Origin of the sequence: Streptomyces sp. NPDC056373 (assembly GCF_042262425.1) — a bacterium.
GTDB lineage: Bacteria > Actinomycetota > Actinomycetes > Streptomycetales > Streptomycetaceae > Streptomyces.
Genome location: NZ_JBHJPX010000029.1, coordinates 1 through 50416, shown reverse-complemented (window position 1 = coordinate 50416; position 50416 = coordinate 1). Strand labels below are relative to the sequence as shown.

The window sequence follows — 50416 nt, the reverse complement described above, 5'->3', positions numbered from 1 at the left end:
CGTCGCCCTCGGCCTGGTGGGGGGGGGGGCCGCGGCGGGGGGGGGGGGGGGGGGCGGGGGGGGGGGGGCCGGGGGGGGGGGGGGGGGGGGCCCCGGGGGGGGGGCCGGGGCCCCCCGCCGGGCGGGACGTCACGACCGGTGGGTCAGCCCTTGATCGAGCACTTGTTGCCGCTCGCGGAGCTGAACAGCCCGATCACGTTGTTGCCGCAGACATTGGCGTCGATGTCGATCGGGATCTGGACGACGTTGCCGGACAGAACGCCGGGGCTGCCGACGGCTATCCCGACGGGGCCGTCGTTGGCGCTCGCCGTACCGGCGAAGGCGAACAGGGCGGCACAGGCCAGACCGGCTGCGGCAGTCACACGCGTACGCATGGAAAAGCTCCTGTCAGTCGCAGGGACACGTGGCTCCACCGTCACCCGGAGGTGGACCCCGCGACATCCATGGTCGTCCGAACGGGGTGCCCCGGCCCGGGCCGGGGCTCTCCGGATGCACGCCGCGCTCCCGCGGGGAATGGTGATATCGGACCGGTTTTTCAGCACCGGGGCCGCCCCAGCGATCCGGACCCTAGGAGCAGAGAACATGTCGATGTCAGAGCCCGCCGCATCCCGGCCGCCCGAGGACCGCGCCACCCCGGACCGCCTGCTCCACGCCCGCACCGGCACCGACGTGTCGCCGGAGGACCTGGTCCTCGCCTCGGGCCAGGACGTCAACCCGCGCACCCTCGAATGGGCCGAGCGCAAGCTGGCGGCGGAGGGACCCGCCGCCCTGGAGAAGCTGCTTCCCTAGCCGTCTCAGCCATCGGCATCCCGGCACGACCGCACGCCGGTGGACGGGTCACACGCCGCCGTCGTCGTCCTCCGGCAGCGCGCTGTCGTCCTCCACCACGTGCACGGCTGCCTCCTCCGCTCCGGCCGCCCCGCCGTCGATGCCGACGTCGGAGGCGACGGTCTCCTTCGTGGTGTCGGCGTGGGCGCCCTCGTCGGGGGCGACCAGACGGCCGGCGCGGGCGGTGCCCGCCTCGGGGTCCACCGGTTCGCCGTCGCTGTCGGGGCTGTCCCCCACGCCGTCCCCGGCGGGCTCGGCGGACACGTCGGGGAGCTCCTGGGCCAGCCGATCGTCGAGGCTCTCGCCCTCGTGCTGCTCGGCAGCGGTGGTGCCGCGCTTGGTGACGCCCAAGGGCTTCTCCGGCGGGGAGTAGCCCTCGTCGAGCGTGTCGTCGTACGTCCGTTCGTCGACGGCGTCCTGCAGGTCCAGCGGCGCGGCGTCCTCCTGCTCCTCGTTGGTACCGGTGGGCTGGTACGCGTCGTCCGCCATCGGTTCGGGGCGCATCGGTTCCGTGCCCATCACTCCTGCCTTCCTGTGTGCTGCTCGGCTCGTTCATCTCGCCTGTCCGTTCCGCGTTTCCCGTTACGCGGGCTCTAACCTCGGCGGACGTCCCCCGAAGCCGGAAGGGTGCCCGAACGTCGCACGGGCCAACAGGAGTTAAAACCGTGGGTGGGCGCGGACATTACCCACCGGTCAATCTTGAAAGCTCAATCAGTACGACTATCATCACTCGCACACACGGTGTGACCGGCTGCCGACGCGGCGGCAGCACGGTATCCGCCATCCCTTCTCATCGCCACCGGGGCCGAGGCCACCCTTTCCTCCGTCCGGCGGCGAGCTCCACCCCACCCCCCAACGCCGCCGGGACGGCCTGCCCGCATCCGGTCGCGCACAAGTGAAAGCAGCGCATCCATGAGCTACAGCAGGGGCAGAGGGCTGCAGGCGAATGTCCTCAGCACATTCGACACCGTGGTGATGGCGGTCGCGGGCAGCGCCCCGGCGTACTCGCTGGCAGCGACCACCGCCGTGCTGGTCGGCGCGGTGGGGCCGGCGAGTCCGGCCGCCCTGCTGTACTGCGCGATACCCATGCTGGGCATCGCGCTGGCGTTCAGCTACCTCGGCCGGATCGACGTCAACGCGGGCGCCAGTTACTCGTGGGTGGGGCGCACGCTCCACCCCTTCCTCGGCTTCATCAGCGGCTGGGCGCTGGTGATCTCGGCGACGATCTTCATGGTGGCCGGATCGCTGCCCGCCGGTTCGATGACGCTGGCGCTCTTCGACGAGGGTCTCGCGGACAACACCGCGCTGTCCACGGTGGTCGGCGCGGCCTGGTTCCTCGTCATGCTGGGCGTGGTGCTCGGCGGCGCCCGGCTCACGGTCCGCGCCCAGCTGATCATGTCAGGTGTCGAGCTGGCCGTCCTGGCGCTGTTCGCGGTCCTCGCCTTCTTCCACACCGGCAACGCCCGCGCCTTCGACTGGTCCTGGCTCGGCTTCTCGCACTTCGACGGCATGGCCGGCTTCGCCTCGGGCGCGCTCATCGCCGCGTTCTACTACTGGGGCTGGGACGTCACCAGCAACCTCAGCGAGGAGACCCGCAACAGCCGCCGTACGACGGGCCTCGCGGGCCTGATCGGGGTGGGCATCGTCTTCCTGCTGTTCGAGGTGTTCACCATCGCGGTGAACGTGATCCTCACCTCGAAGCAGATCGAGGAGAACGACGCGAACGTGCTGGCGGTGCTCGGCGAGGAGATCTGGCCCGGCTGGGGCGGCAAACTGCTCATCGTGGCCGTGATGCTGTCCACCATCGCCACCCTGGAGACGACGCTGATCCAGGTGACGCGCTCGCTGTTCGCGATGGGCCGGGACCGTACGATGCCGTCGGCGCTGGGCCGGGTGCACCGCCGGTGGAACACACCCTGGGTGGCCATCGTGGTGGTCGGGTCCGTGGCGCTGGTGATGTTCATCGCCTCCAACGCCCTGGGCTCGGTGGGCGACATCCTCTCCGACGCCATCTCGGCGATCGGCCTGCAGATCGCCGTCTACTACGGTCTCGCGGGACTCGCGGTGGTCGTCGCCTACCGCAAGATGCTGCTGAAGTCCCCGGCCAACTTCCTCTTCGGCGGCCTGTGGCCGCTGTGCGGCGCCCTGTTCATGTTCTGGGTGTTCGTGGAGTCGCTGGGCGAACTGAGCCGCGCCGCGATCTCGATCGGCATCGGCGGGCTCGCGATCGGGCTCATCCCGATGCTCTGGTACTGGAGGCAGGGCAGCGACTACTACCGTCCCGCGAAGCTGGACGCCTCACGCGCGGTCGAGACGGACTACGTCCCCGACGAACAGGACACGCACGCCCGTGTCCACGAGGGTCTGTCCACCGACTTCTGAGAGGGACCCGATGGCACGCGGTCTCAGACGCGGTTTCACTCCCGACTTCGACCCCGACTGCGGGGACACCGACCTCACCTCCGCCCGCCAGGACGTCGTGATCGGCCGCTGGCAGGGGCCGCGGGACCTGCTGGCCGCCACCGGCCGCGACTGGACGGCCCGGGGGCACCGCATACGGCAGCTCGCGCAGGTGTGCGCGGGCAGTTCGACGGTGGAGTCCTGGCTCTCGGCCGACGCCCACAGCGCCGACGCGCTGGTGCTGCGGGCGGCGACGGAGACCGCCCGCGCCTTCAACGTGGCCATCGCCGCGGGGCGGGGCGTGCCGATCGACCAGCACCGCGTGGACGCGGCGGTGCTGGCCTGCCTGACGGCGGCTGAGGCGCACCCGGAGGACCCGACGCCATGGGTGTCGCTGATCTCGGCGGCACGCCTGTACCCGAAGGGCGTGCGCCGGCAGGAACTGGGGCGCTGGTGGGACGAGTTGCACGGCCGGGATCCCTACAGCGTGGAGGGACATCTCCAGGTGCTCCACTACTACTCGGCGCGCTGGCACGGCACGCACGGCCTGATGTACGACTTCGCCCGGGACGCGGCCGGAGTGGCGCCGCCCGGCTGCCCGCTGCCCGTGCTGGTGCAGTACGCCCGGGTCGAGGAGTACCGCTTCGCCCTGGACGCGGCACAGGGCAGGAACTCCGCCGTGGGTCTCTCGCAGCACTGGAACCACGACGGTGCCTCGAGCGACCTGCGGCGAACCTGGCAGCGCTGGGTCATGGGCCGGACGCGGAGCGGTATCGCGCCCGGTGAACTGCGCGACTTCAACTACCTGGCCCACGCAGCCTGCTCCGCGGGCGCCACGGACATCGCGGGCGTTCTGCTGGGCATGCTGGGACCCCGCGCGACGCGCACGCCGTGGTCGTACACGGGGGATGCGGAGAAGCAGATCACCAAGTGGCGCAAGGAACTGCGGCTGGGGGCGTGAGGGCCGGCTGTATGTGCTCCCGGCCGGGAGGGTGTGATGGCTGAAAACGGCTGGTACGACGACGCCGACGTGATCAGGGAGGCCGCCCGCGCGCGTCGGGTCGCCCGGCTCGGTATGTCCGTGGTGACGGGGCTGTTCGGGGCGGTCGTGATCACGGCGGCCGCCCTCGTCCTCGGGGTGGTCCTCGTCGGCGCCCTGGCCCTCGCCTACGCCATGGCGGTCATGAACTGACGCCGCGCCCCCGCCCCGCCAGGTCCCCCGACCACTTCTCCTCGATGCGTCCGACCCTCCACACCACCAGTGCCACCACCCAGGTGGCGAGGAACAGGGCGACGACGACGTAGCCGAGGATGTTGAGGTCGAGGCCGGAGATGCGGTCCCAGAAGGGGCCGTGCAGGCCGAGGCGTTCGGCGAGGAGGCCGAGGAGTTCGACCGTGCCGATGAGGAGGGCCACGGCGACGGACAGGCCGGTGACGGTGAGGTTGTAGTAGACCTTGCGGACCGGCTCGGAGAAGGCCCAGCCGTAGGCGAAGTTCATGAACGAGCCGTCGATGGTGTCCAGGAGGCACATCCCCGCGGCGAACAGGACGGGCAGGCACAGGATCGCGTACCAGGGCAGTCCGGAGGCGGCGCCGGAGCCGGCCAGGACGAGCAGGGCGATCTCGGTGGCGGTGTCGAAGCCGAGGCCGAACAGCAGGCCCAGCGGGTACATGTGCCAGGGCTTGGAGACCGACTTCATGACGCGGCCCAGGAGCCGGTTCATGAAGCCGCGGTTGTTCAGCTGCTCCTCCAGGGCGGCCTCGTCGTAGCGGCCCGAGCGCATGGTGCGGCACACCTTCCAGATTCCGGCCAGGACGACCAGGTTGACGGCCGCGATGAGGTAGAGGAACGCGCCGGAGACGGTCGTGCCGATCAGGCCGGTGACGTCGTGCAGGGCGGAACCGTCGTCACGGACCGGCCCCGCCAGGGTCTTCACGCCGAGGGTGAGCAGGAAGGCCAGGGCGAAGACGACGCTGGAGTGGCCGAGGGAGAACCAGAAGCCCACGGACAGCGGCCGCTGCCCCTCCCCCATCAGCTTGCGGGTGGTGTTGTCGATGGCGGCGATGTGGTCGGCGTCGAAGGCGTGCCGCATGCCGAGCGTGTACGCGGTGACGCCGATGCCGACGCCGAAGGTCTGCGTGCCGATGGCGTGGTGTTCCGGGGCGACGACCGCCACGAGGGTGAACCAGCCGATCACGTGCAGGGCGAGGATGAAGGCCGCCATCCCCCCGGCCCTGGTCCACTCCCGCCGCGTCATGGAGGTGCGGACGCGGTGCCAGGCCGTGCGCTGGGCGGGGGCCGGGGCGGGGAGGCGCTGAGTGGACTCAGGGGCGGCCGTCATCGGGGGGAAGGTCTTTCTGTCGGACGGACGGCTGCGGTCAACAGCCTTGTGCCATCCTCGGGCACCTGCAAGTGATGTGCAGTAAAGCCCGCGACAGGTCTTGTCCATGGAACCCAAAACTCCGCCGGTCCGGCGCCGGACAGTCGGGGCGGCGCCGGGCAGCCGGGGCGGCCGGGTGTCACACCCCGGCGTTCGGTCCGTCCGGCCGGCTGTGGCGCTGCTCGACCGTCTCTCGGCTCAGCTCCTCCGTCTCCGTCTCGGCCAGCCGCTCGAAGCCGTCCTCGGTGATGACCGAGACGATCGGGTAGATGCGGCGGGTGAGGTCGGGGCCACCGGTCGCGGAGTCGTCGTCCGCCGCGTCGTACAGCGCCTGCAGGGCCGCCAGAGCCGCCTCGCGGCGGGACATGCCCGGGCGGTACAGCTTCTTCAGCGCGCCCCGGGCGTACGGCGATCCCGAGCCCTCGGCGTGGAAGCCGAACTTCTCGTAGCGGCCGCCGACGACGTCGAAGGAGAAGATCCGGCCCTGCTCCCCCTCGGGGGCCGCGGGATCGTAGCCGGCGAGCAGCGGAACGACGGCAAGGCCCTGCATGGCCTGGCCCAGGTTGTCGCGGATCATGGTGGCGAGCCGGGTCGCCTTCCCGGCGAGGGTCATGGGGATGCCCTCGATCTTCTCGAAGTGCGCCAGCTCGACCTGGTACAGCTTCACCATGTCCACCGCGAGCCCGACCGTGCCCGCGAAGGCGACCGCGCAGTGGTCGTCCGCGGGGTGCACCTTCTCCAGGTCTCGCTGGGCGATCAGGTTGCCCATCGTCGCCCGCCGGTCACCCGCGACGAGTACGCCGTCCCGGTAGGTCAGGGCCAGCACGGTCGTCCCGTGCGGGGCGCCCTCGGCGCGGACACCGTCCGGCAGGACCCGGCGGGTGCTCAGCAGCTCCGGGCGGTGGGCCGCCAGGAAGTCGGTGAAGGACGAGGAGCCCGGGGTGAAGAACTCCTCGCCCAGCCTGCCCTCGTGGTCGCCCGCCATGCCGTTCCCCCCTCGATCGTTGCCGTCGACCCGACTCCTACCTGAGCCGGGCGGGCGTGAAACGCGATCGGAGGTGTCAGTGGCCCGGTGCCACGCGGACGTCCAGGTCCGAGATCCGGTGGACGGGCCAGGACCGGGCGTAGCCGGGTGGCGTGGCGCCGGCCGGTGCCAGGTGGGCGACGGGGCGACGCTCCGCGGTGCGCAGGATGTCCGCCGCGGTGGTGTTCTCGTTGTTCCCGGACGTGGCGCCCGAGGAACAGCCGGTGTAGTAGCCGATCGGGATGGCCTCGCGGCCGGTGAGCAGACAGGGGGCGCGGACACCGAGCCGGTGCAGGGCGTCGGCGGTGCGGCCCCAGTCACGGCGGCTCTCGGTGTTGCGGGACACGGTGCCGTCCAGCACGGCGAACTGGACCGCGAGATGCCCGGCCAGGGCGAGCGCGACGACCGGGGCGGCCACCGGGCGCCAGGCTCCGCCCGGGACCCTCACCAGGTGCCACAGCGCCTCGGCGACCGGGATCGCGAGCAGCGCGTAGGCCGGCTGGAGGAAGCGGGGCGCGGCATAGCCGATCATGAAGAGATACGGCAGCGCCGCGGTGGCCGCACAGGCCAGCGGGACCAGGGTCCGCTCCAGGCGCCGGCCCCGTGCCGCGACGGCCAGTGCGATGCCGGCCAGGACGGGCAGGGCGAACCACCAGGCGGTGACCACGGGGCTGGGCATCGACCCGGTGCACGGCCGGCACAGGGTGCGTCCGCCCAGGCTGCGCAGCTGGTCGTCGACGGCGATCTGCCAGCCCAGTCCGCCCTGGATCCGGGAGGCCTCCGCCAGCCGCTCGCCCAGCCCGCCGTAGCTCGCGTACGCCTCGATCACCCACGGCACGGCGCCCGCCGCGAGACCCGCCACGAGCGCCAGGAGGAGGCGCCGCCGGCGGCGCACCAGGGCGAGGACGAGCAGCGGCAGGGCCACATGGACCGCGTCGGTGGGACGCATCCACGCCATGAGCGCGGCCCCGGCCGCCAGACCCCACAGGAGTCCCGGTGCGCAGCGCTCCGCCCGGGCCCGCAGGAAGCAGCCGACGACGGCCAGGGCGCCGATCGCGACCCAGTAGTTGGGCATGGCCTGCGGGCCGTAGAAGAGGGTCATCCACAGCGAGGCGAAGAAGGCACCGCCGACGGCCAGGACGCGGGCCGGAAACAGACCCCGCCAGGAACGCAGGGCCAGGTAGAGGGCGAGGCCGGACAGCAGGGCGAGGTAGACACGTAGCAGCGGGACGGACGACGACCAGGACGCGACGGGCGCCACCAGCAGCGAGACGCCGCGGGAGCGGGGGGCGCTGAAGAAGGCGGCGGGGTGGTGGGCGGTGACCTGGCTGACGTAGACGATCTCGTCCCAGCCGAGGCCCAGGACGGGCCGGACCAGGACGAGCTGCGCGAGGACGAAGACCGCGGCCAGGACGGCGAGGGGCCGGTTGCCGCGCGCCCCTGATGCGGCGCGCGGCCCGGCCGCCTGTTCGCGTCTTCGCCCGCGGACGAGGATGGCGTTCGCGCCATCAGGCATGTTCCGCCCCTTACCCCGATGATCGGAAAACACGATCAAGCTAACCCGCGGGGCGGGGAGGTGCAGGGCGGAACTCGGCCAAGTGCCTGACCCGTGGCGAGTGTCAGCGGACGTGCGGGGCGCGGTGCGGGGGCTGGTTCGGAGCCGGGCGGTGGGTCAGCTCGGGAATCGGCCGGGAGACAGGGGCGTCCTCGCTCACGGTGACCTCGGTGCCGTGGTGCCGGATGGTCAGGGGCATCCCGGCGTTCAGGGTGTAGGTGGCCTGGTCGGCGGTCAGTTCCACGCGCAGGCACCGGTCGAGGAAGCCCACCGTGAAGGCGAGCCGGCTGTACCGCTCGGGCAGGCGGGGCGCGAACCGCAGGGCGCCGTCGCTGCACCGCATGCCGCCGAAACCGGCGACCAGCGCCATCCAGGTGCCGGCCAGCGAGGCGATGTGCAGTCCGTCGCGGGTGTTGTGCTCCAGGTCGCCGAGGTCCATGAGCGCGGCCTCGGCCGTGTAGTCGCTCGCCAGGTCGAGGTGGCCGGAGCGGGCCGCCATGACGGCCTGGACGCAGGCCGACAGGGAGGAGTCGCGGACGGTCAGCGGCTCGTAGTAGGCGAAGTTGCGGGCGATCTGCTCCTCGTCGAAGTACTCCTCGAAGAAGGCGCCGCAGGTGTACATCGCCAGCACCAGGTCCGCCTGCTTGATGACCTGCTTGCGGTACAGGTCGAAGTAGGGGAAGTGCAGCATCAGGGGATACCGGTCGGGGCCGGTCCCCTCGAAGTCCCAGCGCTGGTAGCGGGTGAAGCCGGAGTGCTGCTCGTGCACGCGCAGTTCGTCGTTGTAGGGGACGTTCATGGCCTCGGCGGCGTCCCGCCAGGCGGCCGTCTCCTCGTCGTCCGCGCCGAGGCGCGCGGCCTCGTCGGGGTGGCGCTTGCACGCGTCGGCGGCGGCCAGCAGGTTCGCCCGGGCCATGAGGTTGGTGTAGGTGTTGTCGTCGGCGATGGCGCTGTACTCGTCCGGTCCGGTGACGCCGTCGATGTGGAAGACGCCCCGGTCGTCGTGGTGGCCGAGGGAGCGCCACAGGCGGGCGGTCTCCACCAGCAGCTCCACGCCGACCTCGCGTTCGAAGGTCTCGTCGCCGGTGACGGCCACGTAGCGCACGACGGCGTCGGCGATGTCGGCACCCACGTGGAAGGCCGCCGTGCCGGCCGGCCAGTAGGCGGAGCCCTCCGACCCCTCGATGGTCCGCCAGGGGAACGCGGCGCCGCGCAGGCCGAGTTGGGCGGCGCGCTCCCGGGCGGCGGGCAGCGTGTCGAGGCGCCAGCGCAGGGCCTCTGCGGCGGACTTGGGCGCGGTGTAGGTCAGCAGCGGCAGCACGAACGCCTCGGTGTCCCAGAAGGCGTGGCCGTCGTAGCCGGATCCGGTGAGTCCCTTGGCGGGGATGGCGCGCTGTTCGGCACGGGCGCCGGCCTGCAGGACGTGGAAGAGGGCGAAGCGGACGGCCTGCTGGATCTCCTCGTCGCCGTCGATCTCGACGTCGGCACGCGCCCAGAAGTCGTCCAGGTACGCCTTCTGGTCCTCCAGGAGTCCCTGCCAGCCGCTGTGCCCGGCCGCCGCCAGGGCCGCCTCCACCTGGTCGCTCATGGCGGGCCGGGAGCGGACGCCGGACCAGCCGTGCGCGACCAGCTTCTCCACGCGCAGCCGCTCCCCCGGCTCCAGGACGGAGGTGACGGTCAGCCGGGCCACGTCCACGTTGGACTCGCTGCTCGTGGTGGTCCGTTCGGGACCGGTGACGGTGTGGTCGGCGGCGACGGCGACCCTGAGGCCGCTGCGGCGGGTGCGGTGGACCAGGCGCAGCCTGCCGCCCTCGGCGAGGTCCTCCTCCGGCTCCAGCGGCGACTTCAGCGCCTTGGCGGCGCGCGGGTCTCCGTCCGGCTCGGGCAGGCTCTCGTTGGCGACGAGTTCCGACTGGACGACCACGCGGGTCCGGCTGTCGACGGGTTCCACCTCGTAGGCGACGCCGGCTATCGCGCGCTGGGTGAGGGACACCAGCCGGGTGGAGCGCACCCGGACGGTGGAACCGGCCGGTGAGGTCCATTCGCAGACCCGCTCCAGGACGCCCCGCCGCAGGTCGAGGGTCCGCTCATGGGTGACGAGCCGCCCGTAGCGCAGGTCGAACGGCTCGTCGTCGACCAGGAGCCGCAGCACCTTGCCGTTGGTGACGTTGATGGAGGTCTGGCCGGACTCGGGGTAGCCGTAGCCGGCCTCGGCGTACGGCAGCGGGTGCAGTTCGTGGACGCCGTTGAGGTAGGAGCCGGGCAGTCCGTGCGGTTCGCCCTCGTCGAGGTTGCCGCGCCATCCGACGTGCCCGTTGGACAGGGCGAACACGGACTCGCTCTGCGCCAGGACGTCGAGGTTGAGTTCCGTCTCGCGCACGGTCCAGGGCTCGACGTTGTACGCCCGCTGTGCGATCACTTCGTCTCTCCCAGTTCTGCGAGGTCCCGCACCACGATGTCGGCGCCGTGCCGGTACAGCGCGTCGGTCTGTCCCACCCGGTCGACTCCGACGACGTATCCGAAGCGCCCCGCGCGGCCCGCGTCCATGCCGGCCAGGGCGTCCTCGAAGACGGCCGCTTCAAAGGGCTGGACGCCGAGGTCCTCGGCGGCGGCCAGGAACGTGTCGGGGTGCGGCTTGCCGGGCAGTTCGCGCTCGGCGGCGACGACGCCGTCGATGCGGACGTCGAAGAAGTGCTCGGCGCCGATCGAGCGGAGCACGTCACGGCAGTTGGCGCTGGAGGAGACGATCGCGGTGCTGAGCCCGTGCGCGCGGACGGCCTCCAGATAGCGCAGGGTGCCGTCATAGGCCTCGACGCCGTCGGTGCGGATCTTCTCGAGGACCAGCTCGTTCTTGCGGTTGCCGAGTCCGTGCACGGTCTCGGCTCCGGGTGGGTCGTCGGGGTCGCCGTCGGGCAGGTCGATGCCGCGGGAGGCGAGGAAGGCGCGCACCCCGTCGGCGCGTGGCCGCCCGTCGACGTACTCGTCGTAGTCCGCCGCGTCGAACGGCCGGAAGTCCGCGCCGTCGCGTTCGCGCAGGAAGGCGTCGAACATCTCCTTCCACGCGGCCGCGTGCACGACGGCCGTCTTGGTGACGACGCCGTCGAGGTCGAACAGACAGGCATGGATGCTTTCGGGAAGACCGAGCTGCGTCATACAGGACCGGTTCCCCACCCGGAGATGTTCCAGTGAGTGGCGCACGCCACACGCGCGGGGGCGAGGGCGGACGCCCGGCGTTCGCATGCGGCCCCCGGGTGACAGACTCTCCCTGTGCCGCTCACCTTCGACGACCTCGCCCACCGCGCCCGGGCCCTCCCTCAGGGCGGCAGGCGCGCGATCCTCGGCATCGCGGGCAGCCCCGGCGCGGGCAAGTCGACCCTGGCGGAGCGCCTGGTGCGGGAATTGAACGGCACCGGTGACCCCTGGGTCGCGCACGTACCCATGGACGGCTTCCACCTCGCCGACGCCGAACTGGAGCGCCTCGGCCGCCGCTTCCGCAAGGGGGCACCCGACACGTTCGACGCGGCCGGGTACGCGGCCCTGCTGCGGCGGCTGCGCGACGAGCCCGGCGACGACGTCGTCTACGCACCCGGCTTCGAACGCGTCCTGGAGCAGCCGATCGCGGGGGCGATCCCGGTTCCCGCCACGGCCCGTCTGGTCGTCACCGAGGGCAACTACCTCCTCCTGCCCACCGGTGCCTGGCCCCGGATCCGCCCCCTCCTCGACGAGGTGTGGTTCTGCGAGCTGGCCGAGCGGGAACGCGTCCGCCGGCTGGTGGCCCGCCACGAGCGGTTCGGCAAGACGCACGAGGAGGCGACGGCCTGGGTGACACGCTCGGACGAGCCCAATGCCGATCTGGTCGCGGCGACCCGGGCGCGGGCGGACCTGGTGGTACCGGAATCGGCGATGCCGTGCGCGCGGGCCTGAGCACCCGTCAGGCGTCCGGGCCGGCGGCAGCGCCCGCGACGCTGAACCTCTCGCCCGCGTCGCCGGCGTGACGCGTCCCGGCAATGCCCGGTTCCGCGGGAGCGTCGCCCGCCGCGCCGACGGGACGCAGGCCCGGACGGACCGGGCGTACGGCAGGGGTCGCCGGCGTCAGCCGGCGGGTGCGGTCCGGCGGGCGCGCAGTGCGACGGTCAGTGTGTGCGGGCCGAGTCCGCCGATGTAGACGCGGTTCCCGGTCGTCGCGTCCGTGCCGCCCACCACGGTGTGGTCCTGCCCCGGGTCGTATTGCAGTACCTCGCTCCGGTCCGGCCCGGCCAGTGGTTCGCCTGCCTGGACGCCGGCCTCGATGTGGATCTCGTCGGCACCGGCCCGGTAGGTCATCGCCCCGGTCGTCAGGCACCAGCGGCCGTCGCCGATCGGTACGGCACCCTCCGGCACACCACCCGGCCGGAAGGTCAGTTCCAGGGCCCAGGGCACCCGTGGTCCGCTGATGTCGATGCGCAGGTCGGCACCGTCCTCCCGCAGGTCGACCTCGACGCGGGTCGTGTGGGAGACCTCGTCCCGAGGCCGGTCGGAGAAGGCCATCGCGGCCGAGAAGCGTCCCTCGTCGGCCACGCGGTAGGCGCCGTCGTCCCGGCGCAGGTCCGGTGGCAGCGGCCGGTAGTAGGCGGCCGTGAGGGTCTCGGTGAGCAGGTACCGGTGGTCGGCGGGCTGTTGCATCTCGGCGGCGCGGAACGGGCCCAGGTCGAAGAAGCCCCGCGAGAGGCGGACCGCGTCCAGGACCGCGTCGCCTGCGAACAGGCGCAGGAAGGTGGGGTTGCAGGCCAGGCCCGAGCGGATGCGCCGGTGCTCGGGCACGTCGGAGCCGCCGTACACCACTGTGTGCGCGGTGGCCGAGGCGCGTGCGGCCAGGCGTGCGGTGGTGAGGTACCGCTCACGCGGGAGGGTCTCCGCGGCCGGTGCCGGCAGCACGTGGCACAGCTCCGGGGTGAGGAGGGTCTCGGCGAGCAGGTCGGGGTCGTCGATGCCGCCCGCGGCCGCCAGCGTCGCCGCCCGGCCGAGGTCGCCCCGGCCGGTGCGGATCGCCAGCAGCCGGTAGTGCGGCAGGTAGGGCGCCAGCGGGAACGGGTGCTTCTGGTCCTGCCGGCGCGAGTGGACGGTCTCCACCGTGCCGTCCGGCATGATGAGGTCCAGGGTGGTGGTGAGGTTGCGTTCGACGGCGTCCAGCAGGTCGGTGCGGCCGAGGACACCGGCCAGCAGCAACAGCGAAGGGTTGGACACGTAGGCGGCGTAGTTGGCGCTGCGTTCCGAGTACAGGCCCTCCGCGTCGATGTCGACGCCCTCGGACAGCCACTCCTCGATGCGTTCGAGGAGCCGGTCGTCGGGGAACGACCGGTGCAGCCGGGCCAGCGCCGCGCACAGCTCCCAGCGGTGGTTCGGGGTGTGCACGCCACCGGTCAGGAGACTGCCGGAGGCGGCGCGGGCGATCTCGGCGAGCGCGGCCGTGACATCGCGCAGTTCCGGCCCGGCGCCGGCGGCCAGCACGTGCGCGTCGCACACGTCGTTGACGGTGAACGCGGAGTCCGGCGGGGACTGCACGTTGTCGCCGCCGGCGAAGAGGCCGGTGGCCGTCTGCGCGGCACTCAGGGCGCGGAGGTGGGTCGTCACGGCGGCGACGGCCTGCCCGCTGCCGTGCAGTGCCGAGTCCGGGGACCGGTATGCCGCGATCAGCGTCTTCACCCGGCGGGCCAGAGCCCGGTGGGCCACGCCGGCGGGTTCCTCGTGGGAGGCGGCCACCAGCGGGGCGGCCATCCGGTCGGCGGCGGCGGCCACCGCGCGGACGAACTCGTGGTCGAGCGGGGTGGGCAAGATCAGTCCTTCAGTCCGGCGTTGATGTCGGCGCCCATGACGTAGCGCTGGAAGACCAGGAAGATGGCGATCAGGGGGATCATGGAGATGACCGACGCGCCGAGCAGGACCGACCAGTTGATGTTCTGCGCGCCGACGATGCTCTGGATGCCGATCTGCACGGTGAACTTGTTGGGGTCGTTGAGCATCAGCAGCGGCCAGATGTAGTCGTTCCACCGCCACTGGAAGGACAGGATGGCGAGGGTCAGCATGATGGGCCGGGAGAGCGGCATCATGATCCGCGCGAAGATGGCCAGTTCGCGGGCACCGTCGATGCGGGCGGCTTCCACGAGTTCGTCGGGCACCGTCAGGAAGAACTGGCGGAACATGAAGCATCCGGTCGCCGTGAGCACGGCCGGGAGGATGATGCCGGCGAACGAGTTGTAGAGGCCGAGGTTGCGGACCACCAGGAACTCGGGGGCGAGCATGACCTCACCCGGCAGCATCGTGGTGGCCAGGATGCAGAGGAAGAAGGCCTTGAGCCACCTGTTGTCGTACTTGGCGAGCGCGTATCCCGTGCAGCAGCTGACACCCACCGTGAGGATCGTCGTGATCACGCACACGATGGCCGTGTTGATGAAGTACTGGGAGAAGTTGGCACTGTCCCACGCCGCCTCGAAACCCGACAGGGTGGGGTTGCGCGGGACGAGGGTCAGCGGATAGGAGAACAGGTCGCTGGCCGGCTTGAAGGAGCTGAGGATGAACCACAGCACCGGCAGCCCGTAGAGGCAGGCCAGGATCCACAGCAGTGTGGTCGCGGACACCGCCCGCCGGAGGCCACCGCTGCCCGGGGTGCCGGGCCGCTTCTTGGACACGGCTCGCTTGGCATCGGCGTCGAGCGGGCGGGGCATGTCTGTGGTTGTCATCGGTTCTCCACCCGCCGGTTGACGATCAGCTGGATGATCGCGACGGCCATCAGGATGAGCATGAGCACGAACGACGCGGCGCTCGCGTAGCCGATCTGGCCCCGTTTGAAGCCGGTCTCGTAGATGTACTGGACGAGCAGGTTGTTGGAGGTACCGGGGCCGCCGTTGTTGAGGGCGACGAACACCGGGTATTCCTTCATCGCGTTGATCGTGTTGAGCAGGATGACGATGAACGAGGTGGGCGCGATGCTCGGCAGCGTGATGCTGATGAACTTGCGCCACGGACCGGCGCCGTCGAGCTCGGCCGCCTCGTAGTACGACACCGGGACGTTCTTGATCGCCGCGATGAACAGCAGCATCGTGAAACCCGTCCACGCCCAGGCTGCCGCCATCACCACCACCAGCAGCGACAGGTCCGCGTTCGACTGCCACGGTACGGCGCCCCCGCCGAGCTTCTCGATGACGTAGTTGACCAGTCCGAAGTTCTCACCGAACAGCCACCGCCACAGGACGCCGACGACGATGGGCGACAGCAGCCACGGGATGAAGAAGATGACGCGGGCGACCGACGCGCCCTTGGCGTGCTTGTTCACCACCAGGTTGGCGGCGAGCAGCGAGAGCGCGAAGTTCAGCGGGACGAAGAGGACGGTGTACAGCAGCGTCCGGGTCAGCGCGTCGTAGAACGTGGAGTCCCCGAACAGGTTGTGGTAGTTGTCCAGTCCGATCCACTGGAACACCCCCACGCCCGTGTAGTTCGTGAAGGAGTAGAGGAGCCCGATCACCGCCGGCCAGACGAAGAACAGCGCGAAGAGCACGACGTTGGCCGCGATGAGGACGAGGGGCGCAAGGGTGTACTTACTGCGTCTCCTGGGCGGGCTCACGGACACGTCCGAGGCGCTTTTTGTCATCTTCCTGACTCCGTGCTGGTGGAAGGGATTGCAGGTGGGCTCACGCCATGAGCCCGGGATCACGGGGCGCGTCCAGGGCCGGGCGGCGGTGTCTCACCCCCGCCGCCCGGCCCCGCGGCCTACGATCCGCCGCCGACCTGCTGGTTGTAGCCGGCCACGATGTTCTCCAGGGCCTTGTCGGGCGACTGCTGGCCGTTGATCGCCTTGCCGAGCTCCGTCTTCGTCGGGTCCTCGGTGAGGCTCTTGCCCTTCAGCACCCACTGCGTCTGCGCGCCGTTGAAGTAGCCGGAGATCGGGGCGTAGAGCGGGATCGACTCGTTGTACAGCTTGAACGCCGCCTGCGCCGCCTCGGACTTGAAGGGGTACTTCGGGTTCAGGCCGCTCTCGACCGGCAGGAATCCGGAGGCCTCGCACAGCACGCGGTAGTTGTCCGGCTCGTAGATCCAGGACAGGAACTTCTTCGTGGCGGTGGCCGCGTCACCGTTGTTGTTGAAGCCGACCATCAAGCCGCCGCTGTTGACGTCGCTGGCCTGCACCGGCTGGGCGGGAGTGGGGACGCTGGCCCAGTCGAACTTCTTGATGCTCTCGGAGAAGGCGGCGACCTGCCACACACCGGACCAGTAGGCGACCACGTCACCGCTCTGGAACATGGCGGACGGATCGGCGCCGCTGGTCCACACCGACTTCGGCATGGTCTTGTTGTCGTTCCATCCGACGAAGGTGTTCACGGCCTTCTTGGTCGCCGCGTCCACCGAGAACTTGCCGGAGGAGTCCGCGTGGACGTACTTCCCGCCCATCTCGTAGACCATGGCGCGCAGCCGGGACGGCGACTGGTCGAAGGTCAGGGAGTACTTGGCTCCGGTCTTCTCACGGACCTTGTTCGCCGCCTTGATGAACTCGGTCCAGGTCCAGGTCTTCTGCGGCGAGGTCGGGAAGGAGACGCCGGCCTTCTTGAACAGCGACTTGTTGATGAACAGGCCCGACGCGGTGACGTCCGAGGGGATGGACAGCACCTTCCCGGACGAGTCCTTGGCGAGGAAGTTGGCGTTGATCTTGTTGCTCTTCTTGCCGGCGATGGAGCTGAGGTCGATCAGCTTGCTCGACCAGATCGGGTCCAGCGCCGGCACGGCCGCCACGTCGGGCAGGGAGTTCGCCTGAGCGGCGTTGTGCAACTTCGTCGGGTACCCGTCGTAGGGGATGTTGACGAGCTTGACGGTGACGCCCGTGTCCTTCTTGTACTGCGACACCATCTTCTTCCAGCCCGCGTCCTGCCCCGGAACCGTGGAGATCCAGAACGTCAGCGACTTGGAGGTACCGCCCGAGTCGGAGCCCGACCCGCAGGCGGAGAGCAGAAGAGCACCTGCCGTGGCCACGGCAGCGAGGGGAACCACACGGCGTATACCGCCGCGGCCGAGTCGGCGGGAGCGCCGCACACCCACACTGGTCATTTTCGATCCCTTTTCGTCGTACTGGACGGAGCACGGCGCCAGCCGAGGCGGCACGGGTGCATTTTGCAGGAAATTTCGCTTTCCGGGGGCACGGCCTCGCCCGGCCGCATCGCCCTGACGGGTGGGGTCCCCGGCCATCACGGCCGATGTCGCACAAGCACGCCCTCGTGCGGCTGCCGTACTTCGCGTACGGTCGGGAGGCTCACCCGGAGTCGGCGTCCCGGCCGACTCAGAAAGCGCTTGTCCGGACATTGGCACGGCGAGTCGGAAGCCGTCAATCCTTCGCCCCGGCGACCTCGGTCACGGTTTGGACTCCTCTCGAAACCGCGAGCCTGGCGGCACCCACGACGGTGCCGAGATCGCCGACCGTGCTGCTGACGACCTCGGTGGGCCAGCTCAGCCGGGCGAGCTCGGCCCGGACACCGTGCAGGAGCTGCGGGAACGCCCCGGTGCTGCCCCCGAGCACGACCAGGCCCGGGTCCAGTACCGCGGTCACGGCGGCGGCCAGCCGGCCCACGTCCACGGCATGGCGGTCGACCACGGCGCGGGCGGCGGCGCGGCCCTGTCCGGCGAAGGCGAAAAGCTCCTCGGCGGTGCGGGGGCAGGGCCCGTCGGTGTCCGGCCAGGCCTCGGCCGCGCGCCGCAGCAGCGAGCGCGAGCCGATGTACTCCTCCAGGGCCTCGTGGCGGGGCTCGCGGCCGTCGTCCCACGGGTAGGGAATCCGGGCCAGCTCACCGGCGGCGCCGTTCGCTCCGCGCAGCACCTGGCCGCCGACGACGATGCCGAGGCCGATACCGACGCCGATCCGCAGGTAGCCGAAGATGTTGCGGCCCCGTGCGGCACCCTCGTGCAGCTCGGCGAGGGCGGCGCAGTTGACGTTGTTCTCCAGGTGGACGGGGACGCCCGGCGGCAGCGCGACGGTCACGGCGTCGAAGACGGGACCGGCCTTGGCGGTCGCCGGACGCATGCCGCTGCCCTCCTTGCGCGGCGCGGTGACGTCACCGACGGCGACGACGATGGTCCGCAGCGGAGCGTCGGCGGGCAGCGCGTCGAGCGCCTCGCGCACGACGTCGGCTGCGCCCTCGCGGGACCCGGTGGCCTCGGCGAGCAGCGTGCCGTCCAGGGCGCAGCCGCGGACCCTGGTGAGGGCGGGGCCGAGGTCGACGGCGAGCACGGCCCCCGCGGCCGGCCCGAGACGGTAGACGGCGGCGTTGCGCCCCGTGCCGCTGGAGGCGGTGCCGGAGTGGGCGGCGAGCCCGACGCTCTCCAGTTCCGCGACGGCGGACGACACCGTCGGCTTGGACAGGCCCGCCAGGCTCGCGAGCTGCGGCCGGGTCGCGCGGCCGGCCCCGGCCAGCACCGCGAACACCGCGCCCGCGCTCTCGGTCAGTCGGGGGGCTCTTGCCAGGTCATGTTCCAACAGTTACCCCACACAGGTCATGGGCCGCTCTCCCCGGGCGATCGGCTTCGCGAACGGGTCCGTGGGATGCGGCGATGGGATTCCTCTTGACGCACTGTACTTCGTTAGTTAACTTCCTAACGAACATCACGGTACTCGCCTGCCGTGGCTCCGCCAGAGGCCCGTCCCGGGGCTTCCAGAGTTGTCAACTGCCCTTCTCTCAGGCACGGTTCGCCCGCCGTCACAGCACTGCGCACCGACGAAAGAGGATCCGTGCAGGACTCCACCTCCGCCGGCACTCTCGTGCTCGGCATCGACGTGGGCGGCACCAAGACGCACCTCCGCGCCCTCGCGGGGGACCACCGCGTCGTCGATCACGTCCGTTCGAGCGCCGGCTGGCGGCCGCACGACCCCGCGGCCGCGGCCGGCTGGCTGACCGGCCTGGTCCGCGAGACCCTGCCGGCCGGCGCCGCGCCCTCGGCTCTCGCCGTGGGCGCGCACGCCTGCGAGACACCCCGCCAGTGCGAGCGGATCCGCGCCGCCCTGGAGAGTGCCTTCGGCGTGCCCGCGCTGGTCATGGGTGACGCGGAGCTTCTCGTCCCCGCCGCCGGTCTGGACAAGGGGGTCGGTCTGGTGGCCGGCACCGGGTCCGTCGCCGTGGGGCGGCTGCCCGACGGCACCACGGTCCAGGTGGGCGGCTGGGGCGCCGTGCTCGGCGACGAGGGCGGCGCCGCCGGTCTCGTCCGGGAGGCGGCCCGTGCCGCCTGGGCGGCGCACGACCGGGGCGAGGAACCCGACGAGCTGGCGGTCGGCCTCGTGGCCTCGCTGGGCGTGCCGGAGGTACCTGCGCTGGGCGCGGCTCTGGAGAGCGCCACCGACGTCTCCGCCGAGTGGGGCCGGCACGCTCCCGTCGTCTTCACCGCCGCCGAGGCGGGCTCGACGCTCGCCCGTGCCGTGATCGCCGAGGCGGGCCGCTCCCTCGCCGCACTCGTCGCCCGGCTCGCCGCGCGCGGGGCCGTCGTCGACGACGTGGTGGTCGCGGGCGGCACCGTGCTGTCCCAGCCCGCGCTCTACGACGCCCTCACCGCGGCCCTCGCCGGCACCGTGCCCGCGGCCCGAACCAGGCCGCTGCGGGAGCCGCCCGTGGAGGGCGCGGTGGCACTGGCTCGATCACTGCTGTGACGTGCCGGGGCTCGTGCCTCCTCGTTCACCCGCGGGACATCTCCCGGCCGCAGCGCCCTCGCCGTCGGGACACAGCCCGGCCGTAGTTCTTCTCTCGTAGGCACCACCTGACACACGGGACACTCAACTCCCCTTCGTATCAGGCAAGATCGCACGATCGCACCCGGCCGCAGGGCCGCAGAACTGAAGAGAGGCACACCCATGCCGTCATCCGCCGGGCACCACAGCGCCGCCACCCTGAACCGGAGGGGTTTCCTCAGAACCTCTCTGGGCGGCTCGGCCGCGCTGGTCGCCGCGCCGGCCTTCGTCAGCTGGCTGGGCGCAGCGGACGCCAAGGCCGCCACCGCACCCGCCGCGTTCGTCGACGACTACAAGACCAACATCCTGGCGAACCAGACGCCCGAGACCAACGCGGTCGTCCGGGCCCTGGGGGGCTTCGCCCGCGTCTGGAAGACCGGCGGCGCCTGGAACACCGGCACCCCGCTCATGGCGGACATCCTGCGCGCCAACGTGCGCTACTGCGAGCGGATCACCACCGAGCGCACCGTCGCGGAGGCGAAGCAGGCCTTCATCATCGACCGGCAGCACCAGAGCTACTCGATGATCGACGGTCTGGGCCCGCTCGCCTCGCTGTACAAGACGGGGGCCAGGGCGGTCACGTCGATCACCGGCGCCCCGGACGGCACACCACCGGCCAAGATCGACGACGCCGTGCCCGCCGACGCCCCGGCGGGCTCCGCGCTGGGCGCCGGCTCGTACGACTCCGAACTGGGCCAGGTGGCCCGGCTGGTGGACACCCTGCGCGGCAACTGGGCGTCCGGCAACCCCGCCAAGTTCGCCTATCTGTACCCGCGGCCGTGGCGGATGAACGAGGACAGCGAGGTCGTCGACACCGGCAGGAAGGACGAGTTCGGCTTCCCGGTGTACGAGTCGAAGGTCGTGGTCGCGCCGCAGCTGCTGCGCCAGCGCAGTGACAAGCCGGCCGAGGACGGTGGTTTCCCCAGCGGCCACACCAACGCCCTGCACCTGGCCTCGCTGGCCTACGCGTACGCGGTTCCCGAGCGTTTCCAGGAGCTGGTGACGCGCGCCCTGGAACTGGCCCACACCCGGATCGTCGCCGGCATGCACTCCCCCGTCGATGTGCTCGGCGGCCGGATCATGGCCACCGCGCTGGCCGCCGCGACCCTGGCGGACCCGGCCAACTCCGGGATCAAGGCGGCGGCCCGCGCCCAGGCCCTGGCCTACTTCACGGAGAAGACCGGCACGACCGCCGACTCCCTGTACGCGTACGCGCACTCCGCGGACACCGGCACCGACCCCTACGCCGACCGGGAGACCAACGCCCGCGCGGTCCGGCCCCGGCTGACGTACATCCTGCCCCGCCGCGGCCGCAAGGACCCGCTCACGGTGCCGAAGGGTGCGGAGGTGCTGCTGGAGACGCGGCTGCCGTACCTGACCGCGGCCCAGCGGCGCGAGGTGCTGCGGTCGACCGCGCTGCCGTCGGGGTACGTCCTGCTGGACGGGTTCGAGCAGTGGGGGCGGCTGAACCTGTTCGCCGCGGCGGACGGTTACGGTGCCTTCGAGCGGGACGTGGTCGTGACGCTGGACGCGTCGGCCGGGGGCTTCCACGCGGCCGACAGCTGGCGCAACGACATCGAGGGCGACGGCGGCCTGACCAAGCGCGGTTCGGGCACGCTCACCCTGACGGGACACAACTGCTACCACGGCGACACCGCCGTCGAGGCCGGCACCCTGGTCGCCGCCTCGCCGGGCGCACTCGGCGAGGGCGACGTGCACGTCACGGGCGGCACGCTGCGTGTGGACAAGGTCGTGCGGGTGCGTGGCTCGTACGTCCAGGAGGGCGAGTCGACACTGGAGCTGCCGCTGCGCCGCAACCACGGCGCGGCCCTGGCGGTGAGCCGTCGGGTTCTGCTGGGCCGGGGCAGTGTGCTGTCCTTGCGGCTCGACGCCGAGCGGCCGCCGGCCGCGGGGACGACCGTTGCCGTCCTGTCGGCTTCGCAGCTGCGCGGCCGGTTCGACCGTGTGGAGCTGGACTCGGCGTCGCTGCGGGCCGTGCCCGTGTACACGGCTGACGGTCTGTCGGTGCGACTCGTGCGGCGGTAGCGCTTTCTTGGGCGGGGGCTGATGCAGAGTGGGGCCATGAAGGACCTCTGGATCGCTCCCGCCGTTCCGCGGCCCGTGTCGCTGTCGCCCCCGGCACGGGCCGGCACCGCACCGGAGCCGGGCAGACGGTGGCCGGTGGCCCTGCTCGTGGTCGTGCTGCTCGCCCAGATGGCCTTCGCGATGGTCACGACCGCCGTGCGGCAGACCCCGACCATCGACGAGCCGGTGTACGTGGGGGCTGCGGCGGAGTACGTGCACGAGCACCGGCTGCGGCACAACCCCGAGCATCCGCCGCTCGGCAAGCTGATCATCGGCGCGGGGGTCGCCCTCGCGGATCCGCACATCGACGCCGCCTTCGCCGGGGACCAGGGGCAGTTGGGCCGCGACCTGCTGTACGAGTCGGGCAACGATCCCTGGCGCCTGATGCTGTGGGCCCGCCTTCCGATGATCGCGCTGACCCTGTCGTTCGCTCTGGTGGTGTTCGCCTTCGCCCGTGAACTGGCCGGGACCGTGGCAGGGTTGGCCGCCCTCGCGCTGTACTGCTTCTCCCCCGACGTCATCGCCCACGGCTCGCTCGCCACCCTGGACGTGCCGTCCGCCGGGTTCGCGCTGACCTCCGCGTGGCTGGTGTGGCGGGCGCGCCGCAGACCACGGCTGTACGTGCCGCTCGCGGGGGTCGCGCTCGGCGCGGCGCTCGCCACGAAGATGAGCACGCTGCCCGCCGTGCCGGTGGTGATGGCGCTGGCCGCGCTGTCCGTGTGGCGGGCGTCGGGGAGAAGCCGGCGCCGGGCCGTGGTGGCGGCGTCAGGTGTGGCCCTGGTCGCGGTCGCCGTCGTGTGGGTCACCTATCTGATGGTCGATCCCCGGCTGCGCTGGGTCGCGGAGCAGCACGTGCCGGTGGTGCACGGGCTGCGGGGCCTGCTGGTGGAGACGATGCCGTTCCCGGAGGCCTACCGGGACGGGATGCGCCTGCAGTTCGGGCTGGAGAACAGGCCCTGGCAGGGGTTTCTGTTCGGGCGGCTGTACGACGGCTCGCTCTGGTACTACCTGCCGGCCGCGCTGCTGGTGAAGACGCCGCTGGGGATGCTCGCGCTGTGGGCCGGGGGCGTTGCGGCCGTCGTCGGTGTCCGGCGGCTGCGGCCTGCCGCCCCCTATGTACTGGCCGCTCCCCTGGTGCTGTTGGCCGCCGCCATGCACGGGGCGCGGGACTTCGGGACGCGGTACGCCGTGTTCCTGCCGCTGTTCCTCGCGGTGGCGGCGGGGTGCACGCTGGTGGTGAGGCGGCGGTGGGTGTCCGTCGGGGTGGCGGTGCTGGTGGCGTTCACCGCGGTCGGTTCGGTGCGGACGTACCCCTTCTATCTGCCGTACTCCAACGAGGCGTTCGGCGGGCCGGGCCGGACCCGGGAGTGGCTGCACGACTCGAACGTGGACTGGGGGCAGGACCTCGGGCGGCTCGCGGACCGGCTGCGGGAGCGGTATCCGGGTGAGCGGGTGTGGCTGGTGTACAAGGGCGGTGGAGTGCCGTCCGCCTACGGCATCGAGGCGTCGGATCCCCGGCGGGTGCCGGTCCGTGAGGTGCGAGGGCTGCTGGCCGTGTCGGACTCGGCGGCCGCGAAGGCCACGGGGCGGCTGGCCGAGTTGATCGGCTCCAGCCGCCCCGTCGACGATGTCGGGCACTCGATCACGCTGTACCGCCGCTGAGTGGCAGGGCAGGCACGGGTCAGTGGGTCGCGTAGAAGAACCCGTCCGCGCTCACGTGCTGCATGACCCTGCTCGCCACCCGGTAGCGGCCGTTGGGCACCTCGGGGCACTTCGCCACGTGGACCGCGAGCGGGCCGGCGAACTCGTAACCGCGGCGTTCCGCGTGCCGGGACAGGCTGTCGGTGAGGGCCTGGCCCACGTCGGTGCCGGTGCGGGTCAGATGGTCGTGCACGTCGTCGGGGAGCTCCACGTCGTAGGCGTTGGGGACCATGACGCGGCCCTCACGGCACACGACGGCGTTGTCGTCGCACTCGCGCCGCAGGGCGTCGAGGACCTCGACCGGTTCCTTGTCGAGGAGCCGCGCCCACAGCGCGTCCCAGCGGTTCTCCAGGGTCTGTTCCAGCGCACTCAGCGCACTCATGCCGTCTCTCCTGCCGGAAGCGTCGTAGGTGGGTCGGGGTGCGGGGACGTCCCTAGCGGTCGTCGAAGTCGTCGGGGCGCACCTCGGCCTCCTCCAGGGCCTCGCGCATCGTGCGGCCCGTGGCGCCCGGCGGGCGCGTGCGGTTGCCGTCGTGCCGTTCCAGCAGTTCGTCGGTGGTCTCCGTCTTGGGCCGGTTCCCCTCGGGGACGGTCATGTCGTCGGCTCCTCACTTCGGTCGCGTGCGGCGGCGGGTTCCCGCCCGGCGTACGGGTAACCCCCTGCCGGGCAGCTCATGCTGCTCGGAGAAGCCCTGGTCACCATGTGCGTGAGCTATGTTGAACGTCCGTGGGAGACGAAGGAGGCGCACCGGTGCCATCGCCGCAGCAGGCACGCGCACAGGCATCCGCGATCACCTCGGGGAAGGCCGGCCCCGAAGCGGAGGTTTCCCCGTCTGCCCAGCTCAGGGCGCTCTTCGACCGTCCCCGGCTGTCCCCGGGACAGCGGCGCATCGCGCAGTACCTGATCGAGCACATCACCGAGGCGGCGTTCTTGTCGATCACGGATCTCGCGGACCGCGTCGGCGTCAGTCAGCCCTCGGTGACGCGGTTCGCGTCGGCGGTCGGCTTCAGCGGTTACCCCGCGCTGCGGGAGAAGCTGCAGTCGATCGCGCTGGGCACCCTCGCGGTCGGCCCGGCCGAGGAGACGCACGGCAACGAACTGCAGGCGGCGGTGGACGCCGAGATCGAGAACCTGGAGAACCTGCGGCGGGATCTGGCCGACCCGGGCGTGGTCATCGACGTCGGCCGCAAGCTCTCGTCGTCGGCCCCCCTGACGGTCCTCGGGCTGCGCATCTCCGTCTCGCTCGCCGAGTACTTCGCCTACGCCGCCCGCCGGATCCATCCGGACGTTCGCCTCGTGACCCGGGGCGGCAGCGTCGCCTACGACGCGCTGCTGCAGTCGCGAGAGGCGGGCGGGACGTGGGTGCTGGCCTTCTCCATGCCACGGCACGCCCAGGAGACGTTGACGGCCGTGCGGGTCGCGCGGGGTGCCGGGCTCAAGGTCGCCCTGATCACCGATCTGGCGCTCGGGCCGCTCGCGGACGAGGCCGACGTCGTCTTCGCCATCGGGACGGGGTCGCGACTGGTGTTCGACTCCTACGCGGCCCCCGGCGTGATGTGCTCGGCGCTGCTCCAGGCCATGACGGACGCGGATCCGGAGCGGACGCAGGCGCGGCTGGAGGAGTACGAGCAGGTCGCCGACGAGCACCAGTTCTTCCTCAAGGACTGAGCGGCGCCCCTGGATCCCACAAGGGGACCATCCGCAACAAAGCACGCATGAATGTTTTCATGCACCTTGCAAACCGGATGGCATATATAAATACTGCTCACGGATCGCGACCCGGCCGGTTCCGGATCCGTTCCGCACCCGTGGAGCCGGGTCCTACCCACTCCGGGTCCCGGGTGTCCGTGGCGGCCCCGGTCATCCCCTAGGCCGGGGCCGCCCCGACCCGTCGTCCACCCATACGACGCCGCACACCCGGAAGCGATGATCATGCAACTGACGACCACGCGCATCAGCCCCGACTGGCCCTGCCAGGTCAAGACGCCCGGGAGCTACGACTGGGAGCGCTCGGCGGCCAAGTGGCTGCGCGAACTGGTGCCCACGCGCTACGCCGGCTACCCCGTGTTCATCCGCCACCCCGTCCTCCTCGCCCGGCACGCCCACATCCAGGTCCAGAACGAGATCCGGGTCGCCCGCACCGCCCTGCAGACCGCCCGCGCCGACCTGCCCGGACTGGGCCTGCACGAGGGGGTCATCGAGCACACGATCAAGCTGTACGCGGCCGAGGTCATGCAGCTCCAGCACATCGCGCGCAGCGTCCGGGCGGTCACCCAGGCCCTGGTGGAGGCGAACCGCCAGCCGTGAGCCGCCGGGCATGACCGGCGCCTCGCGTGGCACACGTGGGGGAATGAGCACCACGAGAGCCCGGCGCGGTGAGCCGGTGACCACGGTCCTGACCTGGCAGGTGCGCCCCGGCCGGGAGCAGCGGTTCGAGGAGTGGACGCACGGCATCACCCGCTGCGCGAGACAGTTCCCCGGCAACGAGGGCGTCTCCTGGCTGACCCCCGAGGACGGCCACCGCTACCACGCGGTGCTGCGCTGGTCCGATCAGCACCGGCTCGCCGCCTGGCTGGAGTCCGAGGAGCGTGCGCGCTGGCACCGGCGGATCGAGGACGTGGCCACCGAGATCAGCAGCGAGCGCCAGTCGACGAGCGGGATGGAGACCTGGTTCAGCCTGCCGGGCACCACCGTGCAGGCCCCGCCCCGCTGGAAGATGGTCCTCACCACCTTCCTCGGCGCCTACCCCTTCACCCTGCTCATCCAGTGGCTGGTGACACCTCACACCACCGGCTGGCCGCTGCCCCTGCGGGCCGCCGTCTTCCCGCTGGTGCTGCTGCCGCTTCTGACGTACCTGGTGATGCCGCGGCTCAGCCGGCTGCTGCGGCTGTGGCTGTATCCGCGCGACGGGAACTGAGCGGTTCCCCGCGAGGCGGATGTGGCTTGAGGGGCCACGGAGGCGGACGAGCGGTCCGTGCGCACAAGGCGGTCTGCGAACCCGGCCAGGTGTGCAATGCTCAACGCGTGACGAGCGAGCCCGTGACGCCGGCGCAGTCCGGTGCCGCACCGGACCTGGTCGAACTGGCCAAGATCGTCGCCCGGCAGCGCGCCGAGATGGACCGGCTGCGCGACCAGGCGGCCGTCTCCGCTGTCGTGGAACGGGCCAAGGGCGCGGTGATGGCGCTGACCGGCTGCTCCGCGGACGCGGCGGGTGAGCAGCTGCTCCAGCGGGCCAAGTCCGCCCGTCACACCCTTCTGGAGGAGTGCTGGACCACCCTCGGCACACTCGCGCCCATGCCGCCCGGCCCGGGCAGGGCGAGCGGAACCCACGGCGCCGAGGCGCCCGGCTGGGCGGAGGCCGTGGAGCAGGCGCAGGTGCCGGACGACGTCGCCGCCGCCCTGGCCCGCCTCGGCCAGGCCCTCGTTCGGGTGATGACACCGCACGACCTCGCCCGGTGCCTGCTCGAGCACCTCGGCCCCGACCTGTCGGCGGACGCCGTCCTGATCTACGCCCGCAGGCCCGCCGGCGGCCTGGGACTGATCGGGCACGCGGGGATCGACGACGAACTGGCGGCCCAGTGGTGCCAGGTGCCGCCGCTGAGCAGGATGGCGGCGCTGGACGCGCTGCGGGCGGGTGAGCCGCGCTGGCTGGAGGACTTCGCGGCGGACCAGCGGCGGTACCTGCTCATCGGGGACCCTCCCGACCGGTGGCGCTCCCGGGCCTGGCTGCCCGTGCTCGCCGCGGGCTCCGCCGAGGTCTGCATCGGTGTGCTGCGGGGCCGTGCCGGGGCGTTCACGCCGCGCGACCGCGCCCACCTGCTGGGCGTCACCCGGCTGTGCGCCGGCCGGCTGCGCGACTTCGAGATCCCGCCCGAGCGCGACGCCGACGCCGCCACGGACGCGGTGCAGGCGCTGTTCGAGGCGCTGCCGGTGGCGGCCATGCTGCTCACGCCGCTGCGGGCCGCGACGGGCGAGACCGAGGACTTCCGGGTGGAGGCCGCGACCGCACAGGTGGGCGATCTGCTCGGCCGGACCGGTGCGGAACCGGCGGGGCGGCGGCTGCTGGAACTGCGGCCGGCTCTTGCGGCCGAGCCGCTGTGGCAGGGCTGTCTGCAGGTGCTGGCCACCGGGACGGCGTACGAGGGCGAGCCGTTCGCGCACGAGGAGGTCGTGGCGGGCGTCGCCGAGCTGTCCGTGTACACGGCACGGGTGGCACCGCTGGGCGACGCCCTCGTCGTCTCGTGGATCCGGCACGGCTCCTCCGACCGGCAGGAGCAGCGGCTGGCGGACCTGCAACGGCTGGGCAATCTCGGCTGGGCGAGCTGGAACCTGGCCACGCGGGAGGCGTCCTGGTCGACCCAGGTCTTCTCCCTGGTCGGCCGGGACCCGGCGCACGGCCCGGTCGCCCTGCCCGAGGTGCCCGAGCTCGCGCTGCCCGAGGACACGCCCGCGCTGACGCGCGCGGTGAGCGAACTCGTCCACGACGGGCGGCCGTTCGACGTGCCGTTCCGGATCCGGACCAGCGGCGGCATCCGGCATCTGCGGCTGGTGGCGGAAGCGGTGCCCGACCGGCACGGCACACCCGTGGAGGTGCACGGCTTCGTCCAGGACATGACCGCCCGGCGGCGGGCGGAGCTGGCCCTGGTCGAGAGCGAGCGGGCGATCCTGACGCAGCACGACGTGCTCCAGGCCGAGCGGACCCTGGCCTCCCGGCTCCAGCACGCGCTGCTGCCGATGTCCAACCGGCCCGTGCACCTGGCCGGGTTGCGCGTCGAGGTCGCCTATCTGCCGGCCCAGTCGGGTGTGCACGTGGGCGGTGACTGGTTCAGTGCCATCGAACTGCCCGACGGCGACGCGCTGCTGGTGGTCGGCGACGTCGCCGGGCACGGGGTCGACGCCGTGGCCACGATGGCCCAGCTCCGGTTCACCGCGAAGGGCATGGTCATCACGGGCTCGTCCCTGACCGGCGCGCTCGCCCGGCTCAACACGCTGCTGCTGCACTCACGCGACTCCCACACGACCGCCACGATGGTCCTGGCCCGCTACGAGCCCAGGCGCGGGCGCCTGGTCTGGGCTCAGGCGGGGCATCCCCCGCCGCTGCTGCTGCGTGAGGGGAAGGCACGGTATCTGCGCCGCCCCGGCGGCATGCTGCTCGGGGCGGCGGCCACACCGGTCTACCAGGAGGCGGAGTGCCGTCTCGATCCGGGCGACCGGCTGATCCTGTACACCGACGGCCTGGTCGAGCATCCTCCGGACAGCATCGACCGGGGGCTGGAGCAGCTCGCCGAGGCGGTGGCGGCCCCGCACGGCGACGGACCCCGGTCGCTCGGGCCGTTGCTCGCACGGATGCTGCCGGACGCGCGGCGGGACGACGTGTGCGTGGTGGACGTCCGGGTCCCCGGGGCCCAGGGGCGGTAGGGCCCGCCGCCTCACGAGTCCCCGCGGTGGCGCCAGTACCACCACAGGCCCACGAGCAGGGCCAGCAGGAACAGGGTGGGCAGCACCAGGCCGGGGATGCGGGAGCCGTTCATGGGCGTGGCCTTCGGTTCGCGGCGGTTCGGGCGCCTCGTGCGGCGCCCGGGCCCAGGGTGCGGCCGCGTGGCCGTTCCGGTCCGGCCTTTTTCCCGGCCGTTGCCCGGCGTTCGAGGAACGTCGTCAGTCGACCGGGTGGCCCGGGTCGATGGTGACGGCGTCGGACAGGCGCAGCAGCGGCCCGTCGTCCTCCTGCTGACCGCCCCACTCGACCGGGTCGAGGACGAAGCCGATGTGGTCGCCGCCGCCCGTGCGCGTCACGATCCGGCCGACGAACCAGGCCCGCGCGTCCCGCAGGACCAGGGCCCCGCCGTACGCCTCCCGCAGGGGGAGGTCCTGGAATTTGTCGGTCAGGTCGCCGGTGTGTCCGCCGAACAGATCGGCGAGGGCGTACTGTTCGCGGCCGAGCAGGTGCACGGCGAGGACGTCCGCGTTCCGTGCCACCCGGAAGGTGTGGTTCAGCTCGGACAGCCACACCACGAACCGCACGGGCCGCAGCGAGCACTGCGAGGCGAACCCGACCAGACAGCCCGCCCGTTCACCCCCCGCGGCGGCCGTGACCACGTACATCTCGGGGTTCAGCCGGTCGATGAACTCGTCCATGCCGGCCATGGTCACACATCAGCTCGTGCCCGCCGGGGTGCGGGATTCCAGGGCCGCCCGGGTGTCGTTGCCGTAGACGCCGGTCTCGTCGCCGCGGATGCCGTACCAGAGCTGGAAGCGGGCGACCGCCGCGGTGAGGGTGGGGTCGTAGCGACCGCTGGTGGAGCCGTCCCGGTAGACGTCCGGGATGTGCAGGAGGCGTTGCTGGAGCTCGGCCACCTCGGGGCCGGACGCTCCCTCGCGCAGTGTGCCCACCCCGTCCGGGTCCGCCGGCCCGGCGGCGGGCGGGGCGGGCGAGGTGACGCTGGGGCTGGGGGTGGGGTCAGCCGTGGAGGCGGCGGACCGGGGCGGCACGGGCGCGGGCGCCGCGCTGTCACCGGTGTGCTCGCCGCGGAGCAGGAGCGCGCCGCCGAAGCCGATCACGGCGGCCGCGAGGACGGCCACCGCGACGGCGGCGCGGCGCAGCCCGGCTCCCGGAGGTGCGGCGTCCGTGCGCCGGCGCGCCTCGCGTGCGACGGGCGGCAGTTCCTGTGTCAGGGCCTCGGAGCCGGCCGGCGGGCCGGGCAGCGCGACGGGCTCGTGGCCGGCGGGTTCCTGACCGGTCTCCCGCCGGAACTCCCGCATCAGTTCGGCGAGCGCGTCGGTGCGGCGGGGCCGCAGGACGCGGATGGGTTCGAGGACCGGGCCGTCCTGCGGCGGCCTGGACTCGGACGGTGTCGACACGTTGCTCTCCTTCGTCCGGGCCCGGGGGCGCCCGTCTTCGAGGATCGTCCGCCCTTGGATACGCGGCCGCCGTGGCCGTGGTTCAGAGGACGGTCACGTCCGATGGACAGAGCACTCGGTACCTCCATGAGAGTGCACCGAGTGCCATGTCCCCTCCGGGTGCTACGTTCGCGCTCATGAGCTCCGAGAAAGCCGAGGCGGGCACCGGGAAGCCGCCCATGCGGGACGCCTTGGTGGCGGCGGCCTTCCAGCTGTTCCTGGAGCGGGGGTACGAGCAGACCACCGTCGACGACATCGTCGCTCTCGCCGGAGTCGGACGGCGCTCGTTCTTCCGCTACTTCCCCTCCAAGGAGGACGTGGTCTTCCCGGACCACGAGCGCTGCCTGGCCGACATGACCGCCTTCCTGGCGGACGGCTCCGACGACGACGAACCCGTGGGGCGGGTCTGCGACGCGGCCCGGCTCGTGCTGCGCATGTACGCCGAGAACCCGACGTTCTCCGTGCAGCGCTACCGCCTCACCAAGCAGGTCCCGGGACTGCGCGCCTACGAACTGTCGGTGGTGTGGCGCTACGAGCGGGCCCTCGCCGCCTACCTGCGCCGGCGCTTCGCCGCCTGCCGGGAGGGCACCCTGCGGGCCGACGTGATCGCGGCTGCGGTGGTCGCGGCGCACAACAACGCACTGCGTTCCTGGCTGCGTTCGGACGGGCAGGGCGAGGCGAGCGAGGCGGTCGACCGCGCGCTGGCCTATGTGCAGTCGACGTTCGGCGGCGTACCGGTGCCGCCCGCCGTGGAGCAGCCGGAGGACGTGGTGGTCGTCGTGTCGCGGCGCGGGGCACCGCTGTGGCGGGTCGTGCAGGAGATCGAGACGACGCTGGGGCGGGGCTGACCCTCGCCACATTGAGGGTACGGAGTGCCTTTACGAGTGGCACTGAGTGCCATACTCTGTGCTGCGTGCACGGTGGCACGGCGAGCCGCGCACCCGTGTGCGCGAGTGATCGCGTGCGCGGATTCCGGCCGAGTGCAGGGAGTTGACCAGCGTGTACCACTCAGGAAGCGTCACTCAGCAGGGAGCCGGCTCCGCGACGGGTCTGCTCGACTCGAGGGGCCAGGACTCCGAGGCCATCCTCTACCAGCGCTGCACCTGGTGCGGTACCGCCATGTACCACCGGTTGCTCTGTCCGGTCTGCCGGGGCAGCGAGCTGCGCACGGAGCGGGCCGAGGGCACGGGCACGGTGCGCCACTCCACCGTGGTGCACCGCAACACCCCCGCCGCGCGCAACGTCTCCCTGGTCGAGATGGCCGAAGGCTTCGTGGTGCGCGGCCGGGTGATGGGTCCGCCGATCGGCATCCACAGCGGCGACCGGGTGCGGCTGTCCACGGCCAAGGACCCGGTACGGGGCGAGCCGGTCTTCCAGCTGCTGGACGAGCCGTACCGGGCCTGGAGCTGACTCCTCCTCAGCGGACGGTGACGCGGATGCCCACGGTGCCGTCCAGACCCCGGCGCAACCGGCTGCCGAGCAGGGTGAGCCGGCCCGTCAGGCCGTACTTGCGGGCGATCAGCCCCCGATAGCGGGCGGTGGTGGCGGGGTCGCAGATCTCCGCCGTCGCGGGCACCTGGTCGCCGGTGGGATTGCCGCGCAGGTCGCAGGGGCCGACCAGGACGTCGGCGCGATTGCGGATCCGCTTCACCTTCCAGGAATCGGCGGGCGTCCACGCGCCGAGCGCCGCACCGTCGCGTACCACCCAGACCGGCGTGGCGACCGGTGTGCCGTTCCTGCGGTAGCTGGTGATCAGCAGGTACTTTCCCGCGCCGAGCGCGTCCAGCGTCGTGTCGTCCATGGCGGGCAGTGTACGAGCGCGTCCGCAGGCTCAGCGGAGCGCCGCCGCCATTTTGCGCACCGCCTCCGTGAGCACCTCCTGCGAGGTCCCCAGGTTGAGCCGGGCATGGCCTGCGCCGCCCGTGCCGAAGGGAAGGCCGGAGCTGAGGGCGACCCGGCCGTGGCGCAGGAACACGTCGGCCGGGTCGTCGCCGAGCCCCAGGGCGCGGCAGTCGAGCCAGGCCAGGTAGGTGGCATCGCCCGGACGGTAGCGGATCGCGGGCAGGTGCTCGGCCAGCAGGTCCGCGAGCAGCCATCGGTTGGCGTCGAGGCCGGCCAGCAGGGCGTCCAGCCAGGTGACACCGTCGTGCAGGGCGGCGGTGTGGGCGATGACGGCGACGTGGCTGGGGCCGTGTCCCACCTCCTCGGGCATCCGCTCCAGGTCGGCGGCGGCCCCGGGCCCGGCGATCGCGAGGGCGGCCTTGAGCCCGGGCAGGTTCCAGCCCTTCGAGGCGGACATCAGCGACAGCCCGCGCTCGGCGCCCGGCACGCTCAGATACGGCACGAAGCCGGCGTCGCCGACCACGAGCGGGGAGTGGATCTCGTCGGCGACGACGCGCACGCCGTACCGCTCGGCGAGGGACGCGACGGCGGACAGCTCCGTGGCCGTGTGCACGGTGCCGGTCGGGTTGTGGGGGCTGCACAGCAGGTAGGCGGCCGGTCTCCCGCCCGTCACGGCCCGCCGGAAGGCCTCCTCCAGAACGTCGAGGTCCAGACGCCCGTCCGCCCCGAGCGGGGCCTCGGCCACCCGTCGGTCCATGTGCTCGACGAACAGGTAGAACGGCGGGTACACGGGCGGGTTCACGACCACGGTGTCGCCGGGGCCGGTGACCAGCCTGAGCATCTCGACGACACCCAGCATGACGTCGGGCACGATCGCGGTGCGCTCCACGGCGAGCCCGTCCCAGTCCCACCGCTTCCCGGCGAAGTCCGCCAGGGCCTCCGCGTAGGCGGTGCCGGCCGGGTAGCCGGTGTCGCCGAGGTGGAGCGCGTCGGTGACGGCACGCACGACGGACTGCGCGAGCGGCACGTCCATCTCGGCCACCCACAGCGGCAGCACGTCCTCGGGGTAGGTGCGCCACTTCATGCTCGTGCGCTGCCGGAGGCGGTCGAGGGTGAGCACTTGCAGGGGATTCGGTTCACCGGACGAATCGTGCGGGATCCTGGTCATGGGCACACGATAGGGGGCCGTGCGGTGAGCGGGAATCCGGCGAACGGGGAGCAGGGCGGGGCGGCGGACGCGGTGCTGGAGGTCGCCTGCGACGAGTCGGGGTCGGACGGTGAGAACCTCACCGGCGGGAACACGGACGTGTTCGCGCACGCCGGCGTCTCGCTGTCCGAGACGGCGGCCGCGGCGACGGTACGGGAGATCCGGGACCGGATCAGATCACCGGCCGAGGAGTACAAGGCGAACCACCTGCTGCGGGAGAAGCACCGTGCGGTGCTGGAGTGGCTGCTCGCGCCTCGGGGGCCGATCCACGGACGGGCGCGGGTGCACCTCATGGAAAAGACGTTCTTCATGGTGGACCGGACGCTGGGCCTGCTGCTGGACGACGCGGTCGAGGCGGCCGTCCTGTTCCGCGCGGGGCGCCCGGCCTACGGGGAGGCCGGCTGGCGGGCGTTCCTCGATGCGGCCAACCAGCTGCTGCGGGTCCGTCAGGACGGGGACCCGGTGGACGCTTTCTACGGCACCGTCGACACCCTGCTCCGGGCTCGGCCCCGGGCGGACGCGGCGAGCGTCCTGGAGCGACTCGCCGCGACCCGGCCCCGCGCGGTGTCGTACCGGGGCGGCCTCCTGTCCGGGCCGCCGCTGATCCCGTTGCTCAACCCGCTGCTCCCGGCGATCGTGCGCACGGCCGCGCTGTGGAGCGGCGCAGGCAGGCCGGTCCACCTCGTGCACGACCGGCAGAACATGCTGACGCCGGACCGCATCGCGTGGATCGAGGGGACGGCCCGGCGGGCCGGGAGCCACCTGGCCGGGCTGCGGCTGGTCGTGGCGCGTGACGACGCACGGGTGCAGGTGGCGGACTTCCTCGCCGGGATCGCCCGCAAGATCGCCTCCGACGAGCTGAACGGCCGCGGGGACCCGGCGCTCACCGCCCTGCTGCGGCCCTACGTGGATCCGGGCTCGGTGTGGGGCGACGCTCGCAGCGGGGCCCTGCTCGCGGACCCGGTCGCCGGGTGACGCCGAAGAGATCACCGGTGCGCTGAACGCGGCCGGGCTGCGGCCCGTATGGATGAGGGGCACTCAACTCCGGGAGCGCCCTGCGGTGTTCACATCGTGATGTTCGGGTTCGGGAGCCATGCATGAGGCACGCACGACGACGGGTCGTCCGGCGAGTGACACGGCTGGCGGCCGTCGGCGGACTCCTCCTCGGAGGAGCCATGGTCACCAACGCCGTGGCGAGCGAGCCGGCGGCCCCGTCCATCGGCGTCCCGTTCACCGCGCCGCCGGCGACCGGCGAGGGCACCGACCTCGTGTCCCGGCTCGGCAACGCCCGCACGGCGGGCAGCTGGATCGACACGTCCGGGCGGCCGGTCGTCGCGGTGACCGACGAGAAGGCGGCCGCCGAGGTGAAGCGCGCCGGAGCGCGGGCCAAGATGGTCAGCCACAGCATGAGCGACCTCAAGTCGGCCGCGGCGACGTTGCGTTCGGCCCCCAGGGTCTCCGGCACCTCGTGGGCCCTGGACTACAAGAACAACCAGGTGGTGGTCCGGGGCGACAGCACCGTCTCCGCCTCCGCGTGGTCCAGGATGACCGAGGTAGCCGAGGGCATCGGCTCCTTCGTGCGCATGGAGCGCACCGAGGGCACGTTCACGACACGGCTCAACGGCGCGCAGCCCATCCTGTCCACGGCCGGGCGCTGTTCGGCCGGGTTCAACGTGACGGACGGGGAGAGCGACTTCATCCTGACGGCCGGTCACTGCGGTCCCGACGGTTCCGTCTGGTTCGCCGACGACCGGGGCCGCCAGCAGGTCGGCACCTCGCTCAAGGGGAGTTTCCCCGGCGACGACTACTCCCTGGTGAAGTACGACGCCGGCCGCGCGGGCAAGGGCGCGGACGTGGTGGCGGTCGGTGACGGCAAGGGCGTGCGGATCACCGGCGTCGCCGACGCGGAGGTCGGACAGCAGGTCTTCCGCAGCGGCAGCACCAGCGGGCTGCGCGAGGGAGAGGTGACCGCGCTCAACGCCACGGTCAACTACCCCGAGGGCACGGTCAGCGGCCTCATCGAGACGAACGTGTGCGCGGAACCCGGTGACAGCGGAGGCCCGATGTTCGCCGACGGCATCGCGCTCGGCCTGACGTCGGGCGGCAGTGGGGACTGCAAGGCGGGCGGTACGACGTTCTTCCAGCCGGTGACGAAGGCGCTGACCGAGCTGGGCGTCAAGCTGATCGTGGCCAAATCGGCCGGCGGTACGGGGGCCGCTCCCGCCCCGTCGGCATCGCAGGGCGCGGCCTCGCCGGGTGCGTCGGCGCCGATCACGGGCACGGACGTGTCGACACTGCTGAGCCGCCTCACCGACCCGCGCAATGTCGGCCCGGGCATGCTCGTCATCGCGGGCAGCCTCGTCGCCCTGGTGGCGACCCGCTGGATCCGCGCGGAACAGGACCGCAAGGCGTATCGGCAGTACTACTCGGCGACTTGGGGATGACGCCGGCAGCGGCCGAGGACAGTGCGAGAAGGGCACCCCTTGGAGGGGTGCCCTTCGACGAGGGTCCGATGCGTCGGCGGGCCGGGACCGAGGGTCAGGCCGCGGGCGCCGACTGCGGGGCCGCGGAGGCCCACTCCAGGACGAGCCGCTGGTACTCCTCGCGCTGCTCGACGCTCAGTGTCCCGCCCGACCGGCGCCACAGCGCGCGGATCTCCTCGTTGACCTCGTCAGCCGATCGCTCGGATGAGGTTTCAACAGTGGTGGACATGCTGTGAAGCATACGTCGCCGGACGTGAAGGCGATGTGAGTAATCACGAGCTAAACGGTCATTTCGGACAGTGTTGCTGATCACGTCCATCTCCCGGTAAACGTGAGGCTGTTCACATCAACCGCCTGTGAGTACCTTTCACCGCCGGGCAGTTCGCCGTCGTTCACGCTTCGGCCGATCCCAGCACCAGCACCTTGATGGCCAACACGGCCGCACCGCGGGCCCAGTCGTGGAAGTCGGAGACCTTCGTCTCCAGGCCGACCGGCGCGGCGAGCGGGTGCCTGAGCTCACGCACCGTCTCCTCGACCGTCTTGCCGGCCACGTCCATCAGCCCGACCCCCTCCCCCGCGAGCAGGATCCTCTGCGGCATCACGAAATTGGAGATCTGCGCGACGAGTGTGCCCAGGGCTCGCGCCGCCTCACCGACGACCCGGGCGGGCATCGGGTCCCCGGCGGCGGCCCGGTCGAGGATCTCCTCGTAGGTGCGGTCCTCGCCGGTGGCGGCCCGGACCTGGTAGCGGATGCTCGGGATGGTCAGCAGCGAGACGGCGCTGCCGCGCCTGCCGTCCGGGGTGAGCGGCCCGTGCGAGTCGACGATCCAGTGCTTGCCGAAGCCGCGGTCCTCCTCGGCGAAGGGCACGCGCCTGCCGCCCAGGACGAGCCCATAGCCGAGGCCGGCGCCGATGGTGAGGACGACGAAGCGGTCCAGTCCGCGCCCGGCGCCGAACCAGGTCTCCGCCTCGACCAGGGCGGCGACGTCGTTCTCGACGACCACCGGCAGGCCGGTGCGCTCCTCGACCAGCTCGGCCAGGGGGACGTCCCGCCACAGCAGGAACGGGGATTCGCCGACCACGGCCCGGTCCTGGACGAAGCCGCCGACCCCGATGCCGATTCCGGCGAGGCGCGGGTGCCCCTCGGCCAGTTCGGCGGTCATCCCGGCCAGCACGTCGGCGACTTCGGCAGGATCGTGGGTGGTGAGCGGGCGGTCGTGGCGGGCGACGATGTGGCTCCGCAGCGTGGTGACGACGCCGTAGACCGTATCCTCGGTGATCTTGAAGCCGAGGAAGAAACCCGAGTCGGCGACGACGTCCAGCGGCTGCGATGGGCGGCCCTGGCGCGCCTCCGGGGGCGCTCCCGCCTCGGGCACCTCGACCAGCAGACCCGACTCGATCAGGGGCTTGGTCAGACGGGTGAGGCTGCCGGCCGACAGGCCCAGCCTGCGGGCGAGTTCCGTGCGCGACAGCGGGCCGTGGACCAGCACTTCGATCGCCACGGAGCGTTCACCGGGGCTCAGCGGCAGCCAGCCGGAGGTGCCTTCGGTCATGGAGGGTCCGACTCCCTTCACCCGTTTTTTTCGCACTGAAACCAACATGACCACTCTAGGCAGATGTCGGTTCCTGGGAAAAGATGTTTGCAGGGCTCTTGACGCGGCAATTGTTTCGCACCAAAAGTAAGTCCCGCCAGAGGACGAGCCGCCGCAGCGAGGGAGTCTCCCGATGACCATCGCCTCCAGCAGTCCTCCATCACGTCTGCCCACGGGCGGCGCGGCGGAGGCCAGCAGCAGGACCGGGCCGCGACAGGGGGTGTCCGGCGAGGACCGGGGGGACGGCCGGCTGGCCGCGCTCTTCATCGCTCCGGCCCTGCTCGGCTTCCTGGTCTTCCTGCTCTGGCCGACGCTCCGGGGCATCTATCTGAGCTTCACCCGCTTCAACCTGCTGACCCCGGCGGAGTGGGTGGGCCTGGACAACTACGTCCGCATGGTCCACGACCCCATCTTCTGGGACTCCCTGTGGGTCACGGTCGAGTACGTCGTCATCAACATCGGCGTCCAGACGGTCGCGGCGCTCGCCATCGCCGTCCTGCTCCAGCGGCTGACCCAGTCGGCGATGCTGCGCGGGATCGTGCTGACGCCGTATCTGATGTCGAACGTGGTGGCCGGTCTGGTCTGGCTGTGGATCCTCGACACCCAGCTCGGCATCGGCAACGAGATCGTCAGCGGCCTCGGGGTGGACCGCATCCCCTTCCTCGCGGACGAGACCTGGGCGATCCCGACGATCGCGCTGATCAACGTGTGGCGGCACGTGGGGTACACCGCCCTGCTGCTGTTCGCCGGCCTGCAGGCCATCCCGAACGACATGTACGAGGCGGCCCGGGTGGACGGCGCGAGCGAGTGGCGGATGTTCTGGCGGATCACCATGCCGCTGCTGCGGCCGGTGCTCGCGGTCGTGCTGATCATGACGGTGATCGGGTCGTTCCAGGTGTTCGACACCGTCGCCGTGACCACCGCGGGCGGCCCGGCGAACGCGACCAACGTCCTGCAGTACTACATCTACGGCTCGGCGTTCGGCCGCTTCCAGTTCGGCTACGCCTCGGCCATGTCCGTCGCCCTGCTGGTCGTGCTGAGCGCGATCACCGTCCTCCAGTACCGGCTCACCCGGGCCGGCCGGACCGACCTCGGCTGAGAAGGGAGACACCGCCATGGCTGCCGTGACGACAACACCGCCGACGACCCTGGGGCCGGTCCGGCGCAGGTTCACCTTGGGGCGGGCCGCCGCCTGGACCGTGATGGGGCTGATCGTCCTCATCACCCTGCTGCCGTTCTACTGGATCCTGCGCACCGCGCTGTCCACCAACGCGGGCCTGAACGCCGACCCGACCAATCCGCTGCCGGTCGACCTCACCACCAGCGGCTTCGAACGCGCCCTGGGGCTGCAGTCGGCCGAGGAGGCCGTCAAACAGGGCGGCGCCGGCGGCGGGCTCGACTTCTGGCGCTACCTGCTCAACTCGGTGCTGGTCTCGACCCTGATCACCGGATGCCAGATCTTCTTCTCCGCCATGGCCGCCTACGCCTTCTCGCGGCTGCGCTGGCGGGGCCGGGACAAGGTGTTCGGGCTGTTCCTGGCCGGGATGATGGTGCCGGCCATCTTCACGCTGCTGCCGAACTTCGTGCTCATCAAGCAGCTGCACCTGATCGACACCCTGCTGGGCATCGCGCTGCCCACCATGTTCATGACGCCGTTCGCGGTGTTCTTCCTGCGCCAGTTCTTCATGAACATCCCCAAGGAGGTCGAGGAGGCCGCGCTGCTCGACGGCGCCGGGAAGATCAAGATCTTCTTCCGGGTGGTCCTGCCGATGGCGTCCACGCCGATCATCACGCTGGGCGTGCTGACGTACATCACCTCCTGGAACGACTACTTCTGGCCGCTGATGGTCTCGTACAGCGACAGCTCGCGGGTGCTGACCGTGGCGCTCGCGGTGTTCCGGGCGCAGACGCCCTCGACCGGCGTCGACTGGTCCGGGCTCATGGCCGCGACGCTGATCGCCGCGCTGCCGATGCTGGTGCTGTTCGCCTGCTTCGCCCGCCGCATCGTCAGTTCCATCGGCTTCACCGGGATCAAGTAAGGGGACTGTGATGCGAATTCGACTTCGTCCGCTCGTCGCGGCGACCGGAGCGCTGGCGCTGTCCCTGGTCAGCGGATGCGCGCAGGGTGGCGCCGCCGGATCCTCCGCGAACACGGTCACGTACTGGCTGTGGGACGCCAACCAGCTGCCCGTCTACCAGGCCTGCGCGAAGGGCTTCGAGAAGGAGAACCCCGGACTGAAGGTCAAGATCACGCAATTGGGGTGGAGCGACTACTGGACCAAGCTCACCGCCGGGTTCATCGCGGGCACCCAGCCGGACGTGTTCACCGACCACATCCAGTACTTCGGCCAGTTCACCGACCTGAAGGCCCTCGAACCGCTCGACGACCTGGGCATCAAGAACTCCGACTACCAGCCGGGCCTCGCCGCCAACTGGATCGGCAAGGACGGCCACCGCTACGGCGCCCCGAAGGACTGGGACACCGTCGCGCTGTTCTACAACACGAAGATGACCGAGCAGGCCGGTCTCGGCGCCGAGCAGCTCAACGGCCTCTCCTGGAACCCGAAGGACGGCGGCAGCTTCGAGAAGGCCATCGCCCACCTCACGATCGACAGGAACGGCAAGCGGGGCGACGAGCCGGGCTTCGACAAGAACAACGTCAAGGTGTACGGCATGGCCAGCAACGGCGGCGGGTTCGGCGACGGCCAGACGCAGTGGAGCAACTTCGCCGCCTCCGCCGGGTGGAGCTACCTCGACAAACCGCGCTGGGGCACGAAGTACCAGTACGACAGCAAGACCTTCCAGTCGGTCATCCGGTGGTACTTCGGCCTGGCGAAGAAGGGCTACATGCCGCCGCTGTCCGACTACAACGTCCAGTCCAACCAGGCGAACACCCAGGTCGCGGCGGGCAAGGCGGCCACTGCGTTCGACGGGGCCTGGATGATCTCCACGTATGCCGGCTTCAAGGGCAAGGACATCAGGACCGCCGTGACGCCGACCGGTCCGACCGGCAAGCGCGCCACGATGATGAACGGCCTCGCCGATTCCATCACGAAGGCCTCCAAGAACAAGGTGGGCGCCCGCAAGTGGGTGGCCTACCTGGCCTCGGACCGCTGCCAGAGCGTCGTCGGCAGGTCCGGGGTCGTCTTCCCCGCCACCCCGGCCGGGACCGAGGCGGCCGTCGCCGCCTACCGGAAGAAGGGCATCGACGTCTCGGCGTTCACCGAACCCGTGGCCGACAAGAAGGACTTCCGGACCTTCTCGTATCCGATCGCCAGCTACTCGGCGGACATGACGGCGCTGATGGCCCCCGCGATGGAGGACATCTACGGCAACGGCAAGCCCGTGAGCAGCCTCGACCGCACCAATGACCAGATCAACCTGATCCTCTCGCAGTGATCACCCGACCAGTGAAGGGCACGCCCCCCATGACGTTCTCCCTCGGCATCGTCGGCGCCGGACAGTTCTCGGGCCAGTTCGCCACCCTGTTCCAGGCCCACCCCGGCGTCGGCGACGTCTACGTCACCGACCTGCTGCCCGAGAGGGCCGAGCACCTCGCCTCCGCCCAGGGACTGGCGGGCACCTTCCCGTCCTACCAGTCCATGCTGGAGTCGGAGGACGTGGACGCCGTCGCGATCTTCACCCAGCGCTGGACGCACGGGCCGCTGGTCCTCCAGGGCCTCAACGCCGGCAAGCACGTGTACTCCGCGGTTCCCATGGCGATCAGCACGGAGGAGATCGCGGCGATCATCGACGCGGTCAAGGCCACGGGGCTGACGTACATGATGGGCGAGACCAGCGAGTACAACCCGGCCACGGTCCACGCCCGCAACCAGATCGCCGAGGGCGCGTTCGGGCGGCTCTTCTACGCCGAGGGCGACTACGTCCACGACATGGACCTGGGCTTCTACGAGGCCTACCAGTACAGCGGCGGCGAGAACTGGAAGGCCACCGCCAGCTATCCCCCGCTGCTGTACCCGACGCACGCGGTCGGCGGGGTGCTGGGCGCCTGGAAGACCCACGCGGTGAGCGTGTCGGCGATCGGTGTCACCGACGACCGGGGCGACGGTGTATTCGACAAGGACGTCAGCCAGTTCGGCAACGACGTCTCCAACGCCACCGCGCTGTTCGAGGTGGCGGGCGGCGGCTCGTTCCGTACGAACGAGTTCCGGCGGGTCGGCTACCCCTCGCACATACGGGAGTCCCGCTTCCGCTTCTTCGGGACCGAGGCGAGCATGGAGCAGCTCGCCACGGTCGCCCTGTGGCAGGACAAGCAGGGGGTGAAGGACATCAGCGAACTGCTGGAGCCCAAGCCCACCATGGCGCCCGACGACCCCTCGCTGCAGCACATCGCGCCGGACCTGCGGGCCGCCTTCACCTCCGGGTCGGCGCCGGTGCACGACCGGGCGCGGCTGCCGCGGGAGTTCGACCATCTCCACAACGGTCACGAGGGCAGCCACCACTTCCTGGTGGACGACTTCGTGACGGCGGTCAACACGCGCACGCTGCCGTCGGTGAACGCCTGGGTGGCGGCCCGTTACACCCTGCCGGGCATCATCGCGCACGAGTCGGCGCGGCAGGGCGGGGCCAGGCTGGAGATCCCAGACTTCGGGAACGCGCCCCAGTAGGGGGCACCGCCGGACGCGAGCCGGGCGCCCGGGATCAGGTGCCCGGCTTGCGGCCGTAGATGAAGACGTCGTCGCCGTTCTTCAGCAACGACCAGTACTTCTTGGCGTCGGTCTTCGTCATGTTGGCGCAGCCGTGCGAGCCCGGCGGGTTCCACATGCTGACGCCGACCGAGTGGAAGGCCTGGCCGCCGTCGAAGAACTGCGAGTAGGGCATCGGCACGTCGTAGATGGACGAGACGTGGTCGATGTCGCGCCAGTAGATCTTCTTGAGGCCGGTGCGGGTCTCGTACCCGTCGCGGCCGGTGCGGACCGGGACCGGGCCGTAGACGAGCTTCTTGCCGTCCTGGATCCAGCTGAGCTGGAGCGTGAGGTTCACGCAGGCGATCCGGCCCTTGTTCACGGGGCACTTGCCGTCCTTGTTGGGGGTCTTGCCGACGGCCTTCTGCTTCTGCATCAGGTCCATGACGCCCCAGGTGACCGAGCCGGCATAGCCGATGTTCGGGGTGATGCCGTGCTTGGTCTGGAAGGCCTTGATGGCCTTGCAGTCGGCGGCGGACTGCTTGCCGTCGACCGGGCGGCCGAGGAACCTCTCCACCTTCTTCTGGTACGGGCCGGCCTGCGTGGTGCAGCTCGCCGCCTGGGCCGGTGCGGCCCCGAGCGCGAGCGTGAGCGGTGCCACCAGACCGGTGATCCCCAGTGCGACGGCGCTCCGTCTGCGTACGTCCCCCATGGCTGGCCCTGCCCTTTCGCGAAAGCGGTTCGGTGATGTCTGCCAGCTAGACGGACGGAGAACGCTTCCGGTTGTGCGGTCGGGCGCGCTGGGACGGAACAGTGACATACCCCACCGGCACGGAGTGGACATATACGTGCACGGTGGGGCGATTCGAACAGCCGGTTCCCCGGCTCTTCCGTGTCAGCGGTAGCCGGTCGTGTCCGCCGGCTTGCCCGCGTCCTGGACCTCCACGAGGTAGCGCCAGGCATCCGGGCGGCTGCCGTCGAGGTCGGTGAAGCCGTACACCTGGGCGAGTCCGCCGCTGGACAGCGATCGGCCGTTCCAGCGCGCCACGTCCGCGTCGGCGGCGAGCGCGGCCACGGCCCGGCCCACGTAGTGCGGGGTCTCGGAGATGGCGAAGTGCGGGACGCTCTTCAGGGCGTCGCGCCAGTTCTCCTCCCGCACTCCGTATCCGTCCAGCATCAGTTCCGAGCGCAGCCAGCCGGGTGTGAGGGCGACGGCGGTGGCGCCGCGCGGGCCGAGTTCGTGACCGAGGGCGAAGGCCATGCGCAGCACGGAGGCCTTGGCGAGGTCGTAGAAGAAGTTCACGCGGAAGTTCTCGGCGTTGTAGTCCGCGGTGCCGTCGGTGACCTCGACGACGAGGCCACCGGGGTTGCGCAGCAGCAGGGGCAGGGCGTGGTGGCTGGTGACGGCGTGCGTCTCGACGGCGAGCCTCAGCAGGCGCAGGCCGTTGTCGAGGTCGTGCTCCCAGAGGGTCGCGTCCCACTCGAAGAGCTTCTCGCCGCCCCAGATGTCGTTGACGAGGACGTCCAGGCGGCCCTGCTCGTCCGCGATCCGGTCCACCAGCGCCTTGACCTGCGCCCGGTCCAGGTGGTCGGTGGGGACGGCGATGCCCTGGCCGCCGGCGGCGGTGACCAGGTCGGCGGTGTCCTCGATGGTCTCGGGCCGGTCGTACTCCGAGCGGCGGGCGCGGGTGGTGCGGCCGGTGACGTACACCGTGGCGCCGGCCGCACCGAGTTCCACGGCGATCCCGCGCCCGGCGCCCCGGGTCGCACCCGCGACCAGTGCGACCTTGTCCTGCAACGGAGCTGACATGTCCGACCTCCCGTGACCGTGGCTGCTTGTCACCTCCAGGGTCACGGGTAAGCCGGACATCTTCTGTCGCCTTTTATCTGCGACACGCGGTCAGTGGCCCCGGGTGATCCATTCCTGGAGCTGCGGGGCCTCCGCGCCAATGGTCGTGGAGTCGCCGTGGCCGGTGCGGACCGTCGTCCCGGGCGGCAGGGTCAGCAGCCGGTCGCGGATCGAGTCGATGATCGTCGGGAAGTGCGAGAAGGACCGGCCGGTGGCGCCGGGGCCGCCCTGGAAGAGGGTGTCGCCGGTGAAGACGGTGCCCAGTCCCGGGTCGTAGAGGCAGACGGCGCCGGGCGCGTGCCCCGGGGTGTGCAGGACCCTGAGGTCGGCGCCGCCGGCCTCGATCGTCTGGCCGTCGACCAGCCAGGCGTCCGGCTCGCGGTCCGGGTGGGTCTGCTTCCACAGCGGCAGGTCGTCGTGGTGCAGCCAGATGGTGGCGCCGGTGCGCTCGGCGAGGGCGGGGGCGGCGTTGATGTGGTCGTTGTGGGCGTGGGTGCACACGATGGCGGTGAGCCGGCGGTTGCCGACGGCCTCGGCGATGGCATCGGCGTCGTGGGCGGCGTCGATGACGATCGCCTCGTGGTCGTCGCCGACGATCCACACGTTGTTGTCGACGTCCCAGGTGCCGCCGTCGAGGCTGAACTGGCCGGAGGTGACGAGGTGTTCGATGCGCGTCGTCATCACAGCACCACCACCGAACGCAGCACGTCGCCGTGGTGCATCCGCTCGAAGGCCTTCTCCACCTCGTCGAGCTGGATCGTCTCCGTGACGAACGCGCCGAGGTCCAGGCGCCCCTGCAGATGCAGGTCGGTCAGCATGGGGAAGTCGCGGGAGGGCAGGCAGTCTCCGTACCAGCTCGACTTGAGGGACCCGCCCCGGCCGAAGACGTCCAGCAGTGGCAGTTCGAGCTTCATCTCGGGCGTGGGGACACCCACGAGGACGACCGTGCCCGCGAGGTCGCGGGCGTAGAAGGCCTGCTTGTACGTCTCGGGGCGGCCGACGGCCTCGATGACGACGTCGGCGCCGAAGCCGCCGGTGAGCTCGCGGATCGCCTCGACCGGGTCGTTCTCGCGCGAGTTGACGGTGTGGGTGGCGCCCATGGAACGGGCGGTCTCCAGCTTGCGGTCGTCGATGTCGACGGCGATGATCGTCGCCGCTCCGGCCAGCCGTGATCCGGCGATGGCCGCGTCGCCGACTCCGCCGCAGCCGATGACGGCGACCGAGTCGCCCCGGCCGACGTTCCCGGTGTTGATCGCGGCGCCGATGCCGGCCATCACACCGCAGCCCAGCAGCCCGGCCACCTGCGGGGCCACGCCCGGGTCGACCTTGGTGCACTGCCCGGCCGCGACCAGCGTCTTCTCCGCGAAGGCGCCGATGCCCAGGGCCGGGGACAGCTCCTGGCCGGTCGAGGCGAGGGTCATCTTCTGCTGCGCGTTGTGCGTGTCGAAGCAGTACCAGGGGCGCCCGCGCAGACAGGCACGGCACTTCCCGCACACCGCACGCCAGTTGAGGATCACGAAGTCACCGGGCTCGACATCGGTGACGCCGGGGCCGACGGCCTCGACCACGCCCGCCGCCTCGTGGCCGAGCAGGAACGGGAACTCGTCGTTGATGCCGCCCTGCTTGTAGTGCAGGTCGGTGTGGCACACCCCGCAGGCCTGCACCTGCACCACCGCTTCGCCCGGGCCGGGGTCGGGCACCACGACCGTCTCGATCCGCACCGGCTCGTCCTTGCCGGGGGCGATCACGCCGCGTACTTCCTGGGCCATGCTGCTGACTCCTTCGTCGGCCGGGTCCGTTCCCCTCCGACCCTACGCGCGACCGATCCTCAAGGGGCGCCGATCGGCCGGCCTGTTTCCTCGAAAAGGGCAGGCCGCGCGGCTCGGCGGCGACGTAGCCTGAACGCTCCGCCGACGCCCAGGGAGCGCCGTGAGCATCGCAGAGACCCAGACCGCCACACCACCGTGGCGACAGCTCCTCGGATACGTACGGCCGCACCGCTGGTCCCTGTTCACCGGTGCGCTGCTCTCGCTGGTCACCGGGGCGACCGGGCTGCTGCTGCCGCTGGTGGCGCGGGGCCTGATCGACGACCTGTCGCACGACCGGGCCATCACCGGCGCCCTGCTGGCGATGTCGGCCCTGGTCGTGACCAACGCGGCCGTGGGCGCACTGGGTTCGTACGTGCTGACGCGCACCGCCGAGTCGGTGGTGCTCGGTGCGCGGCGCGCCCTGTCGTCGTATCTGCTCCGGCTGCGGATCAACGCCGTGGACCGCAGTGAACCCGGTGACCTGATGGCCCGCATCACCTCCGACACGACGCTGCTGCGGGCGGTCACCACCGACTCGCTGGTCGGACTGGGCACGGGCGGGCTCACACTCATAGCCACGATCGTGATGATGGGCTGGGTGGACGGCGTGCTGCTGGGCGTCACTCTGGCGGTGATCCTGGGCGCCGGCGTGATTCTCGGGGTGATCGTGCCGCGCATCAACAAGGCGAGCCGGCAGGCGCAGGACGCGGTGGGCGTCATGGGCGCCTCGCTGGAGCGGACCCTCGGCGCGTTGCGCACGGTGAAGGCGTCCGGCGCGGAGCACCGGGAGGAGCGGACGCTGCACGAGGCGGCGCAGGAGTCGTGGCGCCAGAGCGTGCGGGCGGCCAAGTGGTCGGCCGCCGCGGGCAACACGGCGGGGCTCGCCATGCAGGTCGCCTTCATCACCGTGCTCGCCGTGGGCGGCGCGCGGGTCGCGACCGGCGCGATCGACGTGGGCACGCTGGTCGCGTTCCTGCTGTTCGTCTTCTACCTGATGTCGCCCATACAGCAGGTCGTCGGCGCCATCACCCAGTACCAGACGGGCGCCGCGGCCCTCACCCGCATCGAGGAGGCCCTGCGCCTGCCCGCCGAACCGGCCGCCGGGGCCGCCCCGCTGCCCTCCCCCGGCGCCGAGCCCGCCGCCCTCGCCTTCGACGACGTCCGCTTCCGCTACGCCGACGACCTGCCCCACGTCCACCACGGAGTGACCTTCACCGTGCCCGCGCAGGGCATGACGGCGTTCGTGGGCCCGTCCGGCGCCGGCAAGACCACCGTCTTCTCACTGATCGAGCGGTTCTACGACCCCGAGTCCGGCGTGATCACGCTGGACGGGCGAAACCTCGACGACTGGGAACTGCCCCGGCTGCGCGCCGCGATCGGCTACGTGGAGCAGGACGCGCCGGTCCTCTCGGGCTCCCTGCGGGACAACCTGCTGCTGGGCAATCCGGAGGCGGACGAGGACGCCCTCGCGCGGGTGCTCAAGACGACCCGGCTCGACGGTCTGGTCTCCCGGCTGCCCGGCGGCCTCGACACCCTCGTGGGGCACCGCGGCACCAAGCTGTCCGGCGGTGAGCGCCAGCGCGTCGCCATCGCCCGCGCGCTGCTGCGCCGCCCCCGGCTGCTGCTGCTCGACGAGGCGACCTCACAGCTGGACGCGGTGAACGAGGCGGCGCTGCGCGACACCGTCGCGGACGTGGCCCGGACGACCACGGTCCTCGTCGTGGCGCACCGCCTGTCCACGGTGACGATGGCCGACCGGATCGTGGTGATGGACGCCGGCCGGGTCCGTGCCGTCGGCACCCACCGTGAGCTCGTGACGGCCGACCCGCTCTACGCGGAGCTGGCGGCGACGCAGTTCCTCGCCACGGCGGACTGAGGCGCGGCCCGGGTGAAGCCCGCTGTTTCACGCTGCGCTTGCCGTGACCGTCGGGCGGGAGGAGGCTCAGGAGTGAGGCCCTCGCGGCCCGCTGCCGAGCGGGTCGCGGCCCTTCGAAGGAGGTCCATCATGGGAACCGCGGCAGACCCCGCCTTCGACGGAGAGACCCTGCGCCGGGGTGTGGAAGGACAGCCGGACATCCTGCTGTCGCTCTACGCGGACGACGCGGAGTTCCGCATCGTCGACCACACCACCCAGCCCAGCCACCCCAAGGTCCTGCACGGCCGGAACGAGATCGGCCGGATGCTGGAGGACGTCTACAGCCGGGACATGACGCACAAGGTGGAGCGGTGCATCGTCCAGGGCGACGAGGCCGCCTACAGCGAGAGCTGTCAGTACGCGGACGGTGTGCGCGTCCTGTCCGAGTCCATGATCACGCTGCGCGACGGCAAGATCGCCGAGCAGACCCTGATCCAGGCCTGGGACGAGTAGGAGGAGAGACATCGCGAGGCGGGACCGGGGCGTGATCAGCGCGTCCAGGCGCTGTACGACATGACGTCGCCCTTCTCGACGCCGTACTCGGGCTCGGCGGCGGTGAAGGTGCTCTCCAGGCCGAGGACGGCACCGGTGGCCGGGTCCATGATGAGCATGCGGCGGACGCCGCGGGAGTCGTTCACGTAGGCCTGCCCCGGCCGGCCAAGCCGGTCGGTCACCTGGCCGGCCGGCCGCAGCCCCTTGGCGCCGGCCAGCAGCCGCGCGAGCGCCGCGCTCTCTCGTGCGCCGAGGGTCCAGTGGTCCAGCAGCGTAGCCGTGGCGTCCAGCAGTTCGGGCGTGGTCAGCGGGGTGTCGGTGAACTGGGACTCCGTCAGATAGGCGCGCAGCCGGGCCGGGTCGTGGGGCGGGGGCGACTGGGGCGGGGCGTCGCTCCAGCTCGGCGGGTACGTCCGGTCGAGCAGGACGTGGCGGTCCTGGACGAGCCGCGGTGTGCCGCCCTCGTCGGACAGGACCGGCCTGCCCGGGTGCCTCGGGTCGGTGGCGACGACGAGTTCGGTGTGGCTGCCGTCGGGCCGCCAGCGCACGATGCGCTCCTGCGGCAGGGTGATCGGGGGCTTGTCGTCCGACATACCCAGGCTCCAGGACTGCACGTGCGTGCCCTTGCGGAGGCGGGGCGAGCCGTCGGCCGCCGCCGCGGCCGCCGCGTGCCCGGCCAGCCGGCCCAGGGGTACGGGCGTGGAGCCCGACTCGATCACCAGGGGGCGGGGCGCGGCGACCGCGGGGGCGGTGCTCGGGCCGCTCAGTACGAACGTGAGGGTCAGGGCCGCGACGACGGCGCAGGCGACCAGCCCCCAGGCCAGCCGGGGCCCGGGCGCCGACCGGGACCGCGAGCGGGAGCGGCCGGGCCCGGGCGGCAGCAGGTCCCGCAGACGGCCGGGGGCGCGATTCGCCCGGTCGCGCAGACGACCGGGCGCGCGATCCGGGCGCTCCCGCAGACGGCCGGGGGCGTGGTCCGGCCGGTCGTGCAGACGGGCGTGGTCCGGGCGCTCCCGCAGACGGCCGGGGGCGAGGTCCGGCCGGTCGTGCAGCAGTTGTTGCAGTCGGCGCTCGGCGTTGTGGTCCAGGGGGCCGTCTCCGAAGTGGGGACCGTCGGGCGGCACCGGGTCGGCGCTGCGCAGCAGTTCGAGTTCGTCAGCCATGGCCGTGTTCCTTCGGGGCGGTCATGCAGGAGTGCTCGGCGATCGGGAGCTCGGGACGCAGACGGCCGATCTCGGCTCTGAGGCGGCGCCGGGCCCGGTGCAGCCGCATGGCGGCGGCCCGGCTGCCGCAGCCGAGGGCGACGGCGACCTCGTCGACGCCGAGTCCCTCCCAGGCCGTCAGCCGCAACACCTCCTGGTCGGCGGCGGAGAGCCGGGCGAGCGCCTCGTGCACCCAGCCGCCTGGAGTGTCGGCCTCCGGGCCCGCCGTGATGTGCCGCCCGTGCGCGGTGTCGTCGTTGCCGAGCCGGTCGACGAGCCGGCGGCGGCGTCCGTGGCCGCGTACCGCGTTGGCCAGACAGTTGCGTGCCACGCCGTACAGCCAGGGCAGCGCGGCGGCCGGGAGGTCGGCCCGGCGCCGCCAGGCGACCGTGAACACCTCCGCCACCACTTCCTCCACCTCGCCGGTCCGCCCGTCCAGTCGCCGTGCGACATAGCGGCTGACCGCCCAGTAGTGCTCGCGGTAGGCAGCGGCGAAGATCTCGTCGTTGCTCATGTCCCGTTCGTGTCCGGCACTTTCCCGATCGTCACACCCGTTTTCGTGATTCTCGTCGCGTCGGTGAAGTGTGACGCCCGGGCGGGGCGCGGACACAGGCGGGGCATGAGGCACCTCAAGTGGCTGACGACCACTGATCACAAGACGATCGGCACGCTGTACCTGGTGACGTCTTTCGCGTTCTTCGTCATCGGTGGCGTGATGGCGCTGCTGATGCGCGCCGAGCTCGCCCGGCCCGGTCTGCAGATCATGTCGAACGAGCA

Annotated in this window: 48 protein-coding genes and 1 pseudogene; 23 read left to right on the top strand and 26 right to left on the bottom strand. The window is 71.6% G+C overall.

Features of this window, described 5'->3' with window-relative positions; translation table 11 throughout:
• Nucleotides 1-143: 143 nt before the first annotated feature.
• Nucleotides 144-374 carry a chaplin gene (locus ACFCXS_RS38160; RefSeq protein WP_376647934.1) on the bottom strand — a complete coding sequence of 77 codons (231 nt, stop codon included), beginning with the start codon at nt 372-374 and terminating at the stop codon, nt 144-146.
• Between the two features lie 208 nt (nt 375-582).
• Here ACFCXS_RS38160 and ACFCXS_RS38155 point away from each other — a divergent pair, with 208 nt between their 5' ends.
• On the top strand, nt 583-789 hold the full coding sequence (locus ACFCXS_RS38155) for a hypothetical protein (protein ID WP_376647933.1): 207 nt from the start codon (nt 583-585) through the stop codon (nt 787-789).
• A gap of 48 nt (nt 790-837) precedes the next feature.
• Here the strand turns inward: ACFCXS_RS38155 and ACFCXS_RS38150 are convergent, their stop codons facing one another.
• Entirely contained in the window at nt 838-1332 is a 495-nt protein-coding gene (locus tag ACFCXS_RS38150) for a DUF5709 domain-containing protein (RefSeq protein ID WP_376647936.1), read from the bottom strand.
• Nucleotides 1333-1740: 408 nt separating this feature from the next.
• Between ACFCXS_RS38150 and ACFCXS_RS38145 the strand changes: the two genes are divergently transcribed.
• From ACFCXS_RS38145 to ACFCXS_RS38135, 3 genes are read left to right on the top strand one after another with little or no spacing between them, the layout of a single operon-like run.
• On the top strand, nt 1741-3210 hold the full coding sequence (locus ACFCXS_RS38145) for an APC family permease (RefSeq protein WP_376647932.1): 1470 nt from the start codon (nt 1741-1743) through the stop codon (nt 3208-3210).
• Nucleotides 3211-3220: 10 nt separating this feature from the next.
• Nucleotides 3221-4189, top strand: coding sequence for a hypothetical protein (locus tag ACFCXS_RS38140; RefSeq protein WP_376647931.1), 969 nt, complete (start codon nt 3221-3223; stop codon nt 4187-4189).
• A 36-nt stretch (nt 4190-4225) separates the two neighbouring features.
• Nucleotides 4226-4420 carry a hypothetical protein gene (locus ACFCXS_RS38135; RefSeq protein ID WP_376647930.1) on the top strand — a complete coding sequence of 65 codons (195 nt, stop codon included), beginning with the start codon at nt 4226-4228 and terminating at the stop codon, nt 4418-4420.
• Here ACFCXS_RS38135 and ACFCXS_RS38130 read toward each other — a convergent pair.
• The 5 genes from ACFCXS_RS38130 to ACFCXS_RS38110 form a co-directional block, all read right to left on the bottom strand.
• Nucleotides 4410-5570, bottom strand: a complete 1161-nt coding sequence (locus ACFCXS_RS38130) for a HoxN/HupN/NixA family nickel/cobalt transporter (protein ID WP_376647929.1) — start codon at nt 5568-5570, stop codon at nt 4410-4412. The two genes, ACFCXS_RS38135 and ACFCXS_RS38130, sit on opposite strands and share 11 nt — an antisense overlap.
• A 178-nt stretch (nt 5571-5748) precedes the next feature.
• Nucleotides 5749-6594, bottom strand: a complete 846-nt coding sequence (prcB, locus tag ACFCXS_RS38125; RefSeq protein WP_376647928.1) for a proteasome subunit beta — start codon at nt 6592-6594, stop codon at nt 5749-5751.
• Between the two features lie 76 nt (nt 6595-6670).
• The gene (locus tag ACFCXS_RS38120) at nt 6671-8149 is read right to left on the bottom strand and encodes a hypothetical protein (protein ID WP_376647927.1); all 1479 of its coding nucleotides are present in this window, start codon (nt 8147-8149) and stop codon (nt 6671-6673) included.
• A gap of 103 nt (nt 8150-8252) precedes the next feature.
• Nucleotides 8253-10607: a glycoside hydrolase family 65 protein gene (locus tag ACFCXS_RS38115; RefSeq protein WP_376647926.1), complete on the bottom strand. Its 2355-nt coding sequence runs from the start codon at nt 10605-10607 to the stop codon at nt 8253-8255.
• Nucleotides 10604-11341: a beta-phosphoglucomutase family hydrolase gene (locus tag ACFCXS_RS38110; protein WP_376647925.1), complete on the bottom strand. Its 738-nt coding sequence runs from the start codon at nt 11339-11341 to the stop codon at nt 10604-10606. The genes ACFCXS_RS38115 and ACFCXS_RS38110 overlap by 4 nt, the downstream gene beginning before the upstream one ends.
• Before the next feature lie 114 nt (nt 11342-11455).
• On the opposite strand from ACFCXS_RS38110, the gene ACFCXS_RS38105 reads away from it, so the two are divergent.
• Nucleotides 11456-12112: a nucleoside/nucleotide kinase family protein gene (locus ACFCXS_RS38105; RefSeq protein WP_376647924.1), complete on the top strand. Its 657-nt coding sequence runs from the start codon at nt 11456-11458 to the stop codon at nt 12110-12112.
• Between the two features lie 168 nt (nt 12113-12280).
• Here the strand turns inward: ACFCXS_RS38105 and ACFCXS_RS38100 are convergent, their stop codons facing one another.
• The 5 genes from ACFCXS_RS38100 to ACFCXS_RS38080 all read right to left on the bottom strand — a co-directional run bounded on the left by ACFCXS_RS38100 (nt 12281) and on the right by ACFCXS_RS38080 (nt 18680).
• Nucleotides 12281-13999 carry a hypothetical protein gene (locus tag ACFCXS_RS38100; RefSeq protein WP_376647923.1) on the bottom strand — a complete coding sequence of 573 codons (1719 nt, stop codon included), beginning with the start codon at nt 13997-13999 and terminating at the stop codon, nt 12281-12283.
• Nucleotides 14000-14001: 2 nt separating this feature from the next.
• Nucleotides 14002-14904, bottom strand: a complete 903-nt coding sequence (locus tag ACFCXS_RS38095) for a carbohydrate ABC transporter permease (protein ID WP_376647922.1) — start codon at nt 14902-14904, stop codon at nt 14002-14004.
• Nucleotides 14901-15812 carry a carbohydrate ABC transporter permease gene (locus tag ACFCXS_RS38090; RefSeq protein WP_376647921.1) on the bottom strand — a complete coding sequence of 304 codons (912 nt, stop codon included), beginning with the start codon at nt 15810-15812 and terminating at the stop codon, nt 14901-14903. Before ACFCXS_RS38090 ends, ACFCXS_RS38095 begins: the two co-directional genes overlap by 4 nt.
• Before the next feature lie 119 nt (nt 15813-15931).
• Complete coding sequence (locus ACFCXS_RS38085; RefSeq protein ID WP_376647920.1) at nt 15932-17260, bottom strand: extracellular solute-binding protein; 1329 nt, start codon at nt 17258-17260, stop codon at nt 15932-15934.
• A 274-nt stretch (nt 17261-17534) separates the two neighbouring features.
• Nucleotides 17535-18680 (bottom strand): ROK family protein, encoded by a 1146-nt coding sequence (locus ACFCXS_RS38080; RefSeq protein WP_376647919.1) that lies wholly within the window; start codon nt 18678-18680, stop codon nt 17535-17537.
• Between the two features lie 252 nt (nt 18681-18932).
• Between ACFCXS_RS38080 and ACFCXS_RS38075 the strand changes: the two genes are divergently transcribed.
• The 3 genes from ACFCXS_RS38075 (at nt 18933) to ACFCXS_RS38065 (ending at nt 23666) form a co-directional block, all read left to right on the top strand.
• Nucleotides 18933-19841, top strand: coding sequence for an N-acetylglucosamine kinase (locus ACFCXS_RS38075; RefSeq protein WP_376647918.1), 909 nt, complete (start codon nt 18933-18935; stop codon nt 19839-19841).
• Nucleotides 19842-20042: 201 nt separating this feature from the next.
• Nucleotides 20043-21965, top strand: a complete 1923-nt coding sequence (locus ACFCXS_RS38070) for a phosphatase PAP2 family protein (protein WP_376647917.1) — start codon at nt 20043-20045, stop codon at nt 21963-21965.
• 36 nt (nt 21966-22001) lie between these two features.
• The gene (locus ACFCXS_RS38065) at nt 22002-23666 is read left to right on the top strand and encodes an ArnT family glycosyltransferase (RefSeq protein ID WP_376647916.1); all 1665 of its coding nucleotides are present in this window, start codon (nt 22002-22004) and stop codon (nt 23664-23666) included.
• A 19-nt stretch (nt 23667-23685) separates the two neighbouring features.
• Here the strand turns inward: ACFCXS_RS38065 and ACFCXS_RS38060 are convergent, their stop codons facing one another.
• Entirely contained in the window at nt 23686-24087 is a 402-nt protein-coding gene (locus ACFCXS_RS38060) for a DUF3662 domain-containing protein (RefSeq protein ID WP_362245732.1), read from the bottom strand.
• A 52-nt stretch (nt 24088-24139) separates the two neighbouring features.
• Nucleotides 24140-24301 (bottom strand): hypothetical protein, encoded by a 162-nt coding sequence (locus ACFCXS_RS38055; RefSeq protein ID WP_376647915.1) that lies wholly within the window; start codon nt 24299-24301, stop codon nt 24140-24142.
• Between the two features lie 155 nt (nt 24302-24456).
• Between ACFCXS_RS38055 and ACFCXS_RS38050 the strand changes: the two genes are divergently transcribed.
• The 4 genes from ACFCXS_RS38050 to ACFCXS_RS38035 all read left to right on the top strand — a co-directional run bounded on the left by ACFCXS_RS38050 (nt 24457) and on the right by ACFCXS_RS38035 (nt 29124).
• The gene (locus ACFCXS_RS38050) at nt 24457-25374 is read left to right on the top strand and encodes a MurR/RpiR family transcriptional regulator (RefSeq protein WP_376647914.1); all 918 of its coding nucleotides are present in this window, start codon (nt 24457-24459) and stop codon (nt 25372-25374) included.
• Nucleotides 25375-25632: 258 nt separating this feature from the next.
• Nucleotides 25633-26013, top strand: a complete 381-nt coding sequence (locus tag ACFCXS_RS38045; RefSeq protein ID WP_170321006.1) for a hypothetical protein — start codon at nt 25633-25635, stop codon at nt 26011-26013.
• 43 nt (nt 26014-26056) lie between these two features.
• The gene (locus ACFCXS_RS38040) at nt 26057-26623 is read left to right on the top strand and encodes an antibiotic biosynthesis monooxygenase (RefSeq protein ID WP_376647913.1); all 567 of its coding nucleotides are present in this window, start codon (nt 26057-26059) and stop codon (nt 26621-26623) included.
• A 107-nt stretch (nt 26624-26730) separates the two neighbouring features.
• Nucleotides 26731-29124 (top strand): SpoIIE family protein phosphatase, encoded by a 2394-nt coding sequence (locus tag ACFCXS_RS38035; RefSeq protein ID WP_376647912.1) that lies wholly within the window; start codon nt 26731-26733, stop codon nt 29122-29124.
• A 237-nt stretch (nt 29125-29361) separates the two neighbouring features.
• On the opposite strand, the gene ACFCXS_RS38030 is transcribed toward ACFCXS_RS38035, so the two are convergent.
• Together ACFCXS_RS38030 and ACFCXS_RS38025 are read right to left on the bottom strand one after the other, a co-directional pair.
• The gene (locus ACFCXS_RS38030; protein ID WP_376647911.1) at nt 29362-29850 is read right to left on the bottom strand and encodes a flavin reductase family protein; all 489 of its coding nucleotides are present in this window, start codon (nt 29848-29850) and stop codon (nt 29362-29364) included.
• A gap of 9 nt (nt 29851-29859) precedes the next feature.
• Entirely contained in the window at nt 29860-30564 is a 705-nt protein-coding gene (locus ACFCXS_RS38025) for a peptidoglycan-binding protein (RefSeq protein WP_376647910.1), read from the bottom strand.
• Between the two features lie 218 nt (nt 30565-30782).
• Between ACFCXS_RS38025 and ACFCXS_RS38020 the strand changes: the two genes are divergently transcribed.
• Both ACFCXS_RS38020 and ACFCXS_RS38015 read left to right on the top strand, forming a co-directional pair.
• Nucleotides 30783-31451, top strand: a complete 669-nt coding sequence (locus ACFCXS_RS38020; protein ID WP_376647935.1) for a TetR family transcriptional regulator — start codon at nt 30783-30785, stop codon at nt 31449-31451.
• A gap of 151 nt (nt 31452-31602) precedes the next feature.
• Nucleotides 31603-32013, top strand: coding sequence for a Zn-ribbon domain-containing OB-fold protein (locus tag ACFCXS_RS38015; RefSeq protein WP_376647909.1), 411 nt, complete (start codon nt 31603-31605; stop codon nt 32011-32013).
• A 7-nt stretch (nt 32014-32020) separates the two neighbouring features.
• Here ACFCXS_RS38015 and ACFCXS_RS38010 read toward each other — a convergent pair whose 3' ends face one another.
• Both ACFCXS_RS38010 and ACFCXS_RS38005 read right to left on the bottom strand, forming a co-directional pair.
• Nucleotides 32021-32404 (bottom strand): PPOX class F420-dependent oxidoreductase, encoded by a 384-nt coding sequence (locus tag ACFCXS_RS38010; RefSeq protein ID WP_376647908.1) that lies wholly within the window; start codon nt 32402-32404, stop codon nt 32021-32023.
• A 30-nt stretch (nt 32405-32434) separates the two neighbouring features.
• Nucleotides 32435-33613 (bottom strand): MalY/PatB family protein, encoded by a 1179-nt coding sequence (locus ACFCXS_RS38005; protein ID WP_376647907.1) that lies wholly within the window; start codon nt 33611-33613, stop codon nt 32435-32437.
• 24 nt (nt 33614-33637) lie between these two features.
• Here ACFCXS_RS38005 and ACFCXS_RS38000 point away from each other — a divergent pair, with 24 nt between their 5' ends.
• Both ACFCXS_RS38000 and ACFCXS_RS37995 read left to right on the top strand, forming a co-directional pair.
• On the top strand, nt 33638-34627 hold the full coding sequence (locus tag ACFCXS_RS38000) for a hypothetical protein (protein ID WP_376647906.1): 990 nt from the start codon (nt 33638-33640) through the stop codon (nt 34625-34627).
• A 122-nt stretch (nt 34628-34749) separates the two neighbouring features.
• Nucleotides 34750-36096: a S1 family peptidase gene (locus tag ACFCXS_RS37995; protein ID WP_376647905.1), complete on the top strand. Its 1347-nt coding sequence runs from the start codon at nt 34750-34752 to the stop codon at nt 36094-36096.
• Nucleotides 36097-36190: 94 nt separating this feature from the next.
• On the opposite strand, the gene ACFCXS_RS37990 is transcribed toward ACFCXS_RS37995, so the two are convergent.
• Nucleotides 36191-36376: a hypothetical protein gene (locus ACFCXS_RS37990; protein WP_033312444.1), complete on the bottom strand. Its 186-nt coding sequence runs from the start codon at nt 36374-36376 to the stop codon at nt 36191-36193.
• A 151-nt stretch (nt 36377-36527) separates the two neighbouring features.
• Nucleotides 36528-37688, bottom strand: a complete 1161-nt coding sequence (locus ACFCXS_RS37985) for an ROK family protein (protein WP_376647904.1) — start codon at nt 37686-37688, stop codon at nt 36528-36530.
• A 172-nt stretch (nt 37689-37860) separates the two neighbouring features.
• On the opposite strand from ACFCXS_RS37985, the gene ACFCXS_RS37980 reads away from it, so the two are divergent.
• The 4 genes from ACFCXS_RS37980 to ACFCXS_RS37965 are packed head-to-tail and all read left to right on the top strand — an operon-like array spanning nt 37861 to nt 42355.
• Complete coding sequence (locus ACFCXS_RS37980) at nt 37861-38826, top strand: carbohydrate ABC transporter permease (RefSeq protein WP_376647903.1); 966 nt, start codon at nt 37861-37863, stop codon at nt 38824-38826.
• A 16-nt stretch (nt 38827-38842) separates the two neighbouring features.
• Entirely contained in the window at nt 38843-39766 is a 924-nt protein-coding gene (locus tag ACFCXS_RS37975) for a carbohydrate ABC transporter permease (protein WP_376647902.1), read from the top strand.
• Nucleotides 39767-39776: 10 nt separating this feature from the next.
• The gene (locus ACFCXS_RS37970; RefSeq protein ID WP_376647901.1) at nt 39777-41126 is read left to right on the top strand and encodes an ABC transporter substrate-binding protein; all 1350 of its coding nucleotides are present in this window, start codon (nt 39777-39779) and stop codon (nt 41124-41126) included.
• 29 nt (nt 41127-41155) lie between these two features.
• The gene (locus ACFCXS_RS37965; protein ID WP_376647900.1) at nt 41156-42355 is read left to right on the top strand and encodes a Gfo/Idh/MocA family protein; all 1200 of its coding nucleotides are present in this window, start codon (nt 41156-41158) and stop codon (nt 42353-42355) included.
• Nucleotides 42356-42389: 34 nt separating this feature from the next.
• Here ACFCXS_RS37965 and ACFCXS_RS37960 read toward each other — a convergent pair whose 3' ends face one another.
• From ACFCXS_RS37960 to ACFCXS_RS37945, 4 genes are all read right to left on the bottom strand, one after another.
• On the bottom strand, nt 42390-43085 hold the full coding sequence (locus ACFCXS_RS37960) for a L,D-transpeptidase family protein (protein ID WP_376647899.1): 696 nt from the start codon (nt 43083-43085) through the stop codon (nt 42390-42392).
• Between the two features lie 183 nt (nt 43086-43268).
• Nucleotides 43269-44183, bottom strand: coding sequence for an SDR family oxidoreductase (locus ACFCXS_RS37955; RefSeq protein ID WP_376647898.1), 915 nt, complete (start codon nt 44181-44183; stop codon nt 43269-43271).
• 90 nt (nt 44184-44273) lie between these two features.
• Nucleotides 44274-44903 (bottom strand): MBL fold metallo-hydrolase, encoded by a 630-nt coding sequence (locus ACFCXS_RS37950; RefSeq protein WP_376647897.1) that lies wholly within the window; start codon nt 44901-44903, stop codon nt 44274-44276.
• Entirely contained in the window at nt 44903-45991 is a 1089-nt protein-coding gene (locus ACFCXS_RS37945; RefSeq protein ID WP_376647896.1) for an S-(hydroxymethyl)mycothiol dehydrogenase, read from the bottom strand. Before ACFCXS_RS37945 ends, ACFCXS_RS37950 begins: the two co-directional genes overlap by 1 nt.
• Before the next feature lie 160 nt (nt 45992-46151).
• Here ACFCXS_RS37945 and ACFCXS_RS37940 point away from each other — a divergent pair, with 160 nt between their 5' ends.
• Nucleotides 46152-47906, top strand: coding sequence for an ABC transporter ATP-binding protein (locus ACFCXS_RS37940; protein WP_376647895.1), 1755 nt, complete (start codon nt 46152-46154; stop codon nt 47904-47906).
• A 129-nt stretch (nt 47907-48035) separates the two neighbouring features.
• Nucleotides 48036-48398 carry a nuclear transport factor 2 family protein gene (locus ACFCXS_RS37935; protein WP_376647894.1) on the top strand — a complete coding sequence of 121 codons (363 nt, stop codon included), beginning with the start codon at nt 48036-48038 and terminating at the stop codon, nt 48396-48398.
• Between the two features lie 35 nt (nt 48399-48433).
• Here the strand turns inward: ACFCXS_RS37935 and ACFCXS_RS37930 are convergent, their stop codons facing one another.
• The gene (locus ACFCXS_RS37930; RefSeq protein ID WP_376647893.1) at nt 48434-49600 is read right to left on the bottom strand and encodes a CU044_5270 family protein; all 1167 of its coding nucleotides are present in this window, start codon (nt 49598-49600) and stop codon (nt 48434-48436) included.
• Nucleotides 49593-50153, bottom strand: coding sequence for an RNA polymerase sigma factor (locus tag ACFCXS_RS37925; RefSeq protein ID WP_376647892.1), 561 nt, complete (start codon nt 50151-50153; stop codon nt 49593-49595). The genes ACFCXS_RS37930 and ACFCXS_RS37925 overlap by 8 nt, the downstream gene beginning before the upstream one ends.
• Nucleotides 50154-50216: 63 nt before the next feature.
• Between ACFCXS_RS37925 and ACFCXS_RS37920 the strand changes: the two are divergent.
• Nucleotides 50217-50416, top strand: a pseudogene (locus ACFCXS_RS37920) (cytochrome ubiquinol oxidase subunit I); the annotation flags it as partial.

Excerpts from the sequence above, each read along its gene's own strand:
- ACFCXS_RS38160 (WP_376647934.1), bottom strand. The coding sequence starts at position 374 with ATGCGTACGCGTGTGACTGCCGCAGCCGGTCTGGCCTGTGCCGCCCTG.
- ACFCXS_RS37970 (WP_376647901.1), top strand. The coding sequence starts at position 39,777 with ATGCGAATTCGACTTCGTCCGCTCGTCGCGGCGACCGGAGCGCTGGCG.
- ACFCXS_RS38130 (WP_376647929.1), bottom strand. The coding sequence starts at position 5,570 with ATGACGGCCGCCCCTGAGTCCACTCAGCGCCTCCCCGCCCCGGCCCCC.
- ACFCXS_RS38095 (WP_376647922.1), bottom strand. The coding sequence starts at position 14,904 with ATGACAACCACAGACATGCCCCGCCCGCTCGACGCCGATGCCAAGCGA.
- ACFCXS_RS37930 (WP_376647893.1), bottom strand. The coding sequence starts at position 49,600 with ATGGCTGACGAACTCGAACTGCTGCGCAGCGCCGACCCGGTGCCGCCC.
- ACFCXS_RS38120 (WP_376647927.1), bottom strand. The coding sequence starts at position 8,149 with ATGCCTGATGGCGCGAACGCCATCCTCGTCCGCGGGCGAAGACGCGAA.
- ACFCXS_RS38040 (WP_376647913.1), top strand. The coding sequence starts at position 26,057 with ATGAGCACCACGAGAGCCCGGCGCGGTGAGCCGGTGACCACGGTCCTG.
- ACFCXS_RS37945 (WP_376647896.1), bottom strand. The coding sequence starts at position 45,991 with ATGGCCCAGGAAGTACGCGGCGTGATCGCCCCCGGCAAGGACGAGCCG.
- ACFCXS_RS38060 (WP_362245732.1), bottom strand. The coding sequence starts at position 24,087 with ATGAGTGCGCTGAGTGCGCTGGAACAGACCCTGGAGAACCGCTGGGAC.
- ACFCXS_RS38030 (WP_376647911.1), bottom strand. The coding sequence starts at position 29,850 with ATGGCCGGCATGGACGAGTTCATCGACCGGCTGAACCCCGAGATGTAC.
- ACFCXS_RS37965 (WP_376647900.1), top strand. The coding sequence starts at position 41,156 with ATGACGTTCTCCCTCGGCATCGTCGGCGCCGGACAGTTCTCGGGCCAG.
- ACFCXS_RS38145 (WP_376647932.1), top strand. The coding sequence starts at position 1,741 with ATGAGCTACAGCAGGGGCAGAGGGCTGCAGGCGAATGTCCTCAGCACA.
- ACFCXS_RS38055 (WP_376647915.1), bottom strand. The coding sequence starts at position 24,301 with ATGACCGTCCCCGAGGGGAACCGGCCCAAGACGGAGACCACCGACGAA.
- ACFCXS_RS37985 (WP_376647904.1), bottom strand. The coding sequence starts at position 37,688 with ATGACCGAAGGCACCTCCGGCTGGCTGCCGCTGAGCCCCGGTGAACGC.
- ACFCXS_RS38085 (WP_376647920.1), bottom strand. The coding sequence starts at position 17,260 with ATGACCAGTGTGGGTGTGCGGCGCTCCCGCCGACTCGGCCGCGGCGGT.
- ACFCXS_RS38020 (WP_376647935.1), top strand. The coding sequence starts at position 30,783 with ATGCGGGACGCCTTGGTGGCGGCGGCCTTCCAGCTGTTCCTGGAGCGG.
- ACFCXS_RS38005 (WP_376647907.1), bottom strand. The coding sequence starts at position 33,613 with ATGACCAGGATCCCGCACGATTCGTCCGGTGAACCGAATCCCCTGCAA.
- ACFCXS_RS37975 (WP_376647902.1), top strand. The coding sequence starts at position 38,843 with ATGGCTGCCGTGACGACAACACCGCCGACGACCCTGGGGCCGGTCCGG.
- ACFCXS_RS38150 (WP_376647936.1), bottom strand. The coding sequence starts at position 1,332 with ATGCGCCCCGAACCGATGGCGGACGACGCGTACCAGCCCACCGGTACC.
- prcB (WP_376647928.1), bottom strand. The coding sequence starts at position 6,594 with ATGGCGGGCGACCACGAGGGCAGGCTGGGCGAGGAGTTCTTCACCCCG.
- ACFCXS_RS38010 (WP_376647908.1), bottom strand. The coding sequence starts at position 32,404 with ATGGACGACACGACGCTGGACGCGCTCGGCGCGGGAAAGTACCTGCTG.
- ACFCXS_RS37925 (WP_376647892.1), bottom strand. The coding sequence starts at position 50,153 with ATGAGCAACGACGAGATCTTCGCCGCTGCCTACCGCGAGCACTACTGG.
- ACFCXS_RS37980 (WP_376647903.1), top strand. The coding sequence starts at position 37,861 with ATGACCATCGCCTCCAGCAGTCCTCCATCACGTCTGCCCACGGGCGGC.
- ACFCXS_RS38065 (WP_376647916.1), top strand. The coding sequence starts at position 22,002 with ATGAAGGACCTCTGGATCGCTCCCGCCGTTCCGCGGCCCGTGTCGCTG.
- ACFCXS_RS37950 (WP_376647897.1), bottom strand. The coding sequence starts at position 44,903 with ATGACGACGCGCATCGAACACCTCGTCACCTCCGGCCAGTTCAGCCTC.
- ACFCXS_RS37935 (WP_376647894.1), top strand. The coding sequence starts at position 48,036 with ATGGGAACCGCGGCAGACCCCGCCTTCGACGGAGAGACCCTGCGCCGG.
- ACFCXS_RS38090 (WP_376647921.1), bottom strand. The coding sequence starts at position 15,812 with ATGACAAAAAGCGCCTCGGACGTGTCCGTGAGCCCGCCCAGGAGACGC.
- ACFCXS_RS37960 (WP_376647899.1), bottom strand. The coding sequence starts at position 43,085 with ATGGGGGACGTACGCAGACGGAGCGCCGTCGCACTGGGGATCACCGGT.
- ACFCXS_RS38110 (WP_376647925.1), bottom strand. The coding sequence starts at position 11,341 with ATGACGCAGCTCGGTCTTCCCGAAAGCATCCATGCCTGTCTGTTCGAC.
- ACFCXS_RS37990 (WP_033312444.1), bottom strand. The coding sequence starts at position 36,376 with ATGCTTCACAGCATGTCCACCACTGTTGAAACCTCATCCGAGCGATCG.
- ACFCXS_RS38155 (WP_376647933.1), top strand. The coding sequence starts at position 583 with ATGTCGATGTCAGAGCCCGCCGCATCCCGGCCGCCCGAGGACCGCGCC.
- ACFCXS_RS38045 (WP_170321006.1), top strand. The coding sequence starts at position 25,633 with ATGATCATGCAACTGACGACCACGCGCATCAGCCCCGACTGGCCCTGC.
- ACFCXS_RS38140 (WP_376647931.1), top strand. The coding sequence starts at position 3,221 with ATGGCACGCGGTCTCAGACGCGGTTTCACTCCCGACTTCGACCCCGAC.
- ACFCXS_RS37995 (WP_376647905.1), top strand. The coding sequence starts at position 34,750 with ATGAGGCACGCACGACGACGGGTCGTCCGGCGAGTGACACGGCTGGCG.
- ACFCXS_RS37955 (WP_376647898.1), bottom strand. The coding sequence starts at position 44,183 with ATGTCAGCTCCGTTGCAGGACAAGGTCGCACTGGTCGCGGGTGCGACC.
- ACFCXS_RS38135 (WP_376647930.1), top strand. The coding sequence starts at position 4,226 with ATGGCTGAAAACGGCTGGTACGACGACGCCGACGTGATCAGGGAGGCC.
- ACFCXS_RS38070 (WP_376647917.1), top strand. The coding sequence starts at position 20,043 with ATGCCGTCATCCGCCGGGCACCACAGCGCCGCCACCCTGAACCGGAGG.